Raw genomic sequence first — 55442 nt, 5'->3', positions numbered from 1 at the left:
CAACCATCCCGACCTCGCCGACCGTGCATCATCGGAGACCGACAGGGCGATCGAACTTCGCGCCCGCGATCGCCAGCGCAAGCTGATCGCCAAGATCGATTCGGCGCTGCAGCGCATCGAGGAGGGGACTTACGGCTATTGCGAGGAGACCGGCGAGCCGATCGCTCTGAAGCGCCTGGACGCCCGTCCGATCGCAACGCTGTCGATCGAGGCGCAGGAGCGTCATGAACGCCGCGAAAAGGTCTACCGCGACGACTGAGATCAATACTCGGCAGTTGAACAAAAAAGCGGCCTGGAGCCGCTTTTTTGTTGGTTGACGTAACGTCGCCTCCCGGTATGGCGAACAGCTTTACCGCTTGTTGTTCGACAACTCGCCGAGCAGCTTGGTCATCTCGTCGTCGAGCGTCATCTCAATCGGCTTGGGGGGGCTCTTCGGCGGTCCGGTGTCGAAGGTTCTCGGCGGGGCCGCCTCGAATGTGACTTCGAGCTCGCGGAGCAAAGCGTCATCGAGATTGTTCGAACGAGGAGCAGGCCGCTGGAGCGGTGGCTGCCTGACGGTAGCGGACATGCTGCCGGTCGCGGGCAGTGCGGCCGGCGGCAGCCGGGACGCGTTCGGCCTCTGCGGGGCAGCCGTCTCACGCGCAGGCGGCCGGGCGCCCGTCTGTCTCGTGGGCCGGGGCGGCGGCTGGGCTGGGCGCTCGGGCGGTTGGGTAGACGCAGGCGCGCGCTCCGGCTGTCTTGCTGGCTGCGGCGCGCCGCCTCTGATCGGCAGCGGCGGCAACTGTTCCGGCGGACGCTGGCGCTGAGGGGCGGGCGGAAGCGGGGGGAGCTGCGGGTGCGGCACGGGGGCCGGCATTTCAGGGCTCTCCTCCGCGCCGGCAAACACCGACTGGGACCTGCGGGGCTGGCTCATGCGTATCTCGCGCTCCACGACCACATCGGTCGGCCCGCCGATCAGCAGCAGGTGCTCGATGTCGTCCCGGCGCACCAGGACGAGCCGGCGCTGGCTGTCCACGGCCGTGGCGTCCATGACCGCCAGCCGCGTTTTGCGGTTGCGCCCGCCGGCGACGAACGTTCCGAACGTCAGGCTGCGGATAAGCCGGATGATCACCAGCACGATCACCAGCAGGATCAGAGCCGCGAAAGTCCAGACTACGGCAGTGGCGAATTCCGGACCGCCCAGGCCTTCGAACCAATCGGTCATCGAGTTCCCCGTTGCCACGCACAAGCGGCGAGTTCCGACCGGAACCCGCTTCGCTGCTCAATTCCCGTTTTGAGCAGCGGGTAGGACCGAATCCGGTTAGCGCTTTCCGTCCCGATACTCAAGCGCGCGACAGTAGACCCGGACGGCTGGCATCCGCAAGTTGCCTTTCCGGCTGCATTTTTCCGGCCTGCAATCCTATACGCATTTTCTCCGAGGCTTTTTCAGCCGGGACCTTTCGCCGCCGGGGAGAATATGATTCAACCGGTCGGCGGCAGGGGAGCCGCCTTTCGGGAATCACTTTTGATGGCACGAGAGCCTCGCGGCGACTTCTATCCGCTACCGATCGTCGACCAGAACACGCGTCCCGGCGCTGTTACCCGGCTCATCATCTTCATCGTCGTGCTCACCGGAGCGGCAATCGTCTTCGGCATCTTCCGCGAGCGGCTGGGCGACCCGTTCCTGCTCGGCATGCTCGGCGTGCTGGCGATGATCGGCGTCGGCTATCTTTTCGCGACCGCCATCGGTTTCGTGCAGATAGCGCCACGCTCCACGACGGACGAGTTGTCGAAGGCCTTCGTCGACTCGATGCACCAGGGGCTGGTGGTGACGGACACCAAGGGTCGTGTCGTCTATGCCAACAAGGCCTATGGCGAGATGACCGGCGCTTCGTCGGCGGCCGACATCAAAACCGCCGAGAACCTCTTGTCCGACGTTCCGGAAGCATCCTCGACGATCTACCGCCTTGCCTCCGGATTGCGGGACGGCATAGCGGGGGACGGCGAATTCAGGCTGTCCCAGGCGATCCGGCCCGGCGCGGAGCCGGGCGCGCGCTGGTACCGGGTGAGCGCACGCGCCTTCAGCGCGCCGGGGCAGCGGCAGCCGCTGCTGGCCTGGCAGCTCGACGACATCTCCAAGGAGCGCGCCGAGCAGGAGCGCTTCTTCCTCGACCTGCAGAAGGCGATCGACCATCTCGACCATGCGCCGGCGGGATTCTTCTCGGCCGACCAGGAAGGCCGCGTCACCTATATCAACGCGACGCTTGCCGAGTGGCTGGGCATCGACCTCGCGAGCTTCACGCCGGGCGCCACCACGCTGCCGGATATCGTCGCGGGAGACGGCATGGCTTTGATCCGCTCGGTCAAGGCTGACCCCGGCACGACGCGCAACGCCGTCATCGACCTCGACCTCGCCACGACGACAGGCGAAGCGCTGCCGGTGCGCTTCATGCACCGCGTCTCGGCGAGCCGGGACGGAGCCGCCGGACCGAGCCGCACGATCGTGCTCAACCGTACCCAGGGCGAGGACGCCTCGGCCGAACTCAGGGCCTCCGAGGTGCGTTTCACGCGCTTCTTCAACTCGACGCCGATGGCGATCGCCGGGGTGGACCTGCAAGGCCGCATCGTGCGCACCAATGCGCCGTTCCTGTCGCTTTTCTCCACAGTCGTGGACCGCGATGCGGTCGACCGCAAGGTACGGCTCGACACCGTGATCCATGAGCGTGACCGTGAAGCTTTTGGAGCGGCGCTGGAAAAGGCCCGCCTCAAGCAGGCCGACATCTCGCCGATAGATACGGTCCTGCCCAACAACGAGGAGCGCCATATCCGCTTCTACGTCAACGCCGTCGCCGACGGCACGGGGGGGGAGGACGCGGAGGAGGCGGCGATCGTCTACGCCGTCGACACGACCGAGCAGAAAGCTCTCGAGGGCCAGATGGCGCAGAGCCAGAAGATGCAGGCGGTGGGGCAGCTCGCCGGCGGCATCGCGCACGACTTCAACAACGTGCTTACCGCCATCATCATGGCGTCGGACCTGCTGTTGACCAACCACCGGCCGTCGGACCCGTCCTTCCCTGACATCATGAACATCAAGCAGAACGCCAACCGCGCGGCTTCGCTGGTCAGGCAACTGCTCGCCTTCTCGCGCAAGCAGACGCTGAGGCCCGAGGTGCTGAACCTGACCGACGTGCTGGCCGACCTGCGCATGCTGCTGGCAAGGCTGGTCGGCAACCAAATCAAGCTCAAGGTCGACCACGGCCGCGATCTTTGGCCGGTCAAGGTCGACATCGGCCAATTCGAGCAGGTGGTGGTGAACCTCGCCGTCAACGCGCGCGACGCGATGCCTGACGGCGGCGAACTGACGGTGCGGACGAAGAACTTCTCCGCCGACGAGACGAAGGGTCTCGCCTATCGCGAACTGACGCCGGCCGACTATGTGGTGGTCGAAGTCGAGGACACCGGCACCGGCATCGCGCCCGACGTCCTGAAGAAGATCTTCGAGCCGTTCTTCACCACCAAGGAGGTCGGCAAGGGGACCGGGCTCGGGCTGTCGATGGTGTACGGCATCATCAAGCAGACCGGTGGCTTCATCTATTGCGACTCCGAGGTCGGCAAGGGGACGGTGTTCCGCATCTTCCTGCCGCGTCATGTGCCGGCGGAGGCCGCCCAGACCGAGGCCGGAACGCAGCCGGCAAATGACGGGGCGGCGCAGCCGGCCGCAGCCAAGCCGAGCGACGCCGGGCGCGATCTCTCGGGATCGGCGACGGTGCTGCTGGTCGAAGACGAGGACAATGTGCGCATGGCGGGCGTGCGGGCGCTGACCTCGCGCGGCTATACCGTGCATGACGCGTCGTCGGGCGTGGAAGCGCTGGAGGTCTACAACGAGCTCGGCGGCAAGGTGGATATCGTCGTCTCCGACGTGGTGATGCCGGAGATGGACGGGCCGACGCTGCTTGGCGAGTTGCTCAAGCTGAAGCCGAACATCAAATTCGTGTTCGTGTCCGGCTACGCCGAGGATGCCTTCGCCAAGAACCTGCCGGCAGAGGCGAAGTTCGGCTTCCTGCCGAAGCCGTTTTCGCTGAAGCAGCTCGCGACGGTCGTGAAAGAGGTCCTCGCGGCCGATTGATCGGCGCCGTCGCGCCGTCCCCGGAAGTTACCCGCTATGCGGCGGGAACGTTAATACAATTTTAGATGTCCGTGATATTCTAAGCGACGACTTCTGAGTCGAGTGCTTGTTGCGCGTCCTTGTGTAGTCCCGAGTCATGCGGGCCAGGGCATTGCTGCAGCGATAAGTTCCGCGCAAGCAACGCGCCCCAAAGTGTCCCCGCAATCTGTCGTTCTTCACCGCGTTGAGCCAACGAACGGGGACAAGTTCATGGAGCACACCGTAGAGGACAATGCCAAGAAACGCCTAACCGACCGTCTGGACATCATCATGGCGATCAACATCCTGCGGGGGCAGGGGTACGACCATGACGATCTCATCCGAGAGATCACCCGAATCTTCTACATCGACCTCGATGAGTACAACGACATCGTCGCCAAGGCGGCTTGAATCCGAGGTATCCCGCGCCGCCGCGCACGACGCGGGAGATTCACTGTTATGTTTGAGCGCCCTTGCGCCTGAAGACGCGCAGCGCTCCAGTGAGGAGCACAATGACCGAAGCGTCCAAGTATGGGATCACCCTCGAGAAGCTGAGGAGCCGCGCAGCCAAGGGTGACCTCACCCAGAGAGAGATTCGCGCCTATTTCGAGCCGGACGAGAGGCGCGGCGAGGCTTTCGCGCCGGCGTTCAAGCTCACGGAATTCGTCGACAAGCAAGGCAAGCGGCCGAGCGCACGTACGGTGACGGAGCTTTATTTCGGGGCGGAAATGGGCGTTGTTTCCGGCCCACGCGCACGGTTACGGCCCCGCTCGCGCGGCCGCGGGATCACGACGACGGCTTCCGCCGCAAGGATGAAAGTCCTTGCAGAGGGGGATTCGTGGTTCAGGCTCCCCAATCTGAGCTGGCCGGTCTCCTATCCGGACGATCTGGTCGACGTCTTGCGCCAGACCTACGAGATACCCGGCGTGGCGATGTGGGGCGCGGAAATCGGGCACATGGTGACAGTGCAGAAGAACAACTATCTGGTGCCGCTCCGATCAGGCCTTTACCGGCATTTCATGTTCTCCGGCGGCGGCAACGACGTGCTCGCCTCCGTGCAGACGCATGTCAAACGCTTCGGCGCGGCGGGAACCAATCCAAGCAGTGCCGAAAGCTACCTAAAGGCGTCGTTCGACGGGGCGCTTGCGACCGTCATAGGGCATTATCGGACACTGGCGGGGCATGTCCGATCGGTGAGCAACCCGAAACCCACGCTCTATGTGCATGGCTATGCCCACGCGCGCCCATTGCCGGGCGGTCCCTATATCGGCGCGAAACTCGAAGCGCTTGGCTTCGATGCCAACAGCTCCCTTGCGCGCAAGATCGTCGCGGCGATGGTCGACCGCTTCAACGTGAAGCTGAAGGCTTTCGCGGCCGCAGAGAACGCAGCGCACCCGACCTACAAGGTGGTTTATGTCAACCTGCGGCCGGCGTTCACCTCAGCGGCCGACTGGAATACCGACGAAATCCACCCAAGCGATGCAGGTGCGGCCAAGGCCGCCGCACGGATGGGCGACAACATTGCCGCCAACGTTCCGGTAGCGTGAAGCCTCACAACGGAATGTTGTCGTGCTTCTTCCAGGGATTTTCGAGATCCTTGTTGCGCAGCATGCGTAGTGCGCGGGCGACGCGGCGGCGGGTCGAGTGCGGCATGATCACCTCGTCGACATAACCGCGCTCGGCCGCCACGAAGGGCGACAGGAACCGATCCTCGTAAGCCTTCGTGTGGGCGGCGATCTTTTCGGTGTCGCCGATGTCCTTGCGGTAGATAATCTCGACCGCGCCCTTGGCGCCCATCACTGCGATCTGCGCCGTCGGCCAGGCGTAGTTCATGTCGCCGCGCAGGTGCTTCGACGCCATGACGTCGTAGGCGCCGCCGAAGGCTTTTCTGGTGATGACCGTGACCTTCGGCACCGTTGCCTCGGCATAAGCGAAGAGCAGCTTCGCGCCGTGCTTGATCAGGCCGCCATATTCCTGGGCGGTGCCGGGCAGGAAGCCAGGTACGTCGACGAAGGTGACGAGCGGGATGTTGAAGCAGTCGCAGAAGCGCACGAATCGCGCCGCCTTGCGGCTGGCGTCGGAGTCGAGCACGCCGGCCAGCACCATCGGCTGGTTGGCGACGAAACCGACCGTGCGACCCTCGACGCGGCCGAAGCCGGTGACGATGTTCTTGGCGAAAGCCTGCTGAATCTCGAAGAAATCGCCCTCGTCGCAGGTCTTCAGGATGAGTTCCTTGATGTCGTAAGGCTTGTTGGCGTTGTCAGGGATCAGCCGGTCGAGCGACATGTCGGGGTCATCGGTCGGCGCAGAACACTCGATCTGAGGGATCTCCGCAGTGTTCGACGCCGGCAGGAAGTCGACCAAGCGGCGCATCTGCAGGAGCGCCTCGACGTCATTGTCGTAGGCGCCATCGGCGATCGATGATTTCGTCGTATGAACCGAGGCGCCGCCGAGCTGTTCGGCAGTGACGGTTTCGTTGGTGACGGTCTTCACCACGTCCGGTCCCGTGACGAACATGTAGGAGGTGTCGCGCACCATGAAGATGAAATCGGTCATCGCGGGCGAATAGACGTCGCCGCCGGCGCAGGGACCCATGATGACGGAGATCTGCGGGATGACGCCCGAGGCCAGCACGTTGCGCTGGAACACCTCGGCATAGCCGCCAAGTGCCGCCACGCCTTCCTGGATGCGTGCGCCGCCGGCGTCGTAGATGCCGACGATCGGCGCGCGGTTCCTCAGCGCCATGTCCTGCACCTTCTGGATCTTCTCGGCATGCGCCTCCGACAGCGAGCCGCCGAAGACGGTGAAATCCTTGGCGAAAAGAAAGACGGTGCGGCCGTTGACCGTGCCCCAGCCGGTGACCACGCCATCGCCGGCGACCTTCTGCTTGTCCATGCCGAAATCGGTCGAGCGGTGCTCGACGAACATGTCGAACTCCTCGAACGAGCCTTCGTCGAGGAAGATCTCGATGCGCTCGCGCGCGGTGAGCTTGCCGCGGGCATGCTGGGCGTCGATGCGCGCCTTGCCGCCGCCCTGTCTGGCGATCTCGCGGCGGCGCTCGAGTTCCTTCAGCACATCCTTCATCGGCGGTCTCCCTCTCGGGATCGTCGTAGCACGGCGGTGCGGGTGTGCAAGCGGGCGCAATTCGTTCGGCCGCGCCGTGAACGCATTGCTGCATTGCAGCACCGGGCTTGCTATTTCAGGCGAACTAGACCATATGCGGCGGCATAGGCGCTTAGGCCGGAGTTCCGGCTTTCCTTAGCAATTGGACTGGTTGCGTCTGTTTTCTCCCTTTCCGGTTTTCGGCGAGTGGCGGAAAAAGTCCCGCGGATGACCCGCGGGCACGGCAGCGCAGCCGCGCGGACACCTTCAGTGTCCGCCGCCTTGTCGTTCACTCACATATCGCCCGACGCAGGTTGCGCCCTGCGGCACGGGCCGTTTGCGGCAAATGTCCGCGTGAAAGAAGAATAAATTGACGAATGAAAACACTGCGGAACTGACTGGTTTCGCGAAACTCGGCATCAGCGGCCAGCTCCTGAGAGCAACGGTCATCGCCGGATTCGATACGCCCAAGCCAGTGCAGGAAAAGGCCATTCCGCCTTACCTCGCCGGCCGCGACATCCTGGCCGTCGCGCAGACCGGTTCGGGCAAGACCGCGGCATTCAGCCTGCCGATCCTGACCAAGATCGTGGCGCTCGGCAACAAGCGCACGCCGAAGACGGCGCGCGCGCTGATCCTTGCGCCGACGCGCGAGCTTGCCGTGCAGATCGAAGACACGATCCGCGTGCTCGCCAAGGGCCTGCACATTTCTACGGCGCTTGTGCTCGGCGGCGTATCGCGCTTCAGCCAGGTCAAGAAGATAGCGCCGGGCGTCGACATTCTGGTCGCCACGCCTGGCCGGCTGACCGACCTCGTCAGGGAAGGGGACCTCAACCTCTCCGAAACACGCTGGCTGGTTCTCGACGAAGCCGACCGCATGCTCGACATGGGCTTCATCAATGACGTAAGGCGGATCGCCAAGGCGGTGCACCGCGACAAGCAGACGGCGCTGTTTTCGGCGACCATGCCCGACGAGATCGAGCAGCTTGCGCGCGGGATCATGAAGGATCCGGTGCATGTCGAGGTGGCGCCGCAGGGCACGACCGCGGCCGAGATCAAGCAGGGCGTCGTGATGGCGCGCACCAGGCAGAAGCGCCAGGTGCTGTCGGCGATGCTCGCCGACGAGGCGATGAAGTCGGTGATCGTGTTCTCGCGCACCAAGCATGGCGCGGACCGTGTCGTGCGCGACCTCGAGCGCGACGGTTTCAACGCCGCCGTGATCCACGGCAACAAGAGCCAGAACGCACGCCAGAAGGCGCTGAACGGGTTCCGCGACGGCTCCGTGCGTATTCTGGTGGCGACCGACATCGCAGCGCGCGGCATCGACGTGCCCGGCATCAGCCATGTCGTGAACTTCGACCTTCCCGACGAGGCGGAGAGCTATGTGCACCGCATCGGCCGAACCGGCCGAAACGGCATGGACGGCATTGCGATCACGCTCTGCGACCCGTCGGAAAACGCCAAGCTGCGCGCCGTCGAGCGGGTGATCCGCATGAAACTGCCGATCACGGTCGACCATACCGGTCAGCCCGACCCGGCGCGCAACCCCGCGGAATCGCGGGAGCGGGCGGCGGAAGAGGCCAGGGACCGCGCGGGCGACCACAGGGATCGCGGCCCCGGCGGGAATCGCAAGCCGCGCCAGGGTTTCGGTCACAAGCAGCATGCCGGCAAGCCTGAGGGTGGTCGGCCCGAAGGCGGCAGGCCCCACGCAGGCAAGCCGAGCGGTGGCAAGCCGTTCCGCGGCAAGCGCCGCAGCTTCGGCAGCGGCGGCAAGCCGGCGCGAGCCGCGTAGCTTGACCTACACGGCATTGGCTTTGGTCCAATTGCCGGCGCCGGATCAATAGAATAGGGCGGTCGGGGCGATGCCTCGGCCGCCCTTTGCATTTCTGCATCGCGCTCTGGGAGGAGCTTCATGCCCGGCATCGCGGCTCTCGCGATCGGTTACGTGCTGTCGCAGTTCTACCGCTCTTTCATGGCGGTGCTGACGCCGGTGCTGACCAGCGAACTCGGCATGACCAAGGTCGACCTCTCGATCGCCTCGGGGGCGTGGTTTGCCGTCTTCGCGCTGGCTCAATTCGCGGTCGGCGTGTCGCTCGACCGTTTCGGGCCGCGGCGCACGGCGTCGGTCATGCTTGCGGCCGGCGCGGGCTCGGGCGCCCTGCTGTTCGCCGTCGCATCGGCGCCGTGGATGGTGATCGCGGCGATGGCGCTGATCGGGCTCGGCTGTGCGCCGATCCTGATGGCGCTGCTGTTCATCTTCGCTCACAATTATGCACCGGCGCGCTTCGCCGTGCTGGCGTCGTGGACCATCGCGTTCGGGACGGCTGGCAACGTGATTGGCGCAGCTCCGCTGGCCGCCGCCGCCGAAGTGTTCGGCTGGCGGCCGGTGATCGCGGCGCTCGGCGTGTTCACCGTGGCGACCGCGGCAGTCCTGTTCGCGTCGGTGCGCGACCCGGCGAAGCCCGAAGGCAGTGCGACCGGCTCGACCGGCCTGTCCGGTTTCGGCGCGTTGCTCAAAATGCGAGTGCTGTGGCCGATCATCCCGCTCGCGGCGATCAACTATGCGCCGACGACGGGCATTCGCGGGCTCTGGGCAGGGCCTTATCTGGAAGACGTCTACGGGCTAGGTTCGCTTGCTATCGGCGAGGTGACGATGTTCATGGCGCTGGCTATGGTCGCCGGCTCGTTCCTCTACGGGCCGCTGGACACGATCTTCAAGACCCGCAAATGGGTGGCGGCCGGAGGAAATGCGGTAAGCTTCCTGGCGCTGCTCTGCTTTGCACTCAATCCGGCGCCGGGGCTCTTCGCCACGACGATCCTGCTCGTGGTGATCGGGCTTTCGGGAAGCGCCTTCGGCCTGATCATGGCGCATGCGCGCGCCTTCGTGCCGGCGCATCTGACCGGGCGTGGCGTCACGCTGATGAATTTTTTCTCGATCGGCGGGGTCGGCCTGATGCAGTTCGCGACGGGCGGCGTGGTCACCGCCTGGTCCGTGCCGGGCGAGCCGGTGTCGGGTTACGTCGCGCTGTTTGCGTTCTACGCGCTGATGGTCGGGCTGACGCTGCTGATCTACCTGTTCTCACGCGATGCAAAACCGGAAACAACGAGGCGCTGATCTAGTCATCAGCCGGAAGCTCTCGCAGTTCCGGCGATCGCCGTCGCACGGCTGAGCAGCAGGGCGCGCTCGCGCTCGTTGCGGGCAAGGGCGGCGGCGCGCTCGAACTCCACCCTGGCCTCATCGAGCCGGCCGAGCCTGGTCAGGAAATCGGCCCGGACGCTGGGCAGCAGGTGATAGTTCTTCATCAGAGGCTCGCCGACAAGCTGATCGGCTAAATCCAGGCCGGCCTGTGGGCCGAACGCCATCGAGAGCGCGACCGCGCGGTTGAGCTCGATGACGGGCGAGGGGCTGATCTGGCTGAGCGCGAAATAAAGTGCCGCAATGCGTGGCCAGTCCGTCTCGTCCGCCGTGCGGGCACGCGCGTGGCAGGCAGCAATCGCTGCCTGCAGTGCGTAGGGACCGCGCCGCGGGGCACGTGCTTCGGAACGGTCAAGCGCCGCAAGGCCGTGCTGGATCAGCAACCGGTCCCATTGGCCTCGGTTCTGGTCGGCGAGCAGGATCGGCTCGCCATCCGGACCGGTGCGCGCTTTCAGCCGCGAGGCCTGTATCTCCATCAGGGCGACAAGACCGTGCACCTCCGCCTCCGCCGGCGTCAGCCCGGCCAGGATGCGGCCGAGCCGCATCGCCTCCTCGCAGAGCTGTGGCCTGATCCAGTCCTCGCCTGATGTCGCCGAATAGCCTTCGTTGAAGATGAGGTAGATCACGTCGAGCACCGACGACAGGCGCTCGCCTCGATCGGCGCCGCGCGGCACTTCGAATGGCAAGCCGGCCTCCGATAGAGTGCGCTTGGCGCGCACGATGCGCTGCGCCACCGTAGGCTCCGGAACGAGGAAAGCGCGGGCGATCTCTTCCGTGCTCAGGCCGCCGATCAGCCTGAGCGTCAGCGCGACGCGGGCCTCCGGCGACAGCAGCGGGTGGCAGGCGGTGAAGATCAAGGAAAGCAGGTCGTCGCCGATGTCGTCGTCGAGCGCGGCATCGATGTCCGGCGTCGCATGCGCCTGCTCGATCTCCATCTCGTAGCCGATCTCGCCATGCTTGCGGTCGAGCATCCTGGCGCGGCGCAGATGGTCGATGGCGCGGCGCTTGCCTGTCGCCATCAGCCAGGCGGCGGGCTTGTCGGGCACGCCTTTCTCCGGCCATTGGGCAAGCGCCGTGACCAGCGCATCGTGAGCGAATTCTTCCGCCAGGCCGACATCGCGCACCATACGCGCGATCGCGGCGATGATCCTCGCCTGCTCGATGCGCCAGACCGCTTCGATGGTCTTGTCCACTCCGGTCGCCGACATGGGCTACCGGGTAGGCATTTCCACTGGCAAAAACAAGGCGGCTTCGTTGGGGCAGGAGCGAAGCTCCCGGCCCGCGGGCCGTCACGCCTTCCGGGCGAGTTTTTCCGATTCCTCGCGCAGGCGCTTTTCCTGCTCGATCACCTCCGGTGTGACGACGTCGCCGAAGTCCTCCATCTCATACAGAGGGCGGATTTCGATCTCGGACGGGCCGGGCATCGGGTTGGGGCAGCGCTTGACCCATTCGATCGCCTCGTCGAGCGAGCGGACCTGCCAGATCCAATAGCCCGCGACCAGTTCCTTGGTCTCAGCGAAGGGACCATCGACCACCGTGCGCCTGGGGCCGTCGAACTGGATTCGCGCGCCTTTCGAGCTTGGCTGCAGACCGTCGCCGGCAAGCATGATGCCGGCCTTCACCAGTTCTTCGTTGTACTTCATCATCGCGGTCAGCAACTCCTCGCTCGGCATCATGCCGGCTTCGCTGTCTTCCGTCGCCTTGACGATCACCATGAAACGCATCGGTATTCTCCTTGGGTTGGCGAGCCCGTTCGTCGGCCTCTATCACCCCGACGAGGGGGTTTTGCCGGAATCGACATGCCGACCGAAGATTTTTCAACATGCGTGGGTGAAGGGGCCGGCTTGACCGGCCTTACCGGACTTGTACGGTGCCTCACGTCGGAAGATGCGGGAGGATGCGATGCCGGGAACACTCAGGAAATTCAACCTGCTCGCGACAGGCGTCGCCGCCTTGATTCTGAGCTCGGCGGCGTATGCCGACACCATCGTGCTGCGCGGCGCGCGCGTGCTCACCATGGACGAGAGCAAACTGGAAGCACAGGCCATTGCGCTCGTCGACGGCAAGATCGCGGCGGTCGGTTCAGAGCAGGACATCGAGCCGTTCCTGAAAGGCGCCAAGGTCTACGACCTGCCTGATGGCGCGCTGGTGCTGCCGGGCTTCCAGGATTCGCACAACCACCTGATCTGGAGCGCGGCGCAGGCCGAGGACATCAGCCTGAGCGACGTTTCCGACGAGGCGGGCCTGCGCGCGGCGATCGAGCCGGCGATGGCAGCACTTCCCAAAGATGCCTGGCTGCGCGGCGGCGGCTGGAGCGTGGCGGTCTACAAGGAGCCGAGCGCTGCCGCCCTCGACAAGATCACCGGCGACCGGCCGGCCTGGTTCGAAGATGTCGACGGGCATTCCGGCTGGGCAAATTCGGCGGCGCTGAAGGCTGCCGGCATCGACGCCAGCACCAAGGATCCGGAGGGCGGGCGTATCGATCGGGACTCTGAGGGTAACCCGACCGGCATGCTGCGCGAGAACGCGATGGCGCTGGTCGCCGACCTTCTGCCCGACTATCCGGATTCGCAGGTCGATGCGGGCCTCGAAAAAGCGCAGGCCGAGGCGATCGGCTACGGCATAACCGCGATCATCGACCCGTCGGCCGAGGAGTGGATGCTGAAGGGATACCAGCGCGCGGATGCGGCCGAAAAGCTCAAGCTGCGCGTCGAGGCCGCGGTGAAAGTCGAGGCCGCCGAAGGCGCCGCCGGGGTGACAAAGGCGATTGATTTCAAGAACAAATATGCCTCGCCGCATCAGGAGGTGATGTCGATCAAGCTGTTCGTCGACGGGGTGATCGAGACCGGCACGGCGGCGCTGCTCGAAGCCTATGTCGGCTCGAATTCCGCCGGCGATTCGCTGTTCACGCCGGAGCAGTTGAACGAAATCGCGATCGTCGGCGACAAGGCGAACCTGCAGCTCCACGCGCACGCCATTGGCGACCGCGCCGTGCGTATGGCGCTCGATGCCTATGAGGCAGCAGAGAAAGCGAACGGCAAGCGCGACAGCCGCCACCAGATCACGCATCTGGAGCTGGTCGATCCGGCCGACGTCCCTCGCTTCAAGGAACTCGGCGTGATCGCCAACGTACAGGCGCTGTGGGCCTATCCGGACACCTACATCGTCGACCTGACGCAGCCGAAGATCGGGCCGGAGCGCTCGGAGTGGCTCTATCCCTTCGGCGCGCTGAAGCAGGCGGGTGCGACGATTGCGGGCTCGAGCGACTGGAGCGTTTCGTCGATGAACCCGCTGGAGGCGATCCAGACCGGGGTGACCAGGCAGGACATCGCCGACCCGAACGGGGCGGTGCTGACGCCGCAGCACAAGCTCGACGTGATGGACATGCTGCGCGCCTATACGGTGAACGGCGCATATGCGGCCTTCGACGAGACCGAGTCGGGCACGCTGGCGGTCGGCAAGCGCGCCGACGTCGTGGTGCTCGACAAGGACATCACCAAGGTGCCGGCAACGGAGATCGCGACCGGCAAGGTGCTGGTCACGCTGATCGACGGCGCGCCGGCCTATGAGGGCGAGGGGCTGCCGACGCCGACGGAGCCTTAGGCTCAGGCTCACATCAGCATTCAACCACTGGAATGGCTAGAAAAACGCGTCCAGGAATTCGGTTGCTTCATTAGAAATGCCGACGATCTTGTTTGTCGCCTGGCGGTAGAACTTGAAATTGAGTTCGGTGCCGGGCTGGCCGTCATTCCAATCGGTGAGATGTTTGAGCTCGCTTCGACCCAACGGTCGTTTCGCGAGCGCAGTGCGTCTCACGGATATGCTGACGCGCGGCGTTTGCCGTGCGATGTCCGGCTTCCCGGCAACCGCCTCGAACGACGTGACAACGCCGCGCGCGAAAAGGCCTTTCCCACCCTCGTTCTCGCTAGCGAACACGAAAACCACATCGCCCACCGCTATGTGCCTGCCGCCATACATCGTCTTTTGCGCGATGAACGCGAATTCCCTGACTTGCGAATCGCGAACGTCGGCCTTGATCGCGAACGCCATCTCTGTCCCTCCGCTGCCTACGCCCGGCAGTGGGCTATTCCCGCGTCCTGCCCGGCATCAGAGGGTAGCCTCGCCAGCGCGTGGCGTAGTTCATGAAAGCGAACAGCGGCCCGTGTGGCCAGGCACGCAGGAATTTCAGCCCCCAGGTCAGTCGCCAGGGGAAGGTGGTCTCGTAGCCGCCCGACCGGATCGCCTTCACCATGCGCCGCGAGGCCTTCTCGACCGGCATCAGCGCCGGCATCAGATGGATGTTCTTCCGGGCGAGAGGCGTGTCGACGAAGCCCGGATTGATGATCTGGATGCGGATGTTCATCTTCTTGAAATCGTAGCGCAGCGCGTCGGCCATATTGTTCAGCGCCGCCTTGGTGGCGCCGTAGGCCGCGAGCGTCGGCCAGCCGAAATAGGCGGTTACCGAGCCCATCACCACGACATGGCCGCGGCTGCGCTTCTGCATGCGGGCGACCGCAGGAATGAGGCCGTGCAGCACGCCGAAGACGTTGACTTCGTAAGTCTTGCGAAAGTTCGCCAGGTTGAGCGCTTCGCCGTGCATGGGGATGTAGACGCCGGCATTGAAGACGGCGAGCATGATCGGGCCCGCCTGGCTCTCGATGGCGTCGACGGTCGCGGCCATGCCTGCCTCGTCCGTGACGTCGCAATAGAAGGGCACGATCTTGCCCGGCAGACCGGCGGCGGCCTCGATCACCGGCTCGATAGGGTCCTCCACGCGCGAGGTGACGGCAACGGTCCAGCCTTCGCCGGCGAGATCAAGCGCGAGTTGGCGGCCGATGCCGGTGCTGCCGCCGGTTATCCAGCAAACGCCATGTTTCGGATCGGCCCTGTAGATCGCCATGTGTCCCGCACCGCTGCTTCAATCGTGAAGCAACCTCCTGACCGATGGCGCGAGCTAATGCAATATGCCGCGCCGCACCTTCCCGACGTGACCACGCTTCACGGGAGCCGGTTTCCGCGCAAGCCAGTACCCCGACGAGTATGCGGCCAGGGAATTTCTTTGCTTGAAAGGCGAGGTTCGGGTTTCTAGAACCGGGGCGGTCGCGCCCGCCCGCAAGCAGGGGAAAGATTGATATGCACCGTTCGGTGATCGATACGATCGGCAACACGCCGCTGATCCGGCTGAAGCGCGCGTCCGAAGAGACGGGCTGCGAGATCCTCGGCAAGGCCGAGTTCATGAATCCGGGCCAGTCGGTGAAGGATCGCGCCGGCCTTTTCATCATCCGAGACGCGGAAGCGAGGGGCCTGCTCAAGCCCGGCGGGGTGATTGTGGAAGGCACGGCCGGCAATACCGGGATCGGGCTGACGGTGGTGGCCAAGGCGCTCGGCTATCGCACCGTGATCGTGATCCCCGACACGCAGAGCCAGGAGAAGAAGGACGCGCTGCGCGTGCTGGGCGCCGAGCTGATCGAGGTGCCGGCGGTACCCTACAAGAACCCGAACAACTACGTGAAGGTGTCGGGGCGGCTTGCCGAGCAGCTGGCCAAGAGCGAGCCTAACGGTGCGGTCTGGGCGAACCAGTTCGACAATATCGCCAACCGCGACGGCCATATCCGCACCACAGCGCAGGAGATATGGACGCAGACGGAGGGCAAGGTGGACGGGTTCGTCTCGGCCGTAGGCACGGGCGGCACGCTCGCGGGTGTGGCGGCCGGGCTCAAGGAAAAGAGCAAGGCGGTGAAGATCGCGCTTGCCGATCCGCTGGGGGCGGCGCTCCACAGCTTCTACACGGAAGGCGTGCTCAAGGCCGAGGGCTCGTCGATTACCGAAGGCATAGGGCAGGGGCGCATCACCGCCAATCTCGAAGGGTTCACGCCCGACTTTTCCTGGCAGGTCACCGACGAGGAGGCGCTGCCGATCGTCTTCGACCTGGTGCAGGAGGAGGGCATGTGCCTCGGCGGCTCGACTGGCATCAACATCGCCGGCGCGATAAGGCTGGCCAGGGAGATCGGGCCGGGGCATACGATCGTCACCATCCTCTGCGACCACGGAACGCGCTACCAGTCGAAGCTGTTCAATCCGGCTTTCCTGCGCGAGAAGAACCTGCCGGTGCCGGACTGGATGGACCGCACGCCTGACATCGCGGTGCCCTACGAGCAGGTCGACTGATGGCATTCGTCACCGAAGCGCTATTCCGCGAGGACGGCTATCTCGCGCAGGCGGAGGCGGCGGTCGTGGCCGTCAACGAGCGCGGCGGGATCATCCTCGACCGCACAGTGTTCTACGCCACTTCGGGCGGCCAGCCTGGCGACACCGGAAAGGTGGCGGTGGCGGACGGGCGGGTTGTGGACATCGCCGCCACCATCACCGGCGAGACCAAGGACGAGATCATCCATGTGCCGGCGGCGGATTCGTGGCTGAAGCCGGGCGACCGGGTGAAGCTTGCGATAGACTGGGAGCGACGGCTGAAACTGATGCGCATGCACACGGCCTGCCACCTGCTGACGGTGGTGTGTCCGTTTCCGATTACCGGCGCGGCGGTCGCCGAGGACGACAGCCGCGTCGACTTCGACATTCCCGACGCCGGCTTCACCAAGGAAGACGTGACGGCAAAGCTGATGGAGCTCGTGCGCGCCGACCACCCGGTATCGACGCGCTGGATCACCGACGAGGCGCTCGCCGCGAACCCGACGCTGGTGAAGTCGAAGAACGTGCGTCCGCCTGTTGGCACAGGGCGGATCAGGCTGGTGCTGATTGGCGATAACGGCTCGGTCGACAGCCAGCCCTGCGGCGGCACACATGTGCGCTCGACGGCGGAAGTCGGCGAGATCCATATCGGCAAGATCGAGAAGAAGGGCCGCGAGAACCGGCGGTTTCGCATCCGGTTCGGGCCGGCGCCGACGCAGTGATCGTCGCCATTTCACTTTTCGGCTCGATGTTCTAAGCAGGACGCAGGAACGCGCAGACGCGCTTTTTGGAGAGCCGGATGGCCGAGAACGGAGCCTTCACGATCGACGCGGACTGGCTGCAAAGCCGGCTCGGAACCCCCGGCATCTCCATCGTCGACGCCTCCTGGTACCTGCCGGCGCAGGGGCGCGACGCGAAGGCCGAATACGAGGCGGCGCACATTCCAGGCGCCATCTTCTTCGACCAGGACGCAGTGGTTGCGCTGCACTCGGAGTTGCCGCACGCGCTGCCGGATCCGGCGACCTTCGCGCGCCATGCCGGGTCAATGGGCATCTCGGCAGACGACACGATCGTGGTCTATGACGGGCCGGGCATGTTCTCGGCTCCGCGCGTCTGGTGGATGTTCCGCATCATGGGCGTTTTCCAGGTCTATCTGCTCGACGGCGGCTTCGACCGGTGGAAGGCGGCTGGGCGGCCGGTGACCTCGGAGCAGACCAGGATCGCGCCCAACATCTTTCACGTTGATTTCGACGCGTCGCGCGTGGCCTCGCTTGACGACATGAAGAAGATCGTGGCGACCGGCGAAAGCCAGATCGCCGATGCGCGGCCGACTGGCCGCTTTACGGGCGAGGATCCGGAGCCTCGGGCAGGCGTGCGCGGCGGGCATATGCCGGGCGCAAGAAGCCTGCCCGCGTCGACACTGTCGAAGGACGGCAAGTTGCTACCGCCGGAGGAACTGAAGAAGCGCTTCGAAGAAGCCGGCGTCGACCTTTCCAAGCCGGTGGTGACGTCCTGCGGCTCCGGCATCACGGCGGCGGTGATTACGTTGGCGCTGGAGACGCTTGGCCATTCGGCCAACCGGCTCTATGACGGCTCGTGGACGGAATGGGGCGGGCGTTCCGACACGCCGGTCGTGAAGGGCAAGTGAGCATGGATACGGTTGCCGAACGGCTGGAACCGATTCCGGTCACCGTGACATTCCTGGAGATGAAGAGACCACCGGCGGGCTATGCGCATGTGCCGGTCAACCGCAACGTCGCGCTGATCAAGACGCGCGACATGCCGCTCCACTACTACCGCTACCTGACGGACCGCGTCGGGCGCAAATGGCACTGGGTCAACGTCCTGAGGCTCTCCGACGAGGAACTGGCCAATAAGATCCACAAACCGGGACGCGACATCAGGGTGCTCTATCTCGACGGCGCGCCGGCGGGCTTTTTCGACATCAATCCATTGCGCCCGGACGAGACCGAGATTGCCTATTTCGGCATGATGGAACATGCGACGGGCCTCGGGCTCGGGCGCTGGTTCCTGGGCGCGGCGATCGAGGCGGCATGGGCGACCGGGCCAAAGCAGGTCGTCGTGCAGACCTGCACGCTCGACCATCCGGCCGCGCTGCCGCTCTACCAGAAACTCGGCTTCTCGCCGGTCGGGCAGAAGCGCGAGGAGGTGCATCCGCTGCCGTTCGAGGAGCGGGCTGCCAGCGTGATGAGATGAACCGGCCGTTCAGTTGATTTTCGCGGCGCGCTCCGGCGGCACCTATTCGCCCGAGCAACAGGCGCTTCGGCTTGCCGAAAGAAGGGAGCGACAATGACAATCAGGGTGGTGATGGCGGGCGCGACGGGCTGGGTCGGCAGGGCGATGATCCCGGTCATCTCGGCACAGAACGACATGGCCTTGGCGGGGGCCGTTGCGCGCAACGCGGCAGGGCAGGACAGCGGCTCAGCACTCGGGCTGACGCCCAATGGCACGATCGTCTCCGCGACACTGGAGGCGGCGCTGGCTGCGCTATCGGATGTGGTGGTCGACTACACCAAGCCCGACGTGGTCAAGCAGAACACGCTGCTTGCGATCTCGAAGGGCCGGCATGTGGTGATCGGCACGTCGGGCTTAAGCGCCGCCGATTATGCGGAGATCGACAAGGCCGCGAAGGCCAAGGGCGTTGGCGTGCTCGCAGCCGGCAATTTCTCCATCACCGCTACGCTGATGAAGCGGTTCGCGCTGATGGCGGCCAAATACGTGCCTGATGTCGAGATCATCGACTATGCCAGCGCCAAGAAGCCGGACGCGCCGTCCGGCACCGCGCGAGAACTCGCCGAGGCGCTCGCTGCCGTACGCGGCGCCTCGACCGCAAGGCCGGTGGCCGACGTGCTCGGCGTGCCCGAAACGCGCGGGGCGGCTGTCGGGGCAGGGGCCGGCGTGCAGGTGCACGCGCTCAGGCTGCCCTCCTACATCCTCTCCTGCGAGGCGCTGTTCGGGCTGCCGGACGAGCGGCTGACGATTCGCCACGACGCCGGTTCTTCGGCGGCGCCATATGTGGCGGGTACGCTGCTCGCCATTCGCGAGGTCGGCAACATCAAGGGGCTGGTGCGAGGGCTCGACGCGCTGATGGACTGACGGCAGGAATCGGGTGGCTGCCGCTATGGCAGCACGCTACGTCCCGGGTCTCCAACGACAGGGAGATCCACCGCATGAAACCCGTATTCAAGGCATTGCCCACCGACGAGGTTCGCGCGCTGCAGGCCGGCGGAGCCGACGCCTACGGCAGGACGCCGGAACGTAGAGTTTCCGATGGAGACGGAGTGCCGTGCCGGCACTGCCTGAAGAACGTTGATGCGGAAGAGGCCTACCTCGTGCTCGCATACCGGCCGTTCCCTGCGTTGCAACCCTATGCCGAAACCGGCCCGATCTTCCTGCATGCGGAGCCATGCGAACGGGCGCGGGAGTCCGACATACTGCCGGAGCTTTTCGGCCGGACCGCGGCCTATATCGTGCGGGGATACGACGCCGACGACCGGATCGTCTACGGCACCGGCGCGGTGGTGCCGACGGCAGATATCCCGGAACGCGCCGGGGAACTGCTGGCGCGGGGCGACATTGCCTACCTGCACATGCGCTCTGCCAAGAACAATTGCTACCAGTGCAGGATCGAGCGCGGCTGACCGTCGTCCGAAAATGACGGCCGCCAAACCGCTATGCTGGCTCGGCCGCGCCGCATAGGTACATCCGCCCGGAGCCGACGCCGATGTTCCGAGGGCGGGTATGAACCCCGCCTCACATAGAAAAAGCCCGCCGCGGAGACCGCGACGGGCTTTTGAGTCGGGACGCTCGGTTGCGTCAGTTGAACTTATACTTGGCGGTGATGCGCGCCGTCTGCATGGACGTCTCCACGTCCAGCCCATCGAGGTCGAGATCGGCATCCTCGAACTGGGTGTAACGGTACTCGAAGCCGACCGTCATGTTCGCGGTGACAGCTGTTTCGAGGCCGCCGCCGATGCTGAAGCCGTCGACATCCCATTCGGCGATGTCTTCGCTTCCCGCGCCGGTGGCCGAAGCTTCGACCTCGAAGTTCTGCCAGCTGTAGCCGCCGAGGACGTAGGCGAGGGTGGATTCGTTCACCTTCATGCCGGCGCGGGCGAGGATGTCGAAGCCGTAGTCCGCCTTGGCGTCGAAGTTGAGGCTGCCGAGTCCAAAATCCAATTCGAGTTCGCTCTTGCCGTTGCCATAGTGTGCGTCGACCATGATACCGGCGACGAAGTTGCCGAAGTCGTAGTCATAGCCGGCGTTGATCTCGCCGCGGACGCCTTCGCCGCCGATACCGTCCAGCGATCCGCCGTCGATAGACAGTTCGGTCACGGCCGCGCCGGCAGCGCCGGCGACGCCAACGTAGAAGCCAGTCCAGCTGTAGGCGGGGGTCTCGATCGGAGCGCCGCCGCCGTTGTCGGCGCCGAACTTGTAATTCACGCCGAGAAGGAAGGTGTGTACCGAAGGCTCGACATCGATATCGACGTCTCCATCCTCGTCCTCAAAGGTGAAGACCGTTTCGTCGCCATAATTGGCGTAGCGGTATTCCGTCTTAAGGGTCCATGCGCCACCGAGCACGGTTTCCATGCCGACGCCGACCACGTAGCCGTCGCGATCCTCTTCGAAGTCAAAAGGTACTGCGCCCCCAAAGAGACTTCCGTCCAGTTCGAAACGCTGCCAAGTGTAGCCGGCAAGAGCATAGCCCAGCGTGGTCGGGTTGAAGAGATAGCCGACGCGACCTCCGACATCGAAGCCGTATTTGTTCTCCAGATTCGCATTGATCAAGTCGCCGCCATCCAGCTCGGGGCCGATGTTGCCGAAATGCGCATCAGCGAAAGCGCCAATCAGGAAGCGCGGCGAAACCATATAGTCATAGCCGATCGTCAGCTCGCCGAAGACGCCTTCGCCGCCGATACCGTTGAGCGAAACACTGTCGATGAACCCTGTGACCCCTCCGAGGTTGTTCACGCTGACGTCGTGAACCACCGCGCCGACACCGATGCCTGCGCCGATATAGAGGCCGCTCCAGTTGTAGCCTGCCGGCACGTCAACGACGACTACCGGGTCGGCCGCATGGGCAACGGTTGCCAGCGCCGCGAAAGAAACCGCGCCCAGAAGGACCTTTGTGTACTTTGTCATAGTATCCACCGCCTTGAAATTGGTTGGTTGTAATCTAGGACGGCTAGATGGACTTGGCTGTAACCAGATTGCCACAGTGGATACTGCTCAGGTTTGAGAAGCAGCTAATACAATAAGTATTTCAAGCGCTTTGCTGCGTCAGCGGATGTGTCGCTCAATGCGTCCATTTATTTTACTGGAGAGTATCGTGGCGGAAAAGCCACAACCCACGGTATCGCCCTCCCGTGGCATCGAAGCGGCTTCAGCAATTTTCGCCGACTCAGGCGGCGAGGGCCGCTTTCGGCTCCGCCATCTCGTAACCGAGCGCCTCGGCGACGGCGCGGTTGGTGACGCGGCCCTTGTGGACGTTCAGGCCGTTCCTCAGATGCGGGTCGTCCAGGATCGCCTTGATGCCCTTGTCGGCCAGCTGGAGGCCGTAATGGAGCGTGGCGTTGTTCAGTGCATGCGCTGACGTCACCGGGACCGCGCCCGGCATGTTGGCGACGCAATAGTGGATGATGCCGTCGACCTCGTAGGTCGGCTCGGCGTGGGTGGTGGCGTGGGAGGTCTCGAAGCAGCCGCCCTGATCGATGGCGACGTCGACTAGGACCGCGCCCTTCTTCATGCCCGACAGCATTTCGCGCGTCACCAGCTTGGGGGCCGCAGCGCCCGGGATGAGCACCGCGCCGACCACGATGTCGGCCGAGAAGCATTCTTCCTCCAGCGCCTCGATGCTGGAATAGCGGGTGTGGACGCGGCCGTTGAAGATGTCGTCGAGCTGGCGCAGACGCGGGATCGAGCGGTCGATGATCGTGACGTCGGCGCCGAGCCCGGCGGCCATCTTCGCCGCATGAAGGCCGACGACGCCGCCGCCGAGAACCGCGACCTTGCCCGGCAGCACGCCCGGCACGCCGCCGAGCAGAACGCCACGGCCGCCATTGGCCTTCTGCAGCGCGGTGGCGCCGGCCTGGATCGACAGGCGGCCGGCGACTTCCGACATCGGCGCCAGCAGCGGGAGGCCGCCGCGGTCGTCGGTGACCGTCTCGTAGGCGATGGCAGTGACGCCGGAGGCGAGCAGGCCCTGCGTCTGGTCCGGATCTGGAGCGAGGTGGAGGTAGGTGTAGAGGATCTGGCCGTCGCGCAGCTGGACCCACTCGTTGGCCTGCGGCTCCTTGACCTTGACGATCATGTCCGACTTGGCGAACACGTCCTCGGCCGTCCTGGCGATCGTCGCGCCGGCGGCGCGGTATGCGTTGTCGTCGGCGCCGATGCCTGAGCCCGCGCCGGTCTCGACCAGCACTTCATGGCCATGGGCGACATATTCGCGGACGGCGCCCGGCGTCAGGCCGACGCGGTATTCGTGGTTCTTGATTTCCTTCGGGCAGCCGACGCGCATCTCATGATCTCCAGTTGGCCTTACGCGGCCTTGTTCCCTGCATATCGGCATTTGAGCAGAAATCGCGTCGAACGTGTTTGCGAATGCCGTTGCGCATAACGGCTTTGGGCGTTAATCGTTGCGCGAAACCGCAGTTCATTCGAAGGAAATTCGAACATTGTCGCTGGATAGGATCGATATCGCCATTCTGGAGTCGCTGCAGAAGGACGGCCGCATGCCCAATGCGGCACTTGCCGAGAAGGTCGGCCTGTCGCAGTCGGCCTGCTCGCGCCGGCTCGACAATCTCGAAAAATCGGGGGTCATCCGCGGCTACCACGCGCGGCTTTCCAACGCCGCGCTGGGCCACCAGATGACGGCGATCGTCCATATCTCGCTGTCGGGCCAGTTCGAGAAGACGCTGTCGGAATTCGAGGCGGCGGTGAAGCGCTGTCCCAACATCCTGTCCTGCCACCTGATGTCGGGCGAATACGACTACATATTGCGCATCGCGGCCAAGGACCTGCAGGACTATGAACGCATCCACAAGGAGTGGCTGACCGCCATGCCGCATGTGACCAAGATCAACTCGTCCTTCGCGCTGCGCGAGATCGTCGACCGCACCGCGATGGGGATGAAGCCGGAACTGGCGTGAGATCGAGCGCCTGGGCCGGAATGTTGCCGCGGATGATGGCGGAGGTGTAGTACACTGTCGGCAGGGCGATTTCGGGCGATCGAATGTGGGACGTCTTCATCAGCTATGCGCGCGTGGACAGGGACTACGCGCAACGACTGTGCGAGGCGCTGCGCGGCCGCGGCGTGTCGGTCTGGTGGGATTGGGAACTGGTGGGCGGGGAGAATTTCCGCAACCGGATCCGCAGCGTCATCGACGCCACCCCGCGGGTCGTCGTCCTCTGGTCTCGGGAGTCGGTCAATTCGGCATTCGTCATCGACGAGGCGTCGGAAGCCAAGAAACAGAACAAGCTGGTGCCCCTGTCGATCGACGGCAGTTCGCCGCCGTTCGGGTTCGGCGACCTGCACACGATCGCGGCCGGGGACATCGACCTTTGCCTCGACCAGATCGTCGCCGCGCTGCGGGGCGACAAGGCTCCGGCGAAGAAGGCCATCCCGCAGATCAGCCGTGGGCGGGTCACGCGCCGCTCCGTGGTGGCGGCAGCAGGCGTCTTGCTGCTGGCGCTGGCCGGGGCGTGGGCGTATTCCGGCGGCCCTGTCCCCGGCCAGGGCTGGTGGAAGAAGAACTTAGCGGGCAGCGAGCGGAAGTCCCGCCCGTCACGCCTGGCGCTGGTCATTGGAAACCAGAACTATCGCAACATCGCCAAGCTTCTGAATCCGCTACGCGACGCCGACGCCGTTGCGGCCGCGCTGGAACAGCGCGGGTTCACCGTCATCAAGAAGGGCGACATGGACGCCGAAGGCCTCGCCCAGGCGATCAAGACCTTTGAGACGACGTTGTCCGTGAGTGGCGGGGTCGGGGTCTTCTACTATGCCGGGAACGCGGTCAATCTGGACGGAGAGGACATTCTGGTCCCGGTCGACGCAGTGTACGACAGCGCCGCGCGGACGGTGAAGGGGGGAATCAACCTGACGGCGCTGCAGCAGGAGATCAAGGCGGAGTCGCCGCTGGCCGAGAAGGACGACGGCATGTACGTCATCTATTCGGCGTCCAAGGGGCAGGCGTCGTCCGACGGAAAGCCCGGCCAGCATTCACCGTTCGCGAAGGCGTTCCTCGAGGTCCTGCAGACATCGGCGGACGACATTGTCGGGACCTACGACCTGATTTTCAAAAAGATGTCCGAGCCGGTCGTCGAAGACGAGGAAGAGCCTGCCGAAACCGGGCGGAAAAACATCGTTCGCCTCGGCAAGAGCTCGTTGAAGAAGCCGCAGCGGCCGCAAGTCCCGTATTTCGAGAAGCGCAGCGCGACGAAGTTCGTATTCAACGACGATTCGTTTGACGGCGGCATAGGCGTGTTGCGGATCCTTATCGTGGATTCCGCACGCGACGATCCGATGGGGACGAAGGTCGCTTCGCAGTAGTCGTCGCTTCGCAGTTCACGCTTCCGTCACGATCCGATCCATCGGAATATCGTGCGGCTGAGGGTGGATGGTGGGGATGCGCTGCGTCTCGTAGCCGACACCGATGACAAGCGGTTTTTGCGGCAGCGCGGCCAGCGTGCGGTCGAAGAAGCCGCCGCCGTATCCCAGGCGGTAGTTCCGCGGATCGACGCCGACGAGGGGGGCGATGACGATGTCGGGCATGACGGGATCGCCTTCGGCGGGAATCGGGATGTTCCAGACGCCCTTCTCGAGGCGGTCGCCCGGACGGTAGGCGCGAAATATCAGCGGCTGCGCCTTTTCCACCACGACGGGCAAGGCGGGCGTGCCGCCGCGCGCGGCGAGCGAAGCCAGCCAGGGGCGCAGGTCGGGCTCGCCGCGAAACGGCCAGTACAGGCTGACGATGCGGCCCGATACGTCTGCGACGATGGCGTCGAGCTGCGTGGCGATCCTCGCGGACATGGCGGCCCGCGCCTCGGCCGGGACCGCCAGCCGGGCAGCGATCAGGCGCTCGCGCTCGGTTTTCCGCCAGCGGGCGATTTCGGGCCAGGTTGGCGGTGTCATCGACGCCGCACCTGGTTGGAAGCGAGTTCGTGCATGAAAATGGGGAGCGCCCAGTGGCCGAGATCAACGGCAAGTTCGACTTATGAGGCTCCCATATCCCCGCGGGGCGCGGTACGCCCTGCCGGGTGCGACATTAAATGTTGCACAATCGAACTCCGATCTGGCAGCAACAGAGTACGGGAGTTCACGGCAAACACATTGTGCGCTATCTTGGCTCATTATACCCAGCCGGGCGGCTACTGTTGTTCGATGTATTCATAAGCTATGCGAGAGAAGATGCGGCACATGCCAAGCGTCTTTACGACGCGTTGTGTGCTCGCGGACTTACCGTTTGGTGGGATGGCAGCTTGCTCGGCGGTCAGGATTTCCGGAAGAGTATCCCGGACATTCTACGCGGGGTAAAGCGAGTCGTCGTTATATGGTCGAAGAACTCGGTTGGGTCCGACTTCGTGAGAGACGAGGCGGATGCGGCAAGACAGGACGGCAAACTGGTCCCGATCTCCATCGACGACGCAGCCCCGCCGATGGGTTTTCGAGGCATCCATACGATCAAGGCGAAGTCGATCGATGAGTCGATCGACTCGATTGTTGCGGCAATTGATTCTCGTCCATTTACCGCCACGAAAGTCGCGCGTTGGCGGATTGCGTTGTTAGCATGGCATAGGCCCGTGCTGCTAACACTCGCGGGGGTCGGGATCGGGGTAGCTAGCTATCATTTCTTGGGAAAGGCCCCCCAGCAAACGATAAAAATGGACGAACTAGTTGAAGTGCCTGGCACGACATCGCTTGTTGACGTCTTTGCACGGATCGACAGCCCGGCGCGCCCAGGAATACGCAACAATATCGACAGCAAGTTTCTGAAAAGTGGTGATAAAGTCTATGAAATAAGACAGATTGAAATAAGACAGATTGAATTCATAGTTCTCCCTCGATGACGTCGCATAATATGGCCTAAGGATGTCCGGTCGTTGTTGTTCGCGTTGGCTGCGGTGACCTCGAATACACACAGGTTCTATAGGGCTCAACCAAATTGCAGCCGTTCGCTTGCGGCGTCCGAAGATCGCGTGTGAGAGCAGCGGCATCTGCTGCGTAACGTCTCCGGTCAGGGAAGTGCCCGGCTGAACACGCAGTGTGACGGGTACGAAAGCGCGGCCAGCGGTTAAGACCCGGCAAAGGGTCATGCCGGCGTCACCTGGCCATGCTGGACTTGGCGAAGTTTCGGCGCGAAACTCTTCGCCGGGACTGTCTTTCCCATCCGAGTTTCCCGAGGAGAAAACCATGCCGGAGATGCTTCACCCAATGTCACGCCGGTCATTCCTGGCCGCTTCCGCCGCAGCGGGCGCGCTGGTGGTGTTGCATCCGTTCTCGGCGCGGGCGCAAGCCAACCAGGCGCATCTCAGGATCATGGAGACCACGGACCTGCACGTCCACGTGTTCCCCTACGACTATTACGCCGACAAGCCGAACGACACGATGGGCCTGGCGCGCACGGCGACCATCATCGACGCCATCCGCGCCGAGGCGACCAACTCGATCCTGGTCGACAATGGCGACTTCCTGCAGGGCAACCCGATGGGCGACTACATCGCCTACGAGCGCGGCATGAAGGAGGGCGACGTCCACCCCGTCGTCAAGGCGATGAACACGCTGGGCTACGACTGCTCGACGCTCGGCAACCACGAGTTCAACTACGGGCTGGACTTCATGTTCAAGGTGCTGGCGGGCTCGAACTTCCCGTTCGTCTGCGCCAATCTGACGAAGGGCCAGCTCGCTTCCGATCCAACCAAGGACGAGTTGTTCCTGAAGCCCTACGTGATCGTCGACAAGACGATCAAGGATGGAAGCGGCGACGAGCACCCGATCCGCATCGGGCTGATCGGCTTCGTGCCGCCGCAGATCATGACCTGGGATTCGCGCCACCTGACCGGAAAGGCGATGACCCGCGACATCGTCAAGGCAGGAGAGGCCTGGGTGCCGCGGATGAAGGAAGAGGGCGCCGACATCATCATCGCGCTGTCGCATTCGGGCATGGGCGAGCCGGGCTATGTCGAGATGGCGGAGAACGCATCGCTGGCGCTCGCCATGGTGCCAGGCATCGACGCCATCGTCACCGGCCACAGCCATCTCGACTTCCCCGGACCGAAGTTCCAAGGGAAGGACGGCACGGACATGCCGGGGCTCGATGGCGCCAAAGGCCTGGTCAACGGCAAGCCGGGGGTGATGGGCGGCTTCTGGGGCTCGCATCTCGGCCTGATCGACCTGATGCTCGAGCGGGACGGCAATGACTGGAAGGTGGTCGGCTCGACCGCCGAGGCGCGGCCGATCTCCAAGCGCGTCGACGGCAAGACGCAGGCGCTGGTCGAAAGCAAGACCGAGGTCGAGAACGCTGCCAAGGCCGAGCACGAAGCGACGCTTGCCTATGTGCGCACGCCGGTCGGCAAGACTTCCGCACCGCTGCATTCCTATTTCGCGCTGGTTGCCGACGACCCGTCCGTGCAGATCGTCTCGCAGGCGCAGACCTGGTATATCAAGGACATGCTGAAGGACACCGAGCACAAGGATTTGCCGGTGCTTTCGGCGGCGGCCCCCTTCAAGGCCGGTGGGCGCGGCGGGGCGGACTATTATACCGACGTTCCGGCCGGCGACGTGGCGATCAAGAACGTCGCCGATCTGTATCTTTATCCCAACACGGTGCAGGCGGTGGCGATATCAGGCGCGCAGGTGAAGGAATGGCTGGAGATGTCGGCCGGCATCTTCAACCGGATCGAGAAGGGCAAGGCCGACCAGCCGCTGATCAACCTCGACTTCCCGTCCTACAATTTCGATGTGATCGACGGCGTGACCTACAGGATCGACCTGTCGCAGCCGCCGAAATACGGGCCGAAGGGTGAGGTGCTGAACGCGAGTTCGAGCCGCATCGTCGATCTCATGTTCGACGGCAAGCCTATCGATCCGTCGCAGAAGTTCGTGGTGGCGTCGAACAACTACCGCGCGGGCGGCGGCGGCAATTTCCCCGAGATCAATGCCTCGAAGGTGATTTTCCAGGCGCCGGACACCAACCGGGACGTGATCGTGCGGTTCATCCTCGAGCAAGGCACGATCAATCCATCCGCGGACGCCAACTGGAGCTTTGCGCCGGTCGAGGGCGCGACGGTGATCTTCGAGACCGGGCCGAAGGCGAAGGACCACATTGCCGGCGTGAAGGCGGTGAAGATCGAGCCGGCGGGGGATGGAGCAGAGGGATTCGCGAAATACCGGATCGCACTGTGATTCCTGGCGCCCACCTTCGACAGCGGCTCGCGCTGACCTGAATTGCTGTCGGCGCGGAATGACGCCGCAACGCCACAGCTTGCCTGCGGGATTGAAAAGGCGGATGATTCCGTCAGCCAAGGGAGCAGGCCATGCGCTACGTCATCGGAATCTGCATCGTGACCGCGTTCCTCATCTGGGACTTCGGCTACAATGAGGGCCGATACATCACCTATGGCGTTATGGAGCTGAAGCGCCTCACCGCAATTGTCGGCGCGTAGGCTTTGTTTTTGCCGCAGTTCCAGACGGAAGCCCGGTTTCCAGTCTTCTCGTAATTGCTCCAGCGCCGGCGCGTAAATTCGTCACGGTTGACCTCGGCGGCAAGCCGACACAAAAGACGCCTCGCGAGCGTCAAGCGCTTTCGCGCCCGAATACCGGTTCCGACGGTTCGGGATCATGCTTCCGGAGGCGGATTTGATCAGGCACATCGTGTTTTTCAGCGCGAAGCGGCAGGAGGATGTCGAGGCGATGCGCGCCGGGCTTACGGCGCTCGGCACGATACCGCATTCGAGCCTGTTCGAAGTGTCGCTCAACTCCAAGGTCGACCCGTTGTCCGACGAGATCGACGTCGTGGTCTATGCGGAATTTCCCGACGAAGCGGCACTCGCAGCCTACAAGGCGCATCCGACCTATGCGGAGACGACCGCCACGGTGCGGCCGCTGCGCGAGCTCAGGCTTTCGGCCGATATCGTGGCGGCTAATGACGCGGTCCAGAGAAGAGACTGACCGAACCGCCGAGCTTTTCGACGATCCAGCGGTGCCGTTCGGCCGAAAGCGGCAGCAGGAACGCGCCTTCCCACTCGCCGGTCACCGGATCCTGCCCGCGATAGGCTAGCACTACCTGATCGGGAATATACGCGGCGAAGCGCTTCGCCACGTCGGCGCCGTAGACGCGCCAGTGGCCGTGCTTCTCGGGCTTGGGGAAACCCCAGTCGCGGCTGGCCTGCTCGCGGAACGGATCGGGGAAGGCGAGGTAGAGCAACCCGTCGGGCTTGGCGATGCGCAGCAGCTCCTTGAGCGCGGCGCGGTCGTCGCCGACATGCTCCAGCACATGCGAGCAGATGACAATGTCATAGGCCGCATCGGGCCGATCGATTGCCTGGATGTCCAGCCCGCCCGGCTCGCCGTAGACGGAGAGTTCGTGCAAGGCGAACCATGACGGATCGACGGTGGGGTCGGGGCTGAACTGGATCGCCTTCCAGGCGGAGAAGCTGTCTGGCCCGAGCCTGTCGAACATGATGCGAAAGATACGGTGCCGCTCCAGCGACTGGCAGCCGGCGCAGCGGGGCATGGCGCCATTGGGCGAGGCGCGCCCCTTCGGTCCAGGGCCAAAAACGGCGCCACCGCAGATAGGGCATCGCGGCTTGTCGGGTCTGGGGACGGCGGTTGTGGTCATACTGGAATCCTTGCGGCTCAGGCGGACGGAACATGCCATCCGATATGGCGCAAGCGAAAAAAAAGGCGTTCAAACCTTTCGGTTTTTGAACGCCGCCGCATGGCCTATCTGCCGGGAGCTTGCGTATTCCGCTTCAACACATACGATCTGACGCGGTGTCGCAGTTGCCGGCTGCGTCGCTCGGGCCGTGGCGGACACGCGATCAGGGGCTGTCCTCGTATTCCCCGGGAACGCAGAGTCCGCTTTCAACCGCGCGCGGGTCGCATTGTTTCGGCTTCTCGTTGTAGTCAGGCTCCTTCGTCGCCTTTGTGCCCTGGCATCCGGCCAGGGCCAAGAACATCATCGCAAAGACCAAACGCATCGCTTCCCCTCGTGTGATTGGTCTGAAGCTATCACAAAGGATGCCGACGACCTATTCCCGCGGAGTGAGCGCAACCGCAGAAAAGAAAAGCGCCCGGCGAGGGAGGAGGTTCGCCGGGCGTCAACTAAGCGGCGCCGCGGGAGGAGGTGCAGCGCCGATATCCAGAATCTAGGTAGTGCTTAAAGATTCGGCAATAGGGCGATCTGCCTGACCTATGGGCAGATTGTCGCAGCCAATCGCAGCGGGAATCGTTCGGAACGCCGCGGGGTAAGGTTTCGGAGATTTATTCGAGGCAAGATGGGGTCCTGACTTCGGGGATGACCATGCAATCGAGTCTGACGCTTAGCATCGGCCTGCCGGTCGCCCTCGTCATCATCATGCTTGGGCTCGGCCTGTCGCTGCGCGTAGAGGATTTCACGCGGGTTCTTTCGCGGCCATGGCCGATCGTGGTTGGTCTTGTTTGCCAGGTGGCAATTCTGCCGGTCCTCTGCTTTGGGCTCGTCTACCTTGCCGATCTGCCGCCAGCGATAAGCGTCGGCATGATGCTTCTTGCCGCGAGCCCCGGCGGGACCTCCGCCGCCATCTACACCCATCTGGCGCGCGGCGACCTCGCCCTCAGCCTCATGCTGGCCGCGGTCACCTCCATGATCGCGCTGTTCAGCCTGCCGATCATCGTCAATCTTTCGCTGATGGCATTTTACGGCGAGATCAGCGCTGTCAGACTGGAAATCCGCCAGGTGCTGCAGATATTCGCCATCGCCATCGTGCCGACCCTGATCGGGGTTTTCATCCACAGCCGCTATCCGGCGGTAGCGCGGCTGCTCGATCGGCCGGTAAAGATCCTGGCGACCGTCTTCCTGGTCGCAGTGGTTCTGGGGGCGCTCATCGGCCAGTGGGAATTGCTGGTCGTGTGGGGACCGACCGTGGGCGCCGTTGCGCTGGTCTTCAATATTGCCAGCCTCCTGATCGGCTACTACGTGCCGCGCGCGCTCAAGATCGAGCGGCGCCAGGCGGTCGCGCTGGCGATGTCGATCGGCATCCACAACGCCGCGCTCGTCATCACGCTGGCGATGAGCGAACACATGCTGGGCAACCCGGAAATGGCCATCCCGCCCGCGGCCTACGGCGTAATCGCCTATATCGTAGCTGGAGCGTTCGTCTGGGTTCTCAACAGGCAGGCGCCGGTCCGGGTGGGAAATAGTCCGGCCTTGTAGCGGAAAACTGGCGCCGAACCATCAAGAAAAGGCGGCTGCGCGGCGATCCGGGCATCCATGTCTCTTGCCGAACCGCCTCACGCTGGGTCAACCTTACGAGACAGCCACGATGATGCGGCTTTGAGTCGGGAAGCATTCGATGAACAAGCAGGACGACATCGCAAGCCTGGTGCGGGCAGTTCGGGCGCGCGTGCCCATGGACGCGGCGCAGATGCTGTCCAAGGAAAGCCCCGAGCGGATCGGCGCGGTGTTCGCGGAACTGCCGCAGATACTGGCGGCGCACATCAAGGCCTATCTGCCGCCTGAATTGCGGTCGCAGGCCGCCGAGTCTTACGCCGAGGTTACCGAGAATACCGTGGCCGAGATGATGGAGCCGGCGCTCGCCGTGCTCCCGCAGACCACGACTATCCAGGAGGCGATCGCCTTTCTGCGAAATCACGAAGCGTCCCGGCAAATCACGTACATGTACGTCACCGATGCCGAGAAGAAGCTCGTCGGGTTGGTCGTGCTCCGCGACCTCATCCTGGCGGAGCCGGGCGAGACGCTTGAAGACATCATGCTGGCCGAGCCCTTCGCGCTGACGACGGATATGGACCTCGCCGAGGCCGACAAGGCGGCGATCCATAGGCACTATCCAGTCTACCCGGTCGTGGACGCAGACCGGAATGTGATCGGCGTGGTGCGGGGCTGGCGCCTGTTCGAGCGGCAGGCGATCGAGATCAGCGCGCAGTCGGGCCAGATGGTCGGTGTGGACAAGGAGGAGCGCCTCTACACGGGGATATGGCCAGCCTTCAAGATGCGCCATCCCTGGCTGCAGGTGAACCTGTTGACCGCTTTCGCCGCGGGCGCCGTGGTCAGTCTTTTCGAGGGCACTATCACGCAGATCGTGGCGCTTGCGGCCTTCCTGCCGATCCTTGCGGGTCAGAGCGGCAACACCGGGTGCCAGGCGCTGGCCATTACCCTTCGCGGCATGACGCTCGGCGACCTCAACCACTTCCCCGTGCGCAAGCTGATCACGAAGGAACTGCTTCTCGGGGCCATGAACGGCGTGCTGACGGGCATCGTCGCTGGCCTGGCGATGTATTGGACCGCGGGCGGCAGCCCGCACGAAGCGCTGCTGCTCGGCTTCGTCATCCTGCTCGCCATGACCGGCGCCTGCATGGCGTCGGGCCTGTTCGGGGTGCTGGTGCCGCTGACGCTGAGGCGAATGGGCGCCGATCCCTGTACGGCATCGAGCATCTTCCTCACCACCGGCACCGATATCGCCGGCATGGGGCTCATGCTGGGATTGGCGACCATGCTGGTGCTCTGATTCAGGCGCGTTGGTTGCCTATGTTTCCGGGCCTTACAAGAGGTAAAGTGGCTCCCTGAGCAGGACTCGAACCTGCGACCATTCGATTAACAGTCGAACGCTCTACCAGCTGAGCTATCAGGGAACAGGGCTCGCGTGAACGCGGGGTGCCTATAGCACACCTTTGGCGTTTGCAAAGAGGCGTCGGGACATTTTTCCCGCCCAGGCCGTCACGGGCTTGCTCGCAATTACCGCTGGAAGGCATCATATGCGCGTCTTGCGCGTTCATGTAGGTCGTTCGCGTAAGACCACAAGCCATCCCGCTGAACAATCCGCATGACCGGAATGACCGAAAAAGACAATCACCCCAATGCCTTGCCACGCCGCAAGATCCACCTGTTCGGCCGCAAGGTTTCACTGCCTCAGTCGCGCCCGGTGCGGATCACGATCGGATCGGGGCTCATGCTCTTCGGCGTGTTCGGATTTCTGCCCGTCCTCGGTTTCTGGATGATTCCGCTTGGACTGCTCGTCCTGTCGCATGACATTGCCTGGGCACGGCGCAACCGCAGGCGGCTGGCGGTCTGGTGGGAGCGGCGTCGCCGCAACGGGACGAATGGAAACGGCAGCTAGGCGAGGGCGGCAATCGAGCGGGCAATGTTCTTGCGGGCCTCGGCCTCGAAGCGCTGCCTGAAGGCTTGCGTGTGGAAGATCGCCGGGCGGGCGAGGAATTTTCGAAGCACGGCTGTACGGCCGGTCCGCCAGGCCTTGTCGTCGACCCAGGCATATTCACGTCTCACGGCGGCTTCGTAAGAATCGAACGCGTTCTTAGGCGCGCCGAGGATCGAAAGGTCCATGTCGAGGAAAAAGGTGGCGTCGCGCGTCGCCGCCGCGTCGCCGAGAGCAGGCAGGGCGTGGGTGGCCGTCGCCTCGATCATGGCCATGATACGCGACAGTCGCGTGGGCTCGGTGCGAGAGGACAATTTCTCGGCGGCGAGGGCGGCGCTCCTCGTTTCGTTGTCGCCGCGGCGGCTGTCATAAACCGCGTCATGGAACCAGATGGCCGCCTCGACGGCCTGCGGGTCGGCCAACTCGGCCCGGTATTCGCGGGCAAGCGCCAGAAGCGCCTCGACATGGGCGAGGCCGTGGTAGTGCCGGCCGGGCTGGCGATAGAGCGCCGAAAGCTCCATTTTGAGCGCCTCGCCGATCAAGGGTTCGTTTGCCATCGCGCCTTGAATCCCGATGAACCAATTCCATTTGAAAGAGCACTAAGGAAAATTGAGTTCAAACGTGCTAGCATTCGGCTTATAGAAACGCCGTTACAGCCGGTCGGCAATGGGAGCATATCGATGAATACGCTGAGCGTGGCGCGCAGCCCCAATCTTCAGCCGATCGATCCGATCTGGCGCTCCGTCCGTGACGAGGCCAACGAAGCCGTCGACCGCGATCCGCTGCTTGCCGCTTTCCTCTATTCGACGATCCTGAACCAGGAAAGCCTCGAGGACGCGGTGATCCACCGTCTTGCCGAGCGGCTGGCACATCAGGATCTCGGCGCGGACATCATCCGCCAGAGCTTCAAGGCGATGTCGAAGGCCAATCCGGAATGGAGCTCGATCGTACGCGTCGACATCCAGGCCTATTACGACCGCGACCCTGCCTGCGACCGCTTCCTGATGCCGGTGCTCTATTTCAAGGGGTTTCATGCGGTGCAGACGCACCGGCTGGCGCACTGGCTCTACAATGAAGGCCGCAAGGACTTCGCGCTGTACTTGCAGAGCCGCTCGTCCTCGGTATTCCAGACCGACATCAATCCCGCCGCCAGGATCGGCAAGGGCATCTTCATCGACCACGCGACCGGCTTGGTGGTCGGGGAGACGGCAGTCATCGAGGACGACGTCTCGATCCTGCACGGCGTGACACTGGGCGGCACCGGCAAGGCGGGCGGCGACCGCCATCCGAAAATCCGGCATGGCGTGCTGATCGGCGCCGGCGCGAAGATACTCGGCAACATCGAGGTAGGCCATTGCGCCAAGATCGCCGCGGGTTCGGTGGTGCTCGCCCCGGTGCCTCACAACAAGACGGTGGCCGGGGTGCCCGCGCGTGTCGTCGGCGAGAGCGGTTGCGATCACCCGTCGCGCCAGATGGACCAGTTGCTGCCCTCGCAGGCGATGGACCACGTCGTCAGCTTCGACATTTGAGCCGCCTGTTCTTTCCGATCCGGGCGAACGCGCTATGTCTTATTATGACGGTATGGTCGCCGTGCTGCCGGCTGGTGATGCCTGGCCAGCCTTTACAGCGTCCTCCCCGCCGTGCCAGAAGCGCGTCCAAGCCGAAATCGGAGAAAAGTTTTGAAGCCGGAAGAAATCAGAAAGCTCGCGGCCTACTTCAAGCGCGTGTTCCAGAATCCTGCTATCGACGTGAAGGCGCGTCCGCGCAAGGAAGACTCGGCCGAGGTCTATGTCGGCGACGAATTCATTGGCCTCGTCTACAAGGACGAGGAGGACGGCGACTACAATTTCTCGATGGCGATCCTCGACATCGACCTGAACTGAGAGGCGTCGCGCTGATTGCGCGTCCCCAGTTCCCCATCTCGCATCAGCCGCCGCTTCCAAGCATCGACGCCGCCCTGGCGCGGACTGCGGCGTCGAGCCGCGCCCAGTCGCCGAGGAGCTCCCTGGGAAAGCGGTAGGACAGGCTGAGATCGTCGCCGACATGGATGTCGCGCTCACACGGCGCGAGCGATTCATCCGCGCTTTCCCCGGCGAGACAGCGAGCGACAAAGGCCGTGCCGGCCGGCTCGGCGGCCACGGCCAGCACCTCGTTCAGGTAGCCGGACTTTTCGTTGAAGCGATAGAGCGTAGTGCCGCCGGGACCCTCGACGCCCGGACGGACCAGCATCGAGGCATAGATCGGATCGAGCCGGCCGCTCATGTCGCGCGACATGATCCGTTCTTCGAAGGAGAGGAAGATGATCGTGCGCGCGCCGTTGGCGTGGTTGAAGTCGTCACGGGCGGCATCGCTGTAGCCGTCGAGGCGAGGCCAGCGCAGATAGAGGTCGAGCCGGCTCGCGATTCCGTTGCGGCGCTGGCGGTCGAAGCGGATCGTATTGGCCGGGGCCGAAATCACGTTGTTGCCGATGACGATCTCGCGCAGCGTCGCGTCGTCGGTATGGCCGGCCAGCGCGATCGAACGGCCGAACCACTTGCCGCCGAGGCTGATGCCGAGCGACAGCAGCGCAAGCACCGCGAAGCCGTAGAATACTTTCATCATGAAGGAGCCATCGATCGCGTGGACGGTCTGCGAGTCCTTGGCAGGCGATGAGGCCAGTGACGATGAGGCCAGTGACGATGAGGCCGAGGACATGAGGCGATCTTCCCAGCAATCCGGCCTCACTCTTGCGTCGGCATGGTAAACGGATGGTAAAGACGCGCCGGCGGCTTGCATCGGACAGGGCGGTCCCCCTATCGTCGCAGCACCACAAGATCGAGGGAAACGATGCCGATCTACGCGATAGACGGAACAGCGCCTGTTTTTGTCGACCGAGCCAGCAACTGGATTGCGCCGGATGCGACACTGATCGGCAACATCCGGATCGGCCGCGACGTTTCGGTCTGGTTCGGCGTGGTGCTGCGCGGCGATAACGAACTCATCGAGATCGGCGACGATAGCAATATTCAGGAGCACACGATCATGCACACCGACCCCGGCTTTCCGCTGGCGGTCGGGCGCGGATGCACGATCGGCCATCGCGCGCTGCTGCACGGCTGCACGATCGGCGACAACAGCCTGATCGGCATGGGCGCGATCGTGCTCAACGGCGCCAGGATCGGCAACAATTCGCTGGTCGGTGCGGCAGCTCTGGTGACGGAAGGCAAGGAATTTCCCGACAATTCGTTGATTGTGGGATCGCCGGCGAAGGTGGTCCGAACGCTGGACGACGAGGCGATTGCGCGACTGCGCAGCTCTGCCGGGCACTACGTCCGCAACGGCAAGCGCTTCATCGAAGGATTGTCCGAACTCGGATGAAAAAGCGGAGCCGGCCCCGGGGACAAGGGGCCGGCTCCTGAACCCGGTCGTTGGGGACGGGGAGGGTGGGGACTCGACCGGGTTTTTCCGCCGAGGTGTCGCCCGTGGGCGAGACCTCTATCTGGTGGGCTACTTCACGCTACCAACCGCGACGGCGCCGCGGCTGTCGTCGATGGCGACCCAGGCGCCCGAACTCCGTTCCGACTGGCGTTTCAGATAGGTGTATTCGGTTTGCGACCACGCGAGTACGCGCGGTTCGAGATTGTCCAGGATGAAGTCGCCGCGGCTGGTGCGGACCGTGAGCACCGCATGGCCGTCGCCGTTCTTCTGGCGCGCCACCGTCATCAGCAGGTCGCCCGCCGGGACGCCCAGCGCCATCAGGCGGCGGCGCTTCTCGAGCGCATAGTCCTCGCAATCGCCGATATTGGTGGGGTAGGACCAGACTTCCTCCTTGCCCCACATCTCAATATCGGTGCGCGGCGTTACCGACGCGTTCACCGAATTGTTGATGTCGATCATCGCCGCCCAGAGCCGGCGCGTCAGTTCTACAGGCGCCTGTCTGGACGTCTTCTGCCGGCATTCCTCAGCCTCGCGCTGACAGAACTCGTAGTGGCCGACGGGCTGCGTGGTGCGGCCGCCCGTAGGCATGAAAGCCTGTCCGGCTTCGGCGACGCTTCCCAAGGCGCCGAACCCGATCGCCATCGCAAGGAGCAACGGCGTCCCCGCCCGCTTGATCATTGTGGTGTCTCCCCGTTCGAGGAGACAATGGCAGACGGCGATTTATTCGACGCAAAAACGAGCGGAGAATGTTGAATAAAATCAAGAACTAGTTGTAAAGAATTGAGAATAAAACGTGCAACGGTCTTGGTTAAAATTACCGGTGCAAGAGCGCTCGGCCCAAGCATTGCAAGGCTTGGCGCATGAGCCGCTACATCCGCGTCAGGTCATGCCGGCACATAAAAATATGTTTCCGACGGCTTCGTTTTCAGGAGAGGCGGCCGCCGAACTCGGTGTCGAGTGTCTCGGGGCGCTGGATGACGGCGAACTCGATGGCAAGTCCGTCTTCGAAATGACGCACCACCTGGCCGCGCATCGTGCCAAGCGTCACCTGTATGCCGATGGCTGGCTTGACCTCGATCTCGACCGCGGCGCCGGAAAGCGACAGGTCGATGATACGGCAAGGATACTGGCGTCCGTCGATCAACTGCAGAACGCTCATCGGGTTGCGCGGCGCGACGCGCTCGTGGCGGCGGTCTTCGGGCAGGTCCAGTTCGTGTTTGTTGGCGAGCCAGGTGAGCTGGGCGGCGAGCTTGTCCTTCTTGCGCTCCGACGCGATTACAGTCATAGCGAAGCCGTCCTGCAGGGTGCGCGTTACGACGCCCTCGACACGGCCGATATGATCGATATAGGCAATGATCTTCTCGCCAGGCTGGCCCATGCGATCGGTGCGCAACGAAACGTTCCCGGGCGACATGTCGATCACCTGGCAGGGATGCTCGGAGCGGTCTTCAAGCATGAAGCGGCCATAAATCTTCACGCGGACGCGTTGAAAATTCCGCCTTTCAGCCACGGACGGCGCATAGTCAATCGCCGCTGACCTCATCGCTTCCCCTCAACCTCCGCTGAAGACCTCCGCCGGGCGCGAAGATATACCGCCGACCGTAGCGGCAAAGAGGTTAACAAGCGGTAAGTTCGGTGCCCGGAAGGGTTACGAATCGGACTTATTGTCCTCGTCCGCCGTCGAACACGAGGAGGTGGCGGATCCTGCGTGAGCCGGCGGTTCGCACATCGCCCTCTGAAGGAAGCTCGCTCGGCGCGAGCGCCGGAACGCCGATCGCGGGACGGTTTTTGAGGAACATCGGTTCGCGGTCCGGATCGACCACGCGGACTGACTCGACCTGTGCTTCGACGATCGGATCGGCGCCGAGCCAGAACGGCTTGTGCTCGGCCGATATCGCACCCAGGCTACGCGGGCTGTCGATGCCGCCGTCCAGCGGCAGGATAACCATCTCGAACGCGTTAGAGCGCCCGTTGCGGCTGATCCCGTCGAAGGCGATGACGACGACGCTGTTCGATTCGAAGACGCCATGGGCAAGGCGGGCGACCAATCGCTGGTCCTTCTCGCGCCAAAGCGACGGGAAGGAGAAGCCCTTCAACTCGCGGCCATAGATGGCGCAGAGCCTCGTGCCCGCCAGGCGGAAGACTGCCTCGCCGCGCGTGTCCCTCTCGAGGATGAAGGTATCGGTGAGCAGAGTCTTGATGTCGGCCGGCTCGATCTCGGTGCGCTTGGGCGCCGGGCGGCCTTTGCGGAGGCGGTTCCAATAGTGGAACAGCGCAATCGATCCGTCCTGCTTCATACCACTAAGCTCCGCTCGTTCTGTCGTCAGGTGTGCCAACGGCGAACAGAATGGCGCCCTCCGATGACCTACATGCCGGGTGGAGCAGGATGCGTGCCAGCACGGTTTGCTGTTGTTCACGGCGCAGGGGCGTTAAGGTTAACGGTTGGTTTACGTTGCGCCCGAAATGCACCCATGACACACTAAATCCGGGGTTAGGACAGCACTTCCAGTCAAATTCTGGGGAGGGTCGGGGGACTCGACCAACCGTTCAGAGGAAACTCTGAACGGTTTTTTCTTTTGTGATTCGGGTTGTTCACGCGGCGGCGGAGACGGTTTTTCTTTGGCGATTCGGCGTGGCTCGACTACACGCGGGTAATGCCCCAACCGGAATCACGACGCATGACCGAACCGGTCCCAGAAATCCAGGCAGGCGGCGATCCCGGTGAGGGCGAAGAGCCCCGGCGCAGGGAGCCGATCTTCAACCTGCCTGGCGTGGTGATCGCCTTTATTATCGCATGCGTGGGCATTCACCTCGTCCGGCTCTACGTACTGGATGACGAGCAGGACTTCTGGCTGATCGTGCAGGCGGCATTCATCCCGCTGCGCTACTCGGGCGAGTTCCCGATCGACATCTACGCATTTACGAGCCCGGTAACCTATTCGCTGCTGCACGGAAGCATCGCACATCTGGCCGTCAACATGATCTGGCTCGCGGCCTTCGGCTCGCCGCTTGCCAACCGGATCGGGCCGACGCGTTTCGTGCTGTTCTGGATTGTCACTTCGATCGCCGCCGCGGGGCTGCACTACGTGCTCTACATGACCAGCCAGGCGCCGCTGATCGGCGCTTCGGGGGCGATTTCCGGCATGATGGGCGCGGCGGCCCGCTTCGGCTTCCGCACCGATCGCTCGTCGGGCCGGGCGGCTTTCGCAGGTCCGGTCCTGCCGATCTCGACGGTGCTCACCATGCGCGGCACCGTCGCTTTCCTGGCCATCTGGATGGCGATCAATCTCGTCACCGGACTGGTCGGAATTGTGCCTGGCGAGGAAAGCCAGATCGCTTGGGAGGCGCATATAGGCGGCTTCGTCGTCGGCTTCTTCTTCATATCGGTCTTCGATCAGAGGACCTGACTGAGGGCCTAGCCGATTTCAGCCCTCTTGAAATGGCCGCGTTCCGGCTGCACGATCTTGTTCTCAACGCAAAGGGCCGGGAGCAGCAGGTCAACGAACCAAAACAGGAGGAGGACGCCGTGACAGTCAAAGCAATTCTCGAAGCCAAGGGGCATGATGTCGTTACGCTCGGACCGAACGAGAAACTGTCGGAGGCGGTCAGGCTCCTTGCTGAACGGCGTATCGGCGCGCTGGTCGTGACCAACGGGGACCGCAAGATCGTCGGCATCATCTCGGAGCGCGACATCGTGCGCGTGATCGGCAGGGAGGGAGCCGCTGCGCTCGACCATCCGGTGCGTCAGGTGATGACGCCGAAGGTGAACATCTGCAACGAACACCATACGGTCAATGAGGTCATGGAGATCATGACGCGGGGACGCTTCCGCCACCTGCCTGTCGAGAAGGATGGCCAACTCGACGGCATCATCTCGATCGGCGACGTGGTGAAGCGGCGCATAGAGGATGTCGAGCGCGAGGCGGAGGACATCCGCAGCTATATCGCGACCGCCTGATCGCCCGTCAGGGGCTATAGGATCAGGAAGCGGGCGTCGAGAGACCCGCCCGCCTTCACGACGACGGCCCATTCAGGCGCCTTCCGGGTGACCGGCAGGCCATCGCGTTGAGGGCCCGCCGCAATGGACTATCCATTGCCCGAATTCAGCACTATATGCAGCCGATCGTCTGCAGGACTTCGCCGGCCAACGACATGACGCGGCTCAACGCATTTTGGGGAAGGACGACCGACACGCTGTCGGCGCTTCTCCTGTTGCTCGCCGTCATCCTTGCCGGCGGATACGGGCCGCTGACTGCGCAGGCGACGGCCGTTCCAGTCGCGTCGCAGTCTCCGACCGACGCCGGGACCGGAGGACATCGCTCCACTCCGGTCATTGCCAAGCAGCAACTGCTTGCGAGTGAAATACGGGACAAAAAGGCCGCGCCGTGGGATGACGGCAAGCCCAAAGCGTTCCTGCCTTCCGGGGTCCTGGAACTTCCGGCTCCGACCAAGGCTGCGGGATCCGCGGCCCAAGCCTTTGCTTCTGCTCCTTCCACAGCGGCATCCGATTTCGATGCCCGCGCACCCCCTGCCATATCCTGATCGTTGCTGACCGGCGTGGTTCCTGACGGACCACGTCCAAGAAATTGCAGCCTTCGACCGCGCGTATAGCGCCGGCGAGGCCATCGACAGGATCATCAGACATGCGCACCCCACGATGGGTCGTGGTGACTTACGTCATCCTCATTCTTGCCGGCGTCATCGCCGCGCTTCCCAACATGTTCACACCCCGGCAGCTCGCGGCGCTTCCCGGCTGGGTGCCGAAGCGGCAGATCACGCTCGGCCTCGACCTTCAGGGCGGGTCGCACCTCGTGCTCGAAGTCGACGCGGCGGCGCTAAAGACCGACCGGCTGCGCTCGCTGCTCGACGACGTGCGCGGCACGCTGCGCAAGGAGCGCATCGATTCCCGCTCGGCGCGCATCTCCTCCGGCGCCATCACCGTGGCCATCGACAATCCGGATCAACTCGCCAAGGCGCAGGAGGTGCTTGGCGGCATGGCGACGCCGGTGGGGATCAGCGGCCAGCGAGATCTCGCCATCACGACTGACGGCAACCTGATCAAGGTTGCGCTGACCGATGCGGGACTCGACGACCGGCTCGACGCGGCGCTGACGCAGAGCCTCGAGATCGTGCGCCAGCGCGTCGACCAGGTGGGCGTCGCCGAGCCGACGATACAGCGCGTCGGAACGAACCGCATGCTGGTCCAGCTTCCCGGCCTGCAGGACCCGACCAGGCTGCGCCAGCTTCTGGGCTCGACCGCCAAGATGAGCTTCCATCTGCTGGCGAACACCGCCAATGGCGAGCCGGTGCCCGCCGGCGTGACCATGCTGCCTGACGCCAAGTCCGGCGCCCAATATCCGGTCGAGGACCGCATCGCGCTCGATGGCGAGCATCTGACCGACGCGCGCGCGGGCTTCGACCAGCGTACGCACGAGCCGCTGGTAACGTTCCGCTTCGACAGCATAGGGGCCAGAAAATTCGCCGAAATCACCAGCGCCAATGTCGGCCGGCCCTTCGCCATCGTGCTCGACGGCAAAGTGCTCTCCGCGCCGGTCATCCGCGAACCGATCACCGGCGGCTCCGGCCAGATCAGCGGCAGCTTCACCGTCGAGGAGACGGCGACGCTGTCGGCCCTGCTGCGCGCCGGCGCGCTGCCAGCGCCGCTCACCGTCATCGAGGAGCGGACGGTCGGTCCGGATCTCGGCGGCGACGTGATCAAGATGGGCATCTACACCGGCATAGCCGGATTCGCGGCGGTCGTGCTGTTCATGGTCGCGCTCTACGGCTCATGGGGCATGATCGCGAACTTCGCGCTGCTCTTGCACCTGATACTGACCTTCGGCGTGCTGAACATCATCGGCGCGACGCTGACCTTGCCCGGCATCGCCGGCATCATCCTCGGCATCGGCTTCGGGGTGGACGCCAACATCCTGATCAACGAGCGAATACGCGAGGAAGCCAAGAAGGGGCTGAGCGCCTTCGCAGCCTTGGACAACGGCTTCAAGCGCGCCTACTCGACCATCGTCGACGCCAATGTCACGTCGCTGATCGCGACCGGACTGCTCTTCATGTTCGGCTCCGGACCGGTGAAGGGTTTTGCCGTCACCATGTTCCTCGGTACCTGCCTGTCCATGTTCACGGCAGTCTCGGTCACCAGGATATTGATGGCGGCGGTGGTGCGGCGGCAAAAACTGAAGACGATCAGGATAGAGCCGCTTGTCCGCTTCTTTCCGCAAAAAACCTCGATCGCCTTCATGAGGGGCCGCTATCTCGGCATCGGCATGTCGATCTTCCTGTCGGTGGCGTCGGTCGGGCTGTTCATGAAGCCGGGGCTGAACTACGGCATCGACTTCAAAGGCGGCATCCAGGTCGAAATCACCACCGCGCAGCCGGCCGACCTTGCCCAACTGCGAAGCACGCTCAGCACGATCGGTGTCGGCGAGGTGACGCTTCAGCAAGTCGGCAGCGGCGACAACAACGTGCTGATCCGCGTGCAGCGACAGGACGGCGGCGAGGTCGAACAGACCAAGGCGGTCGACGCCGTGAAGCAGGCGGTGCGGAAACTCGACCCGGCCGTGAGGTTCGACAAGACCGATGTCGTCGGGCCCAAGGTGAGCGGCGAGCTTGCGCAGTCGGGCATCATGGCGGTCGTACTGGCCGCGCTCGCCATGCTTGGCTACATATGGTGGCGCTTCGAGTGGAATTTCGCGATCGGCGCGATCACCACGCTGATACTCGACACCACCAAGATGATCGGCTTCTTCGCGCTGTTCCAGCTCGACTTCAACCTGACGGCGATCGCAGCACTGCTCACCATCATCGGCTATTCGGTGAACGACAAGGTGGTGGTCTACGACCGCATGCGCGAGAACCTCCGGCTCTACAAAAAGATGCCGCTGCGCGAGATCATCGACATGAGCATCAACCAGGTGTTCGCGCGATGCATCTACACCTCTGTCGCAATCCTGCTCTCCATGCTGCCCATGGCGATATGGGGCGGCAGCGCGGTCGAGAATTTCGCCATCCCGATGGTGTTCGGCGTCGTCGTCGCGACGACCTCGTCGATCTTCATCGCCGCGCCCATCCTGCTCTTGCTCGGAGACTGGTGGAAGCACCGGCGCGAGCGCGAGGAGGCGTCCGCGCCAGGCTCCCTCGTCAAGGCCTGACGCCATGCCGCACCGCGCCGGACACCGCTCACGAGGCGGCTCCGGCGCGGTGTTTGGAAAAAAGTCACAAGATTGCCGCCTAACGATCATTGGCGGGCCATCTTTGCATTCCTATCTAGGGATGAGAGCGGGGCGCTTTCGAGGAGGCGAAAGATGACCGAGGGCAGGATGACCGTTCTGGACGAACTGTTTGAAGATCCGATGGTGCAAATGGTGATGGCGCGCGATCATGTGCGCCCCGAGGAACTGCGCAGCCTGCTCGAACGTGACCGTGTCCGCGCAACCGAGAAACGGCTGGTGCCGCCCGCGCATGTGATCTCGTCCTGCCGGGGCGCCAGCCTCTGCTACTGATACCGCCGGCCTGAGCGCCCGGCTCACTCCGGCGGAGCCGCGATTGCTGCCTCCGCCGTTAAGGATTTGATTCAAACTTTGTTGGTGTTTCCCCGCTAGTGGTCCTTCTTTGGGTCTGCACAAGCAGGCCTGTCATACGTGTGTTTGTATCGCGTACGGGGCCACATGCGTTCGTTTCTTCTCATTGCGTGCCTGGGATTTTGCGCGGTCGGCATCGCCGGCTGCACGTCGAGTTCGGGCATTGACGGACTTGGCCTCGACAAGCTCGGCCCCTCCAGGGAAACCACGAATTCCATTCCGCGGCCCGCGACGCCGGTCGCCGAAACGGCGGCCGGTCCGGGACGGATCGTGACCATCAACGAGGAAGTCGCGGCCCTGGCCGACGCCGGCATGCCGCCGGTGACGCCGAGCGCGCTGGTCGGCGCCGGGGAGGCGAGGGCGGTCGAGGCCGTCGAGGAGGTGGCGCTCGCCGTTCCGCAAGAGCCGGCGATGGCGAAGTCGCCGGTCGGGCCAGTGAACCGGCACCGCTTCCGCGACGCCAAGCCGATCAATTTCGGCAAGGCCTCGCCGAAGAACTACGCCGTGCACGGGGTAGACGTGTCGCGCTGGCAGGGCGACATCGACTGGCAGACGCTGAAGAGCCAGGGCGCCAACTTCGTCTACATCAAGGCGACGGACGGCGGCGACCATCTCGACCCGATGTTCAGGAAGAACTGGCGCGAGGCGCACAAGGCGGGACTGAAGCGCGGCGCCTATCACTTCTTCTACTGGTGCCGCACCGCAGGCGAGCAGGCCGACTGGTTCATCCGCAACGTGCCGAGGGTGGCTGGTGCGCTGCCGCCGGTCATCGACGTCGAATATAACGGCCAGTCGAGTTGCAAGCGGCGGATCTCGGCGGAGAAGCGGCGCGAGAAGATGCAGGTCTTCATGGACCGGCTGGAGGCGCATTACGGCCAGCGGCCGATCATCTACACCGCGCCGGATTTTTATCGCGACAATCTGCGCGGGCATTTCCAGAACTATCCGTTCTGGCTGCGCGCTGTGGCGCAGCATCCCTCCAAGGTCTATCCCGGCCGCGACTTCGTGTTCTGGCAATATTCGGGCTCCGGCCTGTCGCAGGGCGTGAAGGGCAAGATCGACCTCAACGTGTTCAACGGCGGCGAGGCGCAATGGCGCGCCTGGGCCGGCGGGCAGTCGCTGATGGCGGCGGAGTAGGGGGCGGGCACCCTAAGCGGGCGTGCAAGTCATGCCGCTACGCTGGGCGTTGGCGATGCAGTCGCCGCGATTGGAATAGCCTTGCGTGGTGGCGCCGACGATGCGGCCGTTGGCGGCCGTTCGCCGCCAGCGCCAGCCGTCACTGGCCAGATAAATCTCCCAAGTGTCACCCTGCCTGTCAGTGCAGCTTGCCATGGACGTTTTCCTCGATCGAAGGCGACCTTGTGGAGCGATTCGGTTGGGGTTGGCCACGAAGCTGATGCAACCACCGGTCATTGCCGTGACGCAGACGGGTTGCGCGGCTATCGCACCTGCCTGAAGCCATCAGGCAGGTCTGTGGGGTTGACCGGCTTGGTCTCCACGCTGGTGACGGCGGCGCCGGGCGGACCGGACCAGAAGAGCTCGATCATCCTGGCGACCACCTCCTCCGGGCCGCCGACCAGCGCGGTCACCGAACCGTTCGGCTCGTTCCTGATCCAGCCGCGCAGGCGCAAGACCTGCGCCTCGCGCTCCGCCCACATGCGGAAGCCGACGCCCTGCACGCGGCCGTGGATGGAGACGAGGAAAGCCTTCTCGAACATGGGCCTGTTTTCCGATCGGCAGGCATTCCAGTCCAGCATAGGTGGACCGATGGGCGGGGGCCGGCAAGGCCGGACGGCAAGAAAGCAGCAACCATGCCGCTTAAGCGGGAAACAATTCCCGTCTGCTACGTTGAGGACGCGTCACCTTCGGAGAAGTTCGATGCGCAACATGCTGACCGCCGCGGCGGTCGTCGTTTTCGTCGTCAGTACCGGCCTGCTGGAAATGGCGAAGATCCATGACCGGCCGATCACCGCGCTGCCGCCGGCGATGGGCGAGTTCGGGCAGGGACAGGTGGATGCGACCGTGACGGGCGCGGTGCGGTAGGGACGACTCAAGCCGAGCAAGCGGCTGCATTTCGGCAGTCTGGCCACTTCGGTGCGTCCGGCAAACGGCAACCGCCGGCGTCAGGACGTGTCCGGCTGCAGCGCCCAGAATGCCAGGCCGTGGACGACGCTCAGGATTTCGTGGACCTCATGGCGAGGCCGGCGCAGCCCGCCGGGTGGACGGCCGGGGCGCAAGGGCCAGACGCGGCGAAACCGGCGGACGGCGCGGGGTGTGTCTTGCTCGCCTGCGGTGGCGGGGGGTTTTCTGTTTTGCGCGCCTGCGGCGTCGCGGCCGTTTTGCACACCTGCGGCGTCGGGCTTGCTTGCTACGCCCCGAGCCCGCCAGCGCGCGAAGCGCCTTGCCTCTCGCGGCAGGTCGTCGAGCGCGCGGCCGAGCGCGGCAAGCCGCAGGGTAAGACGCGCGGCGTCGACCGGATCGTCGGGCGCGGGCGCGCGCGGGACGGGAGACGGCCGGGTGAGGCCGGGGATGGAGATGCGGGGAAACCCGCACGCCGGCGATCTCGGCGGCGCACCCCAGCGCGGCAGCCGATCGGTGAGCGGCAGGCAGAACCGCGCGGGCCTTGTGCCGGCCTTGGGCCGCAAGCCGCGCGGCATCACGATGCCGGTGCCGATGCCGTTGCGCAGGATCGACCGGGCGGGTTGCGGCTTGCGCTGATACTCCGGCGGCAACGCGATGACGATGCCGCGCGCGGCCGCGATGATCAGCCGCCGCACCGCTGCCTCGGCCGGGCGCAGCAGGCAAAGCACGGCACGGTGGAGATGGCGCGGCAGCGTGGCGGGACGGTGATCCAGCCCGGCCATGGCGACGAGCATGGCCAGCACGCGCTTCAGCGCCTCGCGATTGTTCTCGATTGCCGCATTCCAGTCCATCGACGCTTCCTTGACCCAGACGGCGACATCATCGCTCGGCCGGGAAGGACGTGGAAAAGCGCTCACGGATTTTCTTGGGTGAGGATAGGGCGTCCGGGGCGGCGTTCGACGAAGCGAGCAGCGATTTCAATGGCTTGGCTGGAGTGCGAAGCGGAGGCCAAATGCTGAAAATCGCACGTGGCAGGGAGCATGAGTCCACGTTTTGGATGTCGCCTGCGCGGCATGGCGAATTCGCTGAGCGAACCGGCTACTCGCCCCCGAACGGCAGGGCTATCGTATATGGGTTATGTAGGAGCGGCGGACTTGCTCTGCGTCGTCATTCCGGGGCCGCGCAGCGGAACCCGGAATCCAGCGTGCCGACGCTGCTCGAATTTCCTGGATGTTTGCGACGTCTCGCTTTTCCTTCGACACCGACGCTCTGGATTCCGGGTTCCGCTGCGCGGCCCCGGAATGACGATCGTCACCGGTATATGCGATTGCCCTGCCCCGAACGGGGCGCTTCGTCCAACGATCAGGCGTCGACGTATTCCGCGCGACTGACGGGAGTGGGGACGGGGAGTCCGTCCTCGCGCAGCCCTTCGATGTGGAAGCGGATGGCGTCTCGGATTTCCGTCTCGGTTTCCGCCACGGTAGCACCAGTCGCTATGCAGCCCGGCAGATCGGGTACATAGGCAGAATAGTTGTTGCCGGCTTTTTCTATCACCACCGCGTAGCGCATCTTATCGATCCTTCAGGCCGGCCTGCTTGAGAATGCTGTTCAGCGTGCCCGGCACGCTTAGTTCTCACAGCTCGCTGATTTTTGTTCCTGGAACGCCAGCCTCGATTATTCGATCTAAGGCGGATTGTTTCCAGACTATTCCAAGTTCTGAAATTGCATCGTTAGCAGCCGCGTCAGCATGTTTTGCTTCCAGCCGGCCGGAATAAACGCCAGCGAAATTGGTGACAGTACCAATGACCGTGCTGTCATCAAATTTTCCATTGGGTACCCAAATACCATGTCGACTTGCGAGTACCGGCGCCCCGGACATTCCGGCAGCAGTACGGCAATCGATTAAGAAGCGTGGGAGACCGCCATAGTTCAGGCGCGGGTCGGAGGCAACGCTACCCCTCTTGTAAAGAGGTATGACACCATCTCCGGAAGAGAAACCCCAAGGGTACCCTATCACAAAAGCGTCGGCCATCGGCTCGATTGTATATTTCGTCTCTATGTCTTTATCTTCGGCGAGAAACCGAAATGTTGCCTGTTTCTCCAGTTTACCGTCGTTCGGCAGCCTAATTACGGCAATGTCTATTCTATATTTTAGCTCCGGATGCTCGATCCAGTATGGGCTCTCGCCTTCCTCGTCGTTGATCGAAAGAGAGAAGTCGAATTTCTGCGAGACGCTAAACGTATCGGGGCCGATATTTTTGTGAAGAAGCATATGGAGCCGGACAGGCACCGCGCCTGTTCGGCTCTTTTTTGGTTCAAACGGGGAGCGACCGGTGACCACATGCCAGTTGGTTACCAAGTACAACCAACTAGCATCTCGTTTGTAGAAAAATACCGTTCCTTGGTCGATCTTAGTTCCAGTCGGTGCAAATGTCTCAACTTGCGCCGTTGTGAACGAAAATTGACTCATAGACCGCTCAGCTACACCCACTCGTAGCCCCACACGTGTCGCACTTTTCGCAGGTGCCGTTGCGCACCATGGTGAAGTTGTGGCACTCGGAGCATTCGTTGCCGGTGTAGCCCTGCATCACCGCCTGGGCGCGGCGCTGGGAGGCCAGCGCCTTGGCGTCGGCAGCTTCCTGCGCGGCGGCGTCGGTGAAGAGGGCGGGCGAGGCGGCTTCCTCCTCGGCGACGTCCTCCACGAACTCCTTCACCCGCTCCTCGTAGTCGCGCTTGAAGGCCACGGCCCCGTCGGTGTCGGCGCGCACCGCATGGACGGCGGCGGTCGCCAGCGCATGCACGTTGGAGCCGGCAAAGGCGGTCGGCGCGCTGCGCACGGGACCCGACGGCGAGCCGCCGAAACCCTTGGGCTCGCTGCCGGCCGTTCCCGACACCAGCTTCACGGGCGAGGCGCCGCGCGTCAACCCCCGGGAGACAGGCGTCGCCTTGCCTTCGGTGATGCCGCGGCCGAGCGCGGTGTTGTCGAAGTTCGACGTGTCGACATGGGCGAGGTCGTGGCGCTCCAGATAGGAGACGGCGAGCTCGCGGAAAATGTAGTCGAGGATCGACGTGGCGTTCTTGATGGCGTCGTTGCCCTGCACCATGCCGGCCGGCTCGAATTTGGTGAAGGTGAAGGCTTCCACATACTCATCCAGCGGCACGCCGTATTGCAGGCCGAGCGAGATGGCGATGGCGAAGTTGTTCATCATCGCGCGGAAGGCAGCGCCCTCCTTGTGCATGTCGATGAAGATCTCGCCGAGGCGGCCGTCGTCGAACTCGCCGGTGCGCAGATACACCTTGTGGCCGCCGACCACCGCCTTCTGGGTGTAGCCCTTGCGGCGGTTGGGCAGCTTCTCGCGGTCGCGGTAGAGCCGCTCGACGACGCGCTCGACGATCCGTTCCGTGACCTGCGCGGCGCGGGCGGCCATGGGCGCGGCGGCCAGCGCTTCCAGAGCGTCGTCCTCGTCCTCCTCGTCGTCGGCGATGAGCGAGGAGTTGAGCGGCTGCGACAGCTTGGAGCCGTCGCGATAGAGCGCGTTGGCCTTCAGCGCCAGCTTCCAGCTGAGCATGTAGGCGTTCTTGCAGTCCTCGACGGTCGCGTCGTTGGGCATGTTGATGGTCTTGGAGATGGCGCCCGAGATGAAGGGCTGGGCCGCCGCCATCATGCGGATGTGGCTCTCGACCGACAGGTAGCGCTTGCCGACCTTGCCGCAGGGGTTGGCGCAGTCGAACACCGGATAGTGCTCCTGCTTCAGGAAGGGCGCGCCCTCGAGCGTCATCGCCCCGCAGATGTGGACGTTGGCGGCCTCGATCTCCTTCTTCGAGAAACCCAGCGCCGGCAGCATCTCGAACGAAAAATCGTTGAGCTGCTCGTCGGTGAAGCCGAACGTCTCCTTCACCCAGTCGGCCCCGAGCGTCCACTGGTTGAAGACGAATTTTATGTCGAAGGCCGAGCCGAGCGCGGCGTTGACGGCGGCGATCTTCTCGTCGGAAAAACCCTTGGCCTTGAGCGAGCCGGGGTTGACCGACGGAGCCTGATTGAGGTTGCCGTGGCCGACCGCATAGGCCTCGATCTCGGCGATCTGCGCCTCGCTGTAGCCGAGCGTGCGCAGCGCCTCGGGCACCGCGCGGTTGATGATCTTGAAGTAGCCGCCGCCGGCGAGCTTCTTGAACTTCACCAGCGCGAAGTCGGGCTCGATGCCGGTCGTGTCGCAGTCCATGACGAGGCCGATCGTGCCGGTGGGCGCAATCACGGTCGCCTGGGCGTTGCGGAAGCCGTGCTCCTCGCCAAGCTCGATGGCGCGGTCCCAGGCGGCCTTGGCGTGATCGCCGAGTTCCTTCTGTTTGAGGTCAGTGTGCACGAGCGGCACAGGCGAGACGGCGAGCTTCTCGTAGCCGTCCCTGTCGCCATAGGCCGCGCGGCGGTGGTTGCGCATGACGCGCAGCATGTTGTCGGCATTGCGGTCATAGTCGCGGAAGGCGCCGAGTTCGGCGGCCATCTCGGCCGACGTCGCGTAGGCTGTGCCGGTCATGATGGCGGTGAGTGCTGCGCAGATGGCGCGGCCCTCGTCGGAATCGTAGGGGATGCCGCTAGTCATCAGCAGGCCGCCGATATTGGCGTAGCCGAGGCCGAGCGTGCGGTACTCGTAGGAGAGCCTTGCGATCTCCTTGGAGGGGAACTGCGCCATCATGACCGAAATCTCAAGCACCATGGTCCACAGACGCACAGTGTGCTCGTAGGCGGCGATGTCGATCGTGCCGTCGGCATTGCGGTAGGGCAGGAGGTTGACGGAGGCGAGGTTGCAGGCCGTGTCGTCGAGGAACATGTATTCCGAGCACGGGTTGGATCCCCGGATCGGGCCGCCGGCCGGCGAGGTGTGCCAGTCGTTCATGGTGGTGTTGTAGTGCAGGCCGGGATCGGCCGACGCCCAGGCGGCGTAGCCGATCTTCTCCCAGAGGTCGCGGGCCTTCAGCGTCTTCATCACCTTGCCGTCCTTGCGGGCGGTGAGCTTCCAGTCGCCGTCGGTCTCGACCGCGCGCAGGAAGTCGTCCTTGAGCGAGATCGAGTTGTTGGAATTCTGGCCGGAAACGGTGAGGTAGGCCTCGGAGTCCCAGTCGGTGTCGTAGGTCTTGAAGTCGATCGACGTGTAGCCCTGGCGGGCGAACTGGATGACGCGCTGGATGTAGTTTTCCGGCACGCCGTTCTTCTTGGCGGCCTTGATCTCGCGCTTCAGCGCCGGGTTCTTCTGGGGGTCGTAACAATCGTCGCCGGGGCCTTCGCAGGCGACGCAGGCCTTCATGACGGCGGCCATGTGCTGCTTGACGATCTTCGAGCCGGTGACCAGCGAGGCGACCTTCTGCTCCTCCTTCACCTTCCAGTCGATGAACGCTTCGATATCGGGATGGTCGGCGTCGACGATGACCATCTTGGCGGCGCGCCGCGTGGTGCCGCCCGACTTGATGGCGCCGGCGGCGCGGTCGCCGATCTTGAGGAAGGACATCAGGCCGGACGAACGGCCGCCGCCGGAGAGCTTTTCGCCCTCGCCGCGCAGCATGGAGAAGTTCGAGCCGGTGCCCGAGCCGTATTTGAACAGTCTGGCTTCGCGGACCCACAGGTCCATGATGCCGCCCTCGTTGACGAGGTCGTCCTGAACGCCCTGGATGAAGCAGGCATGCGGCTGCGGATGCTCGTAGGCGGACTTCGACTTGGTCAGCTTGCCGGTGAAGGGGTCGACGTAGAAATGGCCCTGGCCGGGGCCGTCGATGCCGTAGGCCCAGTGCAGGCCGGTGTTGAACCACTGCGGCGAGTTCGGCGCGACGCGCTGGGTGGCGAGCATGTAGCAGAGCTCGTCCATGAAGGCTTGCGCATCCTCCTCCGACTTGAAGTAGCCGCCCTTCCAGCCCCAGTAGGTCCAGGTACCGGCAAGGCGGCTGAAGACCTGGCGGGCGTCGGTCTCGGAGACGAAGCGCTCGGCCTCGGGGAGGGTGGCAAGAGCTGCCTCGTCGGGAACCGAGCGCCACAGGAAGGAGGGGATGTCGTTCTCCTCGACCTTCTTCAGCCGCGCGGGCACGCCGGCCTTGCGGAAATATTTCTGGGCCAGGATGTCGGCGGCGACCTGCGAGAACTGCGCCGGAACGTCGATGTCGTCGAGGCGGAAGACGACCGACCCGTCCGGATTCTTGATCTCGGAGAGCGCCTTGCGGAATTCGATCTCCGCATAGGCTGATTGTCCTGCCTTTGTGAAGCGCCTCTGGATATGCATGGTCCTGATCCCTTTGTATCTACATATAGCGTCTTTCGAACGGGCTTTCTCGCCCAATTTCGTCAAGACGCGCGTCCGCCATGCCGCCCCGTTGCCGGAGCGGCCTTCTCGTCCCTCGCCGCCCTCGGTCGCCGCGTCTATCGACCCCTTGCGGAGCCTTGATTTCCGGGCCTTCCGACGGACCAGCGCGGGTCCCTCGATATGAAACTTTCCTCGATTCCCCTCGAAAGGGAATATCACACTATCTAGTGTCGACCGTACCCGCAAACACTAAATATAGTGTTAACAGACAATTTATTCCAGTCCGACACTTTTCCCTTTCGACCCCCAAAACCCACGCAAAACCCAAGGCTCCAGAGCGCTCCGAGAGCCGGAGCGGACCGCTGAAAACCCACAAAATCTGGAAACGTGTTACCGGTCCGGAATTCTTCCGACCACGCTCGAAACAGGAGCGCATGACCCATAAGAGGCGACTCGTTTTGCGCCGTCAAGGATTCGTTTTTGTAACTTTTGTGACCCCCATATGTTGTGTGTCAGTCGTGTGGATAACGGGGGAAATGCGGTATCCGTTCGCCCGCTATGCGTGGGCGGACCGAGCCGGCCGAATTGACACCTTCATATACTTGATCCCGCGCGGTTTGGGTGGGATCGTTGCAACGACGAGTTCACAACGGGCCGGCAGGATCGATTTTGATGGCGACGCGCGGATTCACCGGACGGCGGGGCGGATCGGAGGAAACCCGGGAACGGCTCCCGCCCGGCCAGTTCCTCGAGAGCGGCTTTCCGGTGCTCTCGGCCGGACCGACGCCGCGCATCCAGACGGACAAGTGGACCTTCACGCTGAAGGACGGCGTCAGGCCGGTGAAGCGCTGGAATTGGGACGAGTTCAACGCGCTGCCGCAGACCAAGATGACGCGCGACATTCATTGCGTGACGACATGGTCGAAGTTCGACACGGCGTGGCAGGGCGTACTGGTCGACGACATCCTGGCCGACGCAGGCATCGAGCCGCCGACCGGCTTCACGCTGGCGCACAGCTTCGACGGCTACACGACCAACGTGCCGACCGCCGATCTTCTGGGCGGCAAGGCGATGGTGGCGCTTCGCTACGAAGGAAAGCCGATCGCCCCGGACCACGGCGGGCCGGCGCGGCTGCTGGTGCCGCATCTCTATTTCTGGAAATCGGCGAAATGGGTCAACGGGCTGCAGTTCACCCAGAAGGACGAGCTGGGCTTCTGGGAACTGCGCGGCTACCACCGCTACGGGGATCCGTGGCAAGAGCAGCGTTATACGAATGACTAGAATGGATCGATATTCTCGCCAGGACGGCCTGCCGCGAATCTCGACCAATTCCGGCCGCTGATGCGCTGGCAGACCGCTGTTGTCACCGAGATCGTGCGGCGATCGCGCGCCGTATCGAGCTTCTTCTTCCGGCTGCCGGAATTCGTGCCCTTCGCCGCGGGCCAGCATATCATCGTGCGGCTGACGGCGCCGGACGGGTATCGCGCGCAGCGCAGCTATTCCATCGCTTCGGCGCCGGAAACGACCAGCCACGTCGAACTCGCCATCGAGAAACTCGATGACGGCGAGGTTTCTCCCTTCTTTCACGAGGTGGTGGAGGTCGGCGACGAGATCGAACTGTCCGAGCCTGTCGGCGGGCATTTCATCTGGAGGACGCAGGACGGCGGCCCGGTGCTGCTGATCGGCGGCGGATCGGGCATCGCACCTTTCGTCTCGATGGCGCGGCACCGGGCGCTCGCCGGTTCGACCGCGCCGATGCTGCTCCTGTTCTCGGCGCGGACGCGGCACGACCTGCTGTTTGCGGACGAACTGGCTGAACTCAGGGACCGGCAGGACGGCTTCGACATGATCACGACGCTGACGCGCGAGGCGTCCCCGCCGGAAGGGATATCGAAGGGCCGGATCGACGCCGGGACGATCGCCGCGGCACTCGCCCGACTGCCCGGCCCGGTCAGGCGGATCTATATCTGCGGATCGAACCCGTTCGTGGAAAACGCGGCGCAGCATGCAATCGACGCCGGGGTGGAGCCGGGCCTGATCGCCACGGAACGCTACGGCGTGTGAACGAGGCA

Annotated in this window: 55 protein-coding genes and 1 tRNA gene (1 of these 56 only partly in view); 34 read left to right on the top strand and 22 right to left on the bottom strand. The window is 64.0% G+C overall.

The features are described from left to right. Positions 1-259 carry the 3' portion of an RNA polymerase-binding protein DksA gene (gene dksA / locus ABLE71_RS13630; RefSeq protein WP_348783981.1) on the top strand. The gene continues 158 nt to the left of window position 1, outside the view, so 259 of the gene's 417 nt are visible here — the last part of the coding sequence; its start codon lies beyond the left edge, outside the window; it ends in the stop codon at positions 257-259. A gap of 90 nt (positions 260-349) precedes the next feature. Here the strand turns inward: dksA and ABLE71_RS13625 are convergent, their stop codons facing one another. After that, positions 350-1204, bottom strand: a complete 855-nt coding sequence (locus ABLE71_RS13625; RefSeq protein ID WP_348783980.1) for a hypothetical protein — start codon at positions 1202-1204, stop codon at positions 350-352. 303 nt (positions 1205-1507) lie between these two features. On the opposite strand from ABLE71_RS13625, the gene ABLE71_RS13620 reads away from it, so the two are divergent. The 3 genes from ABLE71_RS13620 (at position 1508) to ABLE71_RS13610 (ending at position 5670) form a co-directional block, all read left to right on the top strand. Further along, positions 1508-4105, top strand: a complete 2598-nt coding sequence (locus ABLE71_RS13620) for an ATP-binding protein (protein WP_348783979.1) — start codon at positions 1508-1510, stop codon at positions 4103-4105. Positions 4106-4354: 249 nt separating this feature from the next. Beyond that, positions 4355-4534 carry a hypothetical protein gene (locus tag ABLE71_RS13615; protein WP_348783978.1) on the top strand — a complete coding sequence of 60 codons (180 nt, stop codon included), beginning with the start codon at positions 4355-4357 and terminating at the stop codon, positions 4532-4534. A gap of 101 nt (positions 4535-4635) precedes the next feature. Continuing rightward, positions 4636-5670 carry an SGNH/GDSL hydrolase family protein gene (locus ABLE71_RS13610; RefSeq protein WP_348783977.1) on the top strand — a complete coding sequence of 345 codons (1035 nt, stop codon included), beginning with the start codon at positions 4636-4638 and terminating at the stop codon, positions 5668-5670. Between the two features lie 4 nt (positions 5671-5674). Here ABLE71_RS13610 and ABLE71_RS13605 read toward each other — a convergent pair whose 3' ends face one another. Beyond that, positions 5675-7207: an acyl-CoA carboxylase subunit beta gene (locus tag ABLE71_RS13605; protein WP_348783976.1), complete on the bottom strand. Its 1533-nt coding sequence runs from the start codon at positions 7205-7207 to the stop codon at positions 5675-5677. Positions 7208-7595: 388 nt separating this feature from the next. Here ABLE71_RS13605 and ABLE71_RS13600 point away from each other — a divergent pair, with 388 nt between their 5' ends. Continuing rightward, positions 7596-9014: a DEAD/DEAH box helicase gene (locus ABLE71_RS13600; RefSeq protein WP_348783975.1), complete on the top strand. Its 1419-nt coding sequence runs from the start codon at positions 7596-7598 to the stop codon at positions 9012-9014. 120 nt (positions 9015-9134) lie between these two features. After that, a complete protein-coding gene (locus ABLE71_RS13595; protein WP_348783974.1) occupies positions 9135-10337 on the top strand; it encodes an MFS transporter in 1203 nt (400 codons plus the stop codon). 8 nt (positions 10338-10345) lie between these two features. Here the strand turns inward: ABLE71_RS13595 and ABLE71_RS13590 are convergent, their stop codons facing one another. Together ABLE71_RS13590 and ABLE71_RS13585 are read right to left on the bottom strand one after the other, a co-directional pair. Beyond that, positions 10346-11626: an RNA polymerase sigma factor gene (locus ABLE71_RS13590; RefSeq protein ID WP_348783973.1), complete on the bottom strand. Its 1281-nt coding sequence runs from the start codon at positions 11624-11626 to the stop codon at positions 10346-10348. An 81-nt stretch (positions 11627-11707) separates the two neighbouring features. Beyond that, a complete protein-coding gene (locus ABLE71_RS13585) occupies positions 11708-12142 on the bottom strand; it encodes a YciI family protein (protein WP_348783972.1) in 435 nt (144 codons plus the stop codon). Positions 12143-12320: 178 nt separating this feature from the next. On the opposite strand from ABLE71_RS13585, the gene ABLE71_RS13580 reads away from it, so the two are divergent. After that, positions 12321-14021 (top strand): amidohydrolase, encoded by a 1701-nt coding sequence (locus ABLE71_RS13580; RefSeq protein WP_348783971.1) that lies wholly within the window; start codon positions 12321-12323, stop codon positions 14019-14021. A 36-nt stretch (positions 14022-14057) separates the two neighbouring features. Here ABLE71_RS13580 and ABLE71_RS13575 read toward each other — a convergent pair whose 3' ends face one another. Then, on the bottom strand, positions 14058-14468 hold the full coding sequence (locus ABLE71_RS13575; protein ID WP_348783970.1) for a hypothetical protein: 411 nt from the start codon (positions 14466-14468) through the stop codon (positions 14058-14060). Positions 14469-14502: 34 nt separating this feature from the next. Continuing rightward, a complete protein-coding gene (locus tag ABLE71_RS13570; protein WP_348783969.1) occupies positions 14503-15318 on the bottom strand; it encodes an SDR family NAD(P)-dependent oxidoreductase in 816 nt (271 codons plus the stop codon). A 233-nt stretch (positions 15319-15551) separates the two neighbouring features. Here ABLE71_RS13570 and ABLE71_RS13565 point away from each other — a divergent pair, with 233 nt between their 5' ends. The 6 genes from ABLE71_RS13565 (at position 15552) to ABLE71_RS13540 (ending at position 20266) form a co-directional block, all read left to right on the top strand. Next, positions 15552-16586 carry a cysteine synthase A gene (locus ABLE71_RS13565; RefSeq protein WP_348783968.1) on the top strand — a complete coding sequence of 345 codons (1035 nt, stop codon included), beginning with the start codon at positions 15552-15554 and terminating at the stop codon, positions 16584-16586. Next, positions 16586-17326, top strand: a complete 741-nt coding sequence (locus ABLE71_RS13560; protein ID WP_348783967.1) for an alanyl-tRNA editing protein — start codon at positions 16586-16588, stop codon at positions 17324-17326. The genes ABLE71_RS13565 and ABLE71_RS13560 overlap by 1 nt, the downstream gene beginning before the upstream one ends. A 77-nt stretch (positions 17327-17403) precedes the next feature. Further along, positions 17404-18252: a 3-mercaptopyruvate sulfurtransferase gene (sseA, locus tag ABLE71_RS13555; protein WP_348783966.1), complete on the top strand. Its 849-nt coding sequence runs from the start codon at positions 17404-17406 to the stop codon at positions 18250-18252. Between the two features lie 2 nt (positions 18253-18254). Continuing rightward, a complete protein-coding gene (locus tag ABLE71_RS13550) occupies positions 18255-18821 on the top strand; it encodes a GNAT family N-acetyltransferase (RefSeq protein ID WP_348784479.1) in 567 nt (188 codons plus the stop codon). A 93-nt stretch (positions 18822-18914) separates the two neighbouring features. Further along, positions 18915-19721 carry a 4-hydroxy-tetrahydrodipicolinate reductase gene (dapB, locus tag ABLE71_RS13545; RefSeq protein ID WP_348783965.1) on the top strand — a complete coding sequence of 269 codons (807 nt, stop codon included), beginning with the start codon at positions 18915-18917 and terminating at the stop codon, positions 19719-19721. Positions 19722-19795: 74 nt separating this feature from the next. Beyond that, positions 19796-20266 (top strand): DUF1203 domain-containing protein, encoded by a 471-nt coding sequence (locus ABLE71_RS13540; RefSeq protein ID WP_348783964.1) that lies wholly within the window; start codon positions 19796-19798, stop codon positions 20264-20266. A 175-nt stretch (positions 20267-20441) separates the two neighbouring features. Here ABLE71_RS13540 and ABLE71_RS13535 read toward each other — a convergent pair whose 3' ends face one another. Both ABLE71_RS13535 and ald read right to left on the bottom strand, forming a co-directional pair. Beyond that, positions 20442-21767: an outer membrane beta-barrel protein gene (locus tag ABLE71_RS13535; RefSeq protein ID WP_348783963.1), complete on the bottom strand. Its 1326-nt coding sequence runs from the start codon at positions 21765-21767 to the stop codon at positions 20442-20444. 259 nt (positions 21768-22026) lie between these two features. Beyond that, on the bottom strand, positions 22027-23142 hold the full coding sequence (ald, locus tag ABLE71_RS13530) for an alanine dehydrogenase (protein ID WP_348783962.1): 1116 nt from the start codon (positions 23140-23142) through the stop codon (positions 22027-22029). A 157-nt stretch (positions 23143-23299) separates the two neighbouring features. On the opposite strand from ald, the gene ABLE71_RS13525 reads away from it, so the two are divergent. Both ABLE71_RS13525 and ABLE71_RS13520 read left to right on the top strand, forming a co-directional pair. Further along, positions 23300-23773, top strand: coding sequence for an Lrp/AsnC family transcriptional regulator (locus ABLE71_RS13525; protein ID WP_348783961.1), 474 nt, complete (start codon positions 23300-23302; stop codon positions 23771-23773). Between the two features lie 83 nt (positions 23774-23856). After that, positions 23857-25173, top strand: coding sequence for a TIR domain-containing protein (locus ABLE71_RS13520; RefSeq protein ID WP_348783960.1), 1317 nt, complete (start codon positions 23857-23859; stop codon positions 25171-25173). Positions 25174-25188: 15 nt separating this feature from the next. Here the strand turns inward: ABLE71_RS13520 and ABLE71_RS13515 are convergent, their stop codons facing one another. After that, on the bottom strand, positions 25189-25755 hold the full coding sequence (locus ABLE71_RS13515; protein ID WP_348783959.1) for a 5-formyltetrahydrofolate cyclo-ligase: 567 nt from the start codon (positions 25753-25755) through the stop codon (positions 25189-25191). Positions 25756-25997: 242 nt separating this feature from the next. Between ABLE71_RS13515 and ABLE71_RS13510 the strand changes: the two genes are divergently transcribed. From ABLE71_RS13510 to ABLE71_RS13495, 4 genes are all read left to right on the top strand, one after another. Continuing rightward, entirely contained in the window at positions 25998-26690 is a 693-nt protein-coding gene (locus ABLE71_RS13510) for a toll/interleukin-1 receptor domain-containing protein (RefSeq protein WP_348783958.1), read from the top strand. A gap of 343 nt (positions 26691-27033) precedes the next feature. Next, complete coding sequence (locus tag ABLE71_RS13505) at positions 27034-29025, top strand: bifunctional 2',3'-cyclic-nucleotide 2'-phosphodiesterase/3'-nucleotidase (protein ID WP_348783957.1); 1992 nt, start codon at positions 27034-27036, stop codon at positions 29023-29025. A gap of 131 nt (positions 29026-29156) precedes the next feature. Then, positions 29157-29285 carry a hypothetical protein gene (locus ABLE71_RS13500; RefSeq protein WP_348783956.1) on the top strand — a complete coding sequence of 43 codons (129 nt, stop codon included), beginning with the start codon at positions 29157-29159 and terminating at the stop codon, positions 29283-29285. A 193-nt stretch (positions 29286-29478) separates the two neighbouring features. Further along, positions 29479-29790, top strand: coding sequence for a Dabb family protein (locus ABLE71_RS13495; protein WP_348783955.1), 312 nt, complete (start codon positions 29479-29481; stop codon positions 29788-29790). On the opposite strand, the gene ABLE71_RS13490 is transcribed toward ABLE71_RS13495, so the two are convergent. Further along, positions 29762-30460, bottom strand: a complete 699-nt coding sequence (locus ABLE71_RS13490; protein WP_348783954.1) for a methyltransferase domain-containing protein — start codon at positions 30458-30460, stop codon at positions 29762-29764. The genes ABLE71_RS13495 and ABLE71_RS13490 overlap by 29 nt on opposite strands. 684 nt (positions 30461-31144) lie before the next feature. Between ABLE71_RS13490 and ABLE71_RS13485 the strand changes: the two genes are divergently transcribed. Both ABLE71_RS13485 and ABLE71_RS13480 read left to right on the top strand, forming a co-directional pair. Beyond that, a complete protein-coding gene (locus ABLE71_RS13485) occupies positions 31145-32035 on the top strand; it encodes a bile acid:sodium symporter family protein (protein ID WP_348783953.1) in 891 nt (296 codons plus the stop codon). Between the two features lie 139 nt (positions 32036-32174). Beyond that, complete coding sequence (locus ABLE71_RS13480; protein ID WP_348783952.1) at positions 32175-33347, top strand: magnesium transporter; 1173 nt, start codon at positions 32175-32177, stop codon at positions 33345-33347. 48 nt (positions 33348-33395) lie between these two features. Here the strand turns inward: ABLE71_RS13480 and ABLE71_RS13475 are convergent. Then, positions 33396-33471, bottom strand: a tRNA-Asn gene (locus ABLE71_RS13475). A 200-nt stretch (positions 33472-33671) separates the two neighbouring features. Between ABLE71_RS13475 and ABLE71_RS13470 the strand changes: the two genes are divergently transcribed. Then, positions 33672-33956, top strand: coding sequence for a hypothetical protein (locus ABLE71_RS13470; protein WP_348784478.1), 285 nt, complete (start codon positions 33672-33674; stop codon positions 33954-33956). On the opposite strand, the gene ABLE71_RS13465 is transcribed toward ABLE71_RS13470, so the two are convergent. After that, the gene (locus ABLE71_RS13465) at positions 33953-34549 is read right to left on the bottom strand and encodes a hypothetical protein (protein WP_348783951.1); all 597 of its coding nucleotides are present in this window, start codon (positions 34547-34549) and stop codon (positions 33953-33955) included. The genes ABLE71_RS13470 and ABLE71_RS13465 overlap by 4 nt on opposite strands. Positions 34550-34672: 123 nt before the next feature. On the opposite strand from ABLE71_RS13465, the gene cysE reads away from it, so the two are divergent. Next, a complete protein-coding gene (cysE, locus tag ABLE71_RS13460) occupies positions 34673-35521 on the top strand; it encodes a serine O-acetyltransferase (RefSeq protein WP_348783950.1) in 849 nt (282 codons plus the stop codon). A 150-nt stretch (positions 35522-35671) separates the two neighbouring features. Then, the gene (locus tag ABLE71_RS13455) at positions 35672-35875 is read left to right on the top strand and encodes a DUF3126 family protein (protein WP_348783949.1); all 204 of its coding nucleotides are present in this window, start codon (positions 35672-35674) and stop codon (positions 35873-35875) included. Between the two features lie 43 nt (positions 35876-35918). Here ABLE71_RS13455 and ABLE71_RS13450 read toward each other — a convergent pair whose 3' ends face one another. Continuing rightward, positions 35919-36593 (bottom strand): hypothetical protein, encoded by a 675-nt coding sequence (locus ABLE71_RS13450; protein ID WP_348784477.1) that lies wholly within the window; start codon positions 36591-36593, stop codon positions 35919-35921. A gap of 225 nt (positions 36594-36818) precedes the next feature. Here ABLE71_RS13450 and ABLE71_RS13445 point away from each other — a divergent pair, with 225 nt between their 5' ends. Continuing rightward, positions 36819-37349, top strand: a complete 531-nt coding sequence (locus tag ABLE71_RS13445; RefSeq protein ID WP_348783948.1) for a gamma carbonic anhydrase family protein — start codon at positions 36819-36821, stop codon at positions 37347-37349. Between the two features lie 129 nt (positions 37350-37478). Here ABLE71_RS13445 and ABLE71_RS13440 read toward each other — a convergent pair whose 3' ends face one another. The 3 genes from ABLE71_RS13440 to ABLE71_RS13430 form a co-directional block, all read right to left on the bottom strand. Next, entirely contained in the window at positions 37479-38087 is a 609-nt protein-coding gene (locus ABLE71_RS13440) for a transglutaminase-like cysteine peptidase (RefSeq protein ID WP_348783947.1), read from the bottom strand. Between the two features lie 247 nt (positions 38088-38334). Then, positions 38335-38952 carry a PilZ domain-containing protein gene (locus tag ABLE71_RS13435; RefSeq protein WP_348783946.1) on the bottom strand — a complete coding sequence of 206 codons (618 nt, stop codon included), beginning with the start codon at positions 38950-38952 and terminating at the stop codon, positions 38335-38337. 118 nt (positions 38953-39070) lie between these two features. After that, positions 39071-39706 carry a PAS domain-containing protein gene (locus ABLE71_RS13430; protein WP_348783945.1) on the bottom strand — a complete coding sequence of 212 codons (636 nt, stop codon included), beginning with the start codon at positions 39704-39706 and terminating at the stop codon, positions 39071-39073. A gap of 381 nt (positions 39707-40087) precedes the next feature. On the opposite strand from ABLE71_RS13430, the gene ABLE71_RS13425 reads away from it, so the two are divergent. From ABLE71_RS13425 to ABLE71_RS13400, 6 genes are all read left to right on the top strand, one after another. After that, positions 40088-40816 carry a rhomboid family intramembrane serine protease gene (locus ABLE71_RS13425; RefSeq protein ID WP_348783944.1) on the top strand — a complete coding sequence of 243 codons (729 nt, stop codon included), beginning with the start codon at positions 40088-40090 and terminating at the stop codon, positions 40814-40816. A 119-nt stretch (positions 40817-40935) separates the two neighbouring features. Further along, the gene (locus ABLE71_RS13420; protein ID WP_348783943.1) at positions 40936-41367 is read left to right on the top strand and encodes a CBS domain-containing protein; all 432 of its coding nucleotides are present in this window, start codon (positions 40936-40938) and stop codon (positions 41365-41367) included. 194 nt (positions 41368-41561) lie between these two features. Beyond that, the gene (locus ABLE71_RS13415) at positions 41562-41951 is read left to right on the top strand and encodes a hypothetical protein (protein ID WP_348783942.1); all 390 of its coding nucleotides are present in this window, start codon (positions 41562-41564) and stop codon (positions 41949-41951) included. A 101-nt stretch (positions 41952-42052) separates the two neighbouring features. After that, positions 42053-44575 carry a protein translocase subunit SecD gene (gene secD / locus ABLE71_RS13410; RefSeq protein ID WP_348783941.1) on the top strand — a complete coding sequence of 841 codons (2523 nt, stop codon included), beginning with the start codon at positions 42053-42055 and terminating at the stop codon, positions 44573-44575. 153 nt (positions 44576-44728) lie between these two features. Next, positions 44729-44926 (top strand): hypothetical protein, encoded by a 198-nt coding sequence (locus tag ABLE71_RS13405; RefSeq protein WP_348783940.1) that lies wholly within the window; start codon positions 44729-44731, stop codon positions 44924-44926. A gap of 165 nt (positions 44927-45091) precedes the next feature. Further along, the gene (locus ABLE71_RS13400) at positions 45092-46141 is read left to right on the top strand and encodes a GH25 family lysozyme (RefSeq protein ID WP_348783939.1); all 1050 of its coding nucleotides are present in this window, start codon (positions 45092-45094) and stop codon (positions 46139-46141) included. A 12-nt stretch (positions 46142-46153) separates the two neighbouring features. Here ABLE71_RS13400 and ABLE71_RS13395 read toward each other — a convergent pair whose 3' ends face one another. Both ABLE71_RS13395 and ABLE71_RS13390 read right to left on the bottom strand, forming a co-directional pair. Further along, on the bottom strand, positions 46154-46336 hold the full coding sequence (locus ABLE71_RS13395; protein ID WP_348783938.1) for a DUF1508 domain-containing protein: 183 nt from the start codon (positions 46334-46336) through the stop codon (positions 46154-46156). Between the two features lie 107 nt (positions 46337-46443). After that, positions 46444-46722, bottom strand: coding sequence for an acylphosphatase (locus ABLE71_RS13390; protein ID WP_348783937.1), 279 nt, complete (start codon positions 46720-46722; stop codon positions 46444-46446). Between the two features lie 160 nt (positions 46723-46882). Between ABLE71_RS13390 and ABLE71_RS13385 the strand changes: the two genes are divergently transcribed. Continuing rightward, on the top strand, positions 46883-47047 hold the full coding sequence (locus tag ABLE71_RS13385) for a hypothetical protein (protein ID WP_348783936.1): 165 nt from the start codon (positions 46883-46885) through the stop codon (positions 47045-47047). 80 nt (positions 47048-47127) lie between these two features. Here the strand turns inward: ABLE71_RS13385 and ABLE71_RS13380 are convergent, their stop codons facing one another. The 4 genes from ABLE71_RS13380 to ABLE71_RS13365 form a co-directional block, all read right to left on the bottom strand. Continuing rightward, positions 47128-48003, bottom strand: coding sequence for a hypothetical protein (locus ABLE71_RS13380; RefSeq protein WP_348783935.1), 876 nt, complete (start codon positions 48001-48003; stop codon positions 47128-47130). Between the two features lie 445 nt (positions 48004-48448). Next, positions 48449-48655 (bottom strand): type II toxin-antitoxin system HicB family antitoxin, encoded by a 207-nt coding sequence (locus ABLE71_RS13375; protein ID WP_348783934.1) that lies wholly within the window; start codon positions 48653-48655, stop codon positions 48449-48451. A 64-nt stretch (positions 48656-48719) separates the two neighbouring features. After that, positions 48720-49556 carry a trypsin-like peptidase domain-containing protein gene (locus tag ABLE71_RS13370; RefSeq protein WP_348783933.1) on the bottom strand — a complete coding sequence of 279 codons (837 nt, stop codon included), beginning with the start codon at positions 49554-49556 and terminating at the stop codon, positions 48720-48722. Between the two features lie 7 nt (positions 49557-49563). Continuing rightward, positions 49564-53349, bottom strand: coding sequence for a vitamin B12-dependent ribonucleotide reductase (locus ABLE71_RS13365; protein WP_348783932.1), 3786 nt, complete (start codon positions 53347-53349; stop codon positions 49564-49566). A gap of 693 nt (positions 53350-54042) precedes the next feature. On the opposite strand from ABLE71_RS13365, the gene ABLE71_RS13360 reads away from it, so the two are divergent. After that, positions 54043-54651: a sulfite oxidase-like oxidoreductase gene (locus tag ABLE71_RS13360; RefSeq protein ID WP_348783931.1), complete on the top strand. Its 609-nt coding sequence runs from the start codon at positions 54043-54045 to the stop codon at positions 54649-54651. A 60-nt stretch (positions 54652-54711) separates the two neighbouring features. Next, positions 54712-55434, top strand: a complete 723-nt coding sequence (locus ABLE71_RS13355) for an FAD-binding oxidoreductase (RefSeq protein WP_348783930.1) — start codon at positions 54712-54714, stop codon at positions 55432-55434. The last annotated feature ends 8 nt before the right edge of the window (positions 55435-55442 follow it).

The sequence above is a fragment of the Mesorhizobium sp. KR9-304 genome, from assembly GCF_040049215.1.
In the GTDB taxonomy this organism is placed as follows: Bacteria; Pseudomonadota; Alphaproteobacteria; order Rhizobiales; family Rhizobiaceae; genus Mesorhizobium_K.
The sequence above is the reverse complement of the archived record's forward strand: the minus strand, read 5'-3'. Positions and strand labels throughout refer to the sequence as shown.

Bases quoted from the DNA above. Each gene is read 5' to 3' on its own strand.
- ABLE71_RS13625 (WP_348783980.1), bottom strand. From the start codon at position 1,204: ATGACCGATTGGTTCGAAGGCCTGGGCGGTCCGGAATTCGCCACTGCC.
- ABLE71_RS13620 (WP_348783979.1), top strand. From the start codon at position 1,508: ATGGCACGAGAGCCTCGCGGCGACTTCTATCCGCTACCGATCGTCGAC.
- ABLE71_RS13615 (WP_348783978.1), top strand. From the start codon at position 4,355: ATGGAGCACACCGTAGAGGACAATGCCAAGAAACGCCTAACCGACCGT.
- ABLE71_RS13610 (WP_348783977.1), top strand. From the start codon at position 4,636: ATGACCGAAGCGTCCAAGTATGGGATCACCCTCGAGAAGCTGAGGAGC.
- ABLE71_RS13605 (WP_348783976.1), bottom strand. From the start codon at position 7,207: ATGAAGGATGTGCTGAAGGAACTCGAGCGCCGCCGCGAGATCGCCAGA.
- ABLE71_RS13595 (WP_348783974.1), top strand. From the start codon at position 9,135: ATGCCCGGCATCGCGGCTCTCGCGATCGGTTACGTGCTGTCGCAGTTC.
- ABLE71_RS13590 (WP_348783973.1), bottom strand. From the start codon at position 11,626: ATGTCGGCGACCGGAGTGGACAAGACCATCGAAGCGGTCTGGCGCATC.
- ABLE71_RS13585 (WP_348783972.1), bottom strand. From the start codon at position 12,142: ATGCGTTTCATGGTGATCGTCAAGGCGACGGAAGACAGCGAAGCCGGC.
- ABLE71_RS13580 (WP_348783971.1), top strand. From the start codon at position 12,321: ATGCCGGGAACACTCAGGAAATTCAACCTGCTCGCGACAGGCGTCGCC.
- ABLE71_RS13575 (WP_348783970.1), bottom strand. From the start codon at position 14,468: ATGGCGTTCGCGATCAAGGCCGACGTTCGCGATTCGCAAGTCAGGGAA.
- ABLE71_RS13570 (WP_348783969.1), bottom strand. From the start codon at position 15,318: ATGGCGATCTACAGGGCCGATCCGAAACATGGCGTTTGCTGGATAACC.
- ABLE71_RS13565 (WP_348783968.1), top strand. From the start codon at position 15,552: ATGCACCGTTCGGTGATCGATACGATCGGCAACACGCCGCTGATCCGG.
- ABLE71_RS13560 (WP_348783967.1), top strand. From the start codon at position 16,586: ATGGCATTCGTCACCGAAGCGCTATTCCGCGAGGACGGCTATCTCGCG.
- sseA (WP_348783966.1), top strand. From the start codon at position 17,404: ATGGCCGAGAACGGAGCCTTCACGATCGACGCGGACTGGCTGCAAAGC.
- ABLE71_RS13550 (WP_348784479.1), top strand. From the start codon at position 18,255: ATGGATACGGTTGCCGAACGGCTGGAACCGATTCCGGTCACCGTGACA.
- dapB (WP_348783965.1), top strand. From the start codon at position 18,915: ATGACAATCAGGGTGGTGATGGCGGGCGCGACGGGCTGGGTCGGCAGG.
- ABLE71_RS13540 (WP_348783964.1), top strand. From the start codon at position 19,796: ATGAAACCCGTATTCAAGGCATTGCCCACCGACGAGGTTCGCGCGCTG.
- ABLE71_RS13535 (WP_348783963.1), bottom strand. From the start codon at position 21,767: ATGACAAAGTACACAAAGGTCCTTCTGGGCGCGGTTTCTTTCGCGGCG.
- ald (WP_348783962.1), bottom strand. From the start codon at position 23,142: ATGCGCGTCGGCTGCCCGAAGGAAATCAAGAACCACGAATACCGCGTC.
- ABLE71_RS13520 (WP_348783960.1), top strand. From the start codon at position 23,857: ATGTGGGACGTCTTCATCAGCTATGCGCGCGTGGACAGGGACTACGCG.
- ABLE71_RS13515 (WP_348783959.1), bottom strand. From the start codon at position 25,755: ATGACACCGCCAACCTGGCCCGAAATCGCCCGCTGGCGGAAAACCGAG.
- ABLE71_RS13505 (WP_348783957.1), top strand. From the start codon at position 27,034: ATGCCGGAGATGCTTCACCCAATGTCACGCCGGTCATTCCTGGCCGCT.
- ABLE71_RS13500 (WP_348783956.1), top strand. From the start codon at position 29,157: ATGCGCTACGTCATCGGAATCTGCATCGTGACCGCGTTCCTCATCTGG.
- ABLE71_RS13490 (WP_348783954.1), bottom strand. From the start codon at position 30,460: ATGACCACAACCGCCGTCCCCAGACCCGACAAGCCGCGATGCCCTATC.
- ABLE71_RS13485 (WP_348783953.1), top strand. From the start codon at position 31,145: ATGCAATCGAGTCTGACGCTTAGCATCGGCCTGCCGGTCGCCCTCGTC.
- ABLE71_RS13480 (WP_348783952.1), top strand. From the start codon at position 32,175: ATGAACAAGCAGGACGACATCGCAAGCCTGGTGCGGGCAGTTCGGGCG.
- ABLE71_RS13470 (WP_348784478.1), top strand. From the start codon at position 33,672: ATGACCGAAAAAGACAATCACCCCAATGCCTTGCCACGCCGCAAGATC.
- ABLE71_RS13465 (WP_348783951.1), bottom strand. From the start codon at position 34,549: ATGGCAAACGAACCCTTGATCGGCGAGGCGCTCAAAATGGAGCTTTCG.
- cysE (WP_348783950.1), top strand. From the start codon at position 34,673: ATGAATACGCTGAGCGTGGCGCGCAGCCCCAATCTTCAGCCGATCGAT.
- ABLE71_RS13450 (WP_348784477.1), bottom strand. From the start codon at position 36,593: ATGATGAAAGTATTCTACGGCTTCGCGGTGCTTGCGCTGCTGTCGCTC.
- ABLE71_RS13445 (WP_348783948.1), top strand. From the start codon at position 36,819: ATGCCGATCTACGCGATAGACGGAACAGCGCCTGTTTTTGTCGACCGA.
- ABLE71_RS13440 (WP_348783947.1), bottom strand. From the start codon at position 38,087: ATGATCAAGCGGGCGGGGACGCCGTTGCTCCTTGCGATGGCGATCGGG.
- ABLE71_RS13435 (WP_348783946.1), bottom strand. From the start codon at position 38,952: ATGAGGTCAGCGGCGATTGACTATGCGCCGTCCGTGGCTGAAAGGCGG.
- ABLE71_RS13430 (WP_348783945.1), bottom strand. From the start codon at position 39,706: ATGAAGCAGGACGGATCGATTGCGCTGTTCCACTATTGGAACCGCCTC.
- ABLE71_RS13425 (WP_348783944.1), top strand. From the start codon at position 40,088: ATGACCGAACCGGTCCCAGAAATCCAGGCAGGCGGCGATCCCGGTGAG.
- ABLE71_RS13415 (WP_348783942.1), top strand. From the start codon at position 41,562: ATGACGCGGCTCAACGCATTTTGGGGAAGGACGACCGACACGCTGTCG.
- secD (WP_348783941.1), top strand. From the start codon at position 42,053: ATGCGCACCCCACGATGGGTCGTGGTGACTTACGTCATCCTCATTCTT.
- ABLE71_RS13405 (WP_348783940.1), top strand. From the start codon at position 44,729: ATGACCGAGGGCAGGATGACCGTTCTGGACGAACTGTTTGAAGATCCG.
- ABLE71_RS13400 (WP_348783939.1), top strand. From the start codon at position 45,092: ATGCGTTCGTTTCTTCTCATTGCGTGCCTGGGATTTTGCGCGGTCGGC.
- ABLE71_RS13395 (WP_348783938.1), bottom strand. From the start codon at position 46,336: ATGGCAAGCTGCACTGACAGGCAGGGTGACACTTGGGAGATTTATCTG.
- ABLE71_RS13390 (WP_348783937.1), bottom strand. From the start codon at position 46,722: ATGTTCGAGAAGGCTTTCCTCGTCTCCATCCACGGCCGCGTGCAGGGC.
- ABLE71_RS13385 (WP_348783936.1), top strand. From the start codon at position 46,883: ATGCGCAACATGCTGACCGCCGCGGCGGTCGTCGTTTTCGTCGTCAGT.
- ABLE71_RS13375 (WP_348783934.1), bottom strand. From the start codon at position 48,655: ATGCGCTACGCGGTGGTGATAGAAAAAGCCGGCAACAACTATTCTGCC.
- ABLE71_RS13370 (WP_348783933.1), bottom strand. From the start codon at position 49,556: ATGAGTCAATTTTCGTTCACAACGGCGCAAGTTGAGACATTTGCACCG.
- ABLE71_RS13365 (WP_348783932.1), bottom strand. From the start codon at position 53,349: ATGCATATCCAGAGGCGCTTCACAAAGGCAGGACAATCAGCCTATGCG.
- ABLE71_RS13360 (WP_348783931.1), top strand. From the start codon at position 54,043: ATGGCGACGCGCGGATTCACCGGACGGCGGGGCGGATCGGAGGAAACC.
- ABLE71_RS13355 (WP_348783930.1), top strand. From the start codon at position 54,712: ATGCGCTGGCAGACCGCTGTTGTCACCGAGATCGTGCGGCGATCGCGC.